Below are 57,671 nucleotides of genomic sequence, written 5' to 3'. Positions count from 1 at the left end.
AGAAGCTGTGTTTAGAGCCAAAGAAGGGATCAGCCTGCCCAATCATATCACCGGATTGATACATGTACATGATCAGTTCCTTGCCTTCATCCGTGGATTTGGTGATCTGGGCACGACCCCGTTTCATATAATAAAGTTTGTCAGAGATATCGCCTTCCCAGTACAGATGTGTACCTTCCGGATAGGTTCTATCTTTCATGGTAACCAACAGATGGTTGAAATTTGCTTCCGAGAAACAGTTGGTATTACCGCGCTTTTCTAGTACAGTTGTTAGTTCTCTCATAAGTCTATCTCCCCTTTGTGTCCATCGGACGACCTTCTGTAATAAGCAGTAGCCTCCGAGGTTCGCCGCAAACCGTTGCCGTCCTGATCAGGGTCATCTCGGCCGGGAAGAAGGACGGTACAAATTGCGGTGGTTCAATTTTTAAGTTCAGTATATACCTAATCTTACCGTTTGAGGGGGAAGGAAAGGGGGCAAAAATGACGAAATTTCAAACATTGTGATAAAATTCACTTTTAATGGGGAGGATGAATTTTACAGCCCTATATTTTAAATAGGAAGTGAAAATGGTCGTATGAAGGACACTACAAAACTTAAATTAAATTTGTTATACTTTGTGAAAAAAATCACATAATTAAGTTTATTGTCATGTTACGATGTGAATGTAAACGAGAGAGACAAACTAATACGAACCTTTAGGAGGATGAGGGAGATGGCTGTAAAGAACGAAGTCGCCCCAGCAAAAGAACCGACAGCAGGTCAGTATATTCAAACGTTAATCGACAAAGCGAATAAAGCACACGCTGCATTCATGAAGATGGACCAGAAGCAGATTGACCGGATTGTGCAAGCGATGGCGCTTGCGGGTCTGGATAAACACATGATGCTCGCTAAGATGGCCGTAGAAGAAACAGGCCGCGGAGTATATGAGGATAAGATCACCAAAAATATATTTGCAACAGAATATGTGTACCACAGCATCAAGTATGACAAAACCGTAGGTGTGATTGAAGATAACGAATATGAGAGCTTCCAGAAAATTGCGGAGCCGGTCGGCATTATTATGGGGATTACACCCGTTACCAATCCAACATCAACGACGATGTTTAAAGCACTGATCTCCATCAAGACGCGTAACCCGATCATCTTTGGTTTCCACCCATCTGCACAGAATTGTAGCCGGGAAGCTGCCAAAATCCTGCTGGAAGCGGCTGTGAAACATGGTGCACCAGCAGATTGTATTCAATGGATTGATGATCCTTCCATGGATCGTACAAACGAACTGATGAATCACAATGATGTGGCTCTCATTCTGGCAACAGGCGGATCAGGCATGGTACGTGCAGCGTACAGCTGTGGTAAACCTGCACTGGGCGTAGGACCGGGTAACGTACCTTGCTTCATCGAGAAAAGCGCGGATATCAATCAGGCAGTAACGGATTTGATCCTGTCGAAGTCTTTCGATAACGGCATGATCTGTGCTTCTGAACAAGCGGTCATCATTGAAGAACCGATCTTTGATCAAGTGAAGAAAAAAATGATTGCGAACGGCTGTTACTTTGTTAACAAAGATGAAGCAGCAAAATTGACAGCGGGTGCGATTAATGCCGAGAAATGTGCGGTGAACCCGGCGATTGTTGGTCAATCTGCGGTAAGCATTGCGAAATTGTGCGGTATTGAAGTTCCAGCAGGCACCAAAATTCTCGTGGCCGAGATTGAAGGGGTAGGTACAAAATTCCCATTGTCGGCTGAGAAATTAAGCCCGGTACTGGCTTGTTACAAAGTTAAAACGGCAGCAGAGGGAATTGAACGTGCAGCAGAAGTGGTTGCTTTTGGCGGCATGGGTCACTCCTCGGTTATCCACTCCACAAATGAAGAAGTGATTGGCAAATTCGCAGATCGTCTGCAAACTGGACGGATTATTGTGAACTCACCATCCACACACGGTGCCATCGGGGATATCTACAACACAAACATGCCGTCATTGACACTGGGATGCGGATCATACGGACGTAACTCGACTTCTTCCAACGTAACCGCTGTGAACTTAATCAATGTGAAAAGGGTGGCTCGCCGTACCGTGAATATGCAATGGTTCAAAGTGCCGAACAAAGTCTATTTCGAAAAAGGGGCAACGCAGTATCTTGCCAAAATGCCTGACATCACACGTGTAGCGATTATTACGGATGCCATGATGGTGAAGCTTGGATATGTTGAAAAGGTAGAACACTATCTGCGTCAACGCCAAATGCCAGTAGCGATCGAAGTATTCTCCGATGTTGAGCCAGATCCATCCACAACAACGGTAGACCGCGGAACCGAAATGATGCGCCGCTTCCAACCAGACTGCATTATCGCACTCGGCGGTGGATCACCGATGGATGCTGCCAAAGCCATGTGGTTGTTCTATGAATACCCAGACACGGACTTCAACGACCTGAAACAAAAATTCATGGATATCCGCAAACGGATCTACAAATATCCACGTCTCGGCGTAAAAGCGAAATTTGTAGCGATTCCAACCACATCCGGTACAGGTTCTGAAGTGACCTCGTTCGCTGTTATCACAGACAAAAATCAAGGTAACACCAAATATCCATTGGCCGACTATGAGCTGACACCAGACGTAGCGATTGTTGATCCGGAGTTTGTATACTCCCTGCCTAAAACAGCTGTTGCCGATACAGGTATGGACGTACTGACGCATGCGATTGAAGCTTATGTATCTGTTATGGCAAATGATTACACGGACGGACTTGCGATCAAAGCCATTCAACTGGTGTTCCAATACCTGGAGCAATCGGCACTGCAAGGAGATAAACTGGCACGTGAGAAAATGCATAATGCTTCCACGATTGCAGGTATGGCGTTTGCCAACGCATTCCTGGGCATTAACCACAGCTTGGCGCACAAATGGGGCGGTCAGTATCACACCGCACACGGACGCACCAATGCGATTCTGATGCCACACGTCATTCGTTACAACGCGAAAAAACCGACCAAATTTGCATCATTCCCGAAATATTCGCACTTTGTAGCGGATGAGCGGTATGCCGAAATCGCCCGCATCTTGGGATTGCCTGCTCGTACGACAGAAGAAGGCGTAACCAGTCTCATCAACGCCATTCGTAACCTGAACAAAACATTAGGCATTGAAGAATCGTTCCAGGAAATCGGCTTTGATGCCAAAGACTTTGAAGCACATGTAGATTATCTGGCAGACCGTGCCTTCGAAGACCAATGTACAACCGCCAATCCGAAGTTACCGCTGGTAACTGAACTGGCTGATGTATACCGCAACGCTTTCTACGGAAAGTTTGAATAATAAACTTAGAACGACGCGTGCCTTACGGCAAGAAGATCAGGGTTCCCCAAATGGGGAGCCCCGATTGCCGTCTTTCACACAATAACGAGAGGGCAGAAAAACAGAAGAGCAAAGCATCTGTTTTTCAGGGGTTATTCTAAGATTTGGTTTGCTCCGAGCATAGAGGAGCAAAGGGTTCTAGAGAGGTTACACGGAATCCGTGACGTGGCTGTTTGAGCCAGATGTTCACACAATAACGAGAGGGCAGAAAAACAGAAGAGCGAGCATCTGTTTTTCAGGTTTTATTCTAAGATTTAATTTGCTCCGAGCATAGAGGAGTAAAAGGTTCTATAGAGGTACACGGAATCCGTGAGGTGGCTGTTTGAGCCAGATGTTCACACAATAACGGAGTGGGCAGAAAAACAGCAGAGCAAAGCATCTGTTTTTCAGGAGTATTTTAAGATTTGGTTTGCTCCGAGCGTAGAGGAGCAAAGGGGTTCTCAAAGAGGTTACACGGAACCCGTGATGGGGCCGTTTGAACGAACCCTTTACACGACAACGGAGGGGCAGAAATAACCTGAAAAAGCGAAGCGTTCGCCTTTATCCCCGGATTTTCCCTTTTCAAAAGGGAATCAAAAAAATCTGGGGATAACAGCGATTGGAAGGTTGTTCTGCCACGCAGTGATCCTGTGTAAAGTTTCAATTTCAATGGGACACAGCGCAGGTGGAGTGAGTTAGTTCACTGACTTTGTGACAAAAATCACAGATGATGAAAGCCCCAAGTCGTATACTGAAAATGTAAGAAAAACATTCATCCCGCGGTTCCGGTTCCCAAGTAGAGAGAACATGTTCCGGTTTATGTGAAACAATTCACATTAATCGCGGCTCTGGGCACACAATGCTACGAATGAAGCAAGATGTTATGTGTCCAGAAATCCAAATTAGTGGAGGGATTACGATGTCGGTGATTGAAAAAGATGTCAAACAACAAACAGGCTGGAGAAACTTTACCAAAGGAACATGGACCAAATCCGTAGATGTGAATGATTTTCTGGCACACAACTTGTCTCCGTATTACGGTGACGAAGCATTTCTCGCAGGTGCAACCCAGAATACCAAAGAATTGTGGGATATCGTATCTGATCTGACCAAAAAAGAACGGGATAACGGCGGTGTCCTTGACGTTGATGTAAACACACCAGCGACTATTGTTTCTCACCAACCCGGTTATCTGGATCAATCCAAAGAGCAGATTGTCGGCGTTCAGACCGATGCTCCGTTCAAACGTTCCATTCAACCAACAGGCGGAATCCGGATGATGATTGATGCATGTGAAGCATACGGCTTCGAATTGCCTCAAGGCGTCATTGATATATTTACGAACATTCGCAAAACACACAACCAGGGTGTATTCGATGCTTATACTTCCGATATGCGTGCAGCACGTAAAGCAGGGATTATTACAGGTCTGCCAGATGCTTACGGCCGTGGCCGGATTATCGGTGACTATCGTCGTGTAGCTTTGTACGGGGTAGACTTCTTGATTCGTAACAAAAAAGGTGAACTGAATGCACTCGAAGTTGATGTTATCGATGAAGATGTGATTCGTCTGCGGGAAGAATTGTCTGAGCAGATTCGTGCATTGCAAGAATTGAAACAATTGGGCGATATGCACGGGTTCGATATTTCCTTGCCAGCGACAACAGCAAAAGAAGCATTCCAATGGTTGTACTTCGGTTATCTGGCTGCGATCAAAGAACAGAACGGTGCTGCGATGTCACTCGGACGTGTATCTTCTTTCCTGGATATCTACATTGAACGTGACCTGCAAGAAGGGATTTTGTCCGAAGAACAGGCTCAGGAATTGGTTGACCATTTTGTAATGAAACTGCGGATCGTCAAATTCCTGCGTACACCGGATTACAACGAACTGTTCAGTGGAGATCCAACATGGGTGACTGAGTCCATCGGTGGTATGTCCGTGAATGGCGAAACACGTGTAACCAAAAACAGTTTCCGTTTCCTGCATACACTGCACAACTTGGGTCCTGCACCAGAGCCGAACCTGACTGTACTATGGTCCACGAAACTTCCAGAAGCTTTCAAAGATTATTGCAGCAAAGTATCCATCGAAACCAGCTCAATCCAGTATGAGAATGATGATCTGATGCGTCCGATCTACGGTGACGATTACGGTATTGCATGCTGTGTGTCGGCTATGAAGATCGGGAAACAAATGCAATTCTTCGGCGCTCGTGCCAACCTGGCTAAAGCTCTCCTGTATGCGATCAACGGTGGTCGTGACGAGAAATCCGGAGCACAAGTTGGACCTGAGTATCCTGCCATCACTAGCGAAGTACTGGATTACAATGAGGTTATGAAACGCTTCAAACCAATGATGGAGTGGCTGGCGAAGCTGTACATGAACACCCTCAACGTCATTCACTACATGCATGATAAATACAGCTATGAACGTATCGAGATGGCATTGCATGACCGTGACATTGTACGTACGATGGCTTGTGGTATCGCTGGTCTGTCGGTTACAGCAGATTCACTGAGTGCAATCAAATATGCCAAAGTAAAACCAATTCGTAATGAACAAGGCATCGCAGTTGATTTTGAAATCGAAGGAGACTTCCCTTGTTACGGTAACAATGAAGACAGCGTTGACAGCATTGCTGTTGAACTGGTCGAGAACTTCATGGGTATGATTCGCAAACACAAAGCTTACCGTAACGCAGTTCCAACACAATCTGTTCTGACGATCACTTCCAACGTGGTATACGGTAAGAAAACAGGGACTACACCGGATGGTCGTAAAGCAGGTGAACCATTTGCTCCAGGCGCAAACCCAATGCATGGTCGTGACAAAAAAGGTGCACTGGCATCCCTTGGCTCTGTAGCCAAATTGCCTTATGAACACAGTCTTGATGGTATTTCCAACACCTTCTCCATCGTGCCAAAAGCATTGGGTAAAGAGGAGACTACACGTAAATCCAATCTGACTGCGATGATGGACGGTTACTTTGGTCAAAACGCTCATCACCTGAACGTTAACGTATTTGATCGTCAGCAATTGATTGATGCGATGGATCACCCGGAAAACTATCCACAATTGACTATACGGGTATCCGGATATGCGGTTAACTTCATTAAACTGACTCGTGAACAACAGTTGGATGTCATCAACCGTACGTTCCATGGCTCGATGTAATTAATTTGCAAGTAGAAGACCGCTAGAGCAAGATATTCCAAATCATATTAAACGCACAGCGGATGCGGATACAGAAAGGAAGAGGCAGCATGGTTAACGGACATATTCATTCACTCGAAACTTTCGGGACGGTTGACGGCCCAGGCATCCGCTTTGTGCTTTTTATGCAAGGATGTCTACTCAAATGTCAGTATTGCCACAACCCTGATACATGGGCGCTGGATGGTGGAAAAGAAATGACGCTAGAGGAGGTACTGGCTGAAATTGAGCCGTATCTATCCTACTACCGCAGCTCTGGAGGCGGACTCACGATATCTGGCGGAGAACCAACGTTACAGGCTCACTTTGTAGCCGAAATCTTCAAGGAAGTAAAGCGGCGTTGGGGATTGCATACGACGCTGGACAGCAATGGGTTTAACGAACCGGAGCGGATTCACGATCTGTTGGATCACACAGACCTGGTACTGCTGGACCTCAAACATATTGATGATGAGAAACACATCAAGTTGACAGGCAAATCCAACGAGAGAACGTTGAAAACGGCCAAGTGGTTATCGGAGCAAGGTCGGAAAATGTGGATACGTCACGTGTATGTGCCTGGCATTCATAACGAGGAAGAGGATCTGCTTAACCTCGGACGGTTTATTGGAACATTGAATGGCGTCGAAAAGTTCGAAATTCTTCCATACCATCAGATGGGGATCTACAAATGGGAAGCGCTCGGTAAAGTATATCCACTGGATGGAGTTCCTTCACCAAGTGAAGAAGAAGTGGAGCGGGCGTATCGCCTGATCGAACAAGGTCGCCAGGAAACGGCTGGCGTGGCTTGTTCAGGTAAGTAACTACAGTTATATACAGGATCTATATAATTTGAACTAATTTTTTACACGAGAACGAAGAGGACAGAAATAAGCTGAAGAAGCGGAGCGTTCGCCTTTATCCCCAGATTTTCACCTTTGTATAAGTGAATTAAAAATAATCTGGGGATAACAGCGATCGGAAGGTTGTTCTGTCATCGGAGTGGCAAGTGTAATTATTTTTAAGTTCAACTTATATTTCAACCCAAGCAGTCCTTGCGAACATGTTTCGCAGGGGCTGTTTTTTTGCTGTTATCCATTGTAAATGCAAGATTATTGGTCCAGTGAAGGATTTTATCCCTCCATTGATGAATTGTCATCCTTACGATGTAAGCTCCGGCTTTTTATAATCAGAGTGTAAAGCCAAAAGCTCAATATCTTGAGGAGGGTCAACCAGATGAAAAAAAGAATGACATTACTGCTTTCATTATTGCTTATCACTTCATGGACTTTGGCGGGATGTGCAAGCTCAAGTAACGAGCCACAGCAAGGCGCAGGCAATACACCTATGGAGGAGACAAGTAAGGAACCGATTGAGATGCTTCTCCGCCACACTCAAGTAGGGGCTGACAAACAGAAACGACTGGCCATCCTGCAGGATGTTGTGGACAAAGTTGAAGGTGAAATACCCAACCTGACTTTTACGCTGGATGGTGTCGAATCCGATGTGAATCGGAAGGAGAAGCTTCGTGGAGAGATGGCTGCAGGCAACCCGCCGGATATATTTGAACTGTTTGGCAGCCCGGATTCCAAAGTTTATGCCAAAGAAGGTATGCTGCTTGATCTGACTCCGATCCTGCAAGAGCTGGGCATTCAAGACCAGTTCACATCCCTTGAACCATTTACGTATGAAGGCCAGGTATATGGATTGCCGATTGGCGGTTCGGGCGAAGGTTTTTTCTACAATAAAGAGTACTTTGAACAAAAAGGATGGAAAGCCCCAACCACCATGGCTGAACTGGACAATATACTGGCCGAGATCAAGGCCGATGGCAAAGTGCCGCTTGCTTCTGCATCCAAGGCAGGCTGGGTACCGCTCATGTTAACCAATCATCTGTGGTCCCGGTATGCCGGGCCGGAGATTACTGCAAAGTTTGCAACAGGTGAAGCGAAATGGACCGACTCGGGTGTCGTGCAAGGTTTTGCCAAGCATAAGGAATGGGTCGATAAGGGTTACTTCAAAAAAGGTGAGCTGGGCTTCGAGTATGCCGAATATACCACGCAATTTACGAGCGGCGAAGCAATATTAATGTATGACGGAACATGGAAATCATCTGTATTCAAGGAAGGTCAGAGTGGCGAATCACTCATTGGCAAGGTTGGATTCTTCAATATGCCTCCGGTAGAGAACGGAGCAGGCGATCAGACGTCATTGATGCGTGATGTGAACAATGGATACGGTTTCTCCGCATCCGTGGCAGACGATCCGCAGAAGCTGGAAGCAGTGAAAGCTTTTATCAAAAATTTCTACAATGAAGATATGCAGATCCGCGGCCTTGTGGAAGACGGTGTGTTGCCGGCCATGAAGCTGGATGAGAAAGTGCTGACAGATAGCATTACCGATGATCTGATGAAAGAAATTGTGGCCGTGCTTAATGCGTCCAAGACGTCGTTCCCGGCATTTGATGCACTCGTTCAGGCCGATGTGACGACAGAGATCAGCAATCTGCAGATTCAGAAGTTGATTGGTGGTCAGACCACGCCAGAGAAAATGGCAGAAGAGCTGCAAAAGGTGCAAGAGGAAGCAAACGCTTCCGTGGAATAAACCAATTCAAGTCGAAACTGCGATCGTTGAAGTGACTGAAGGAGGCTGACTATGAATACTTCACTCCGCAGCCCGTTAATCTATACGTTGTTTGTAATGCCAGCCCTAATTCTGTTTGTGATGTTCTTTCTATACCCTATCGGTAGCTCTCTGTATTACAGTCTGACGAGTTGGAATGGGGTATCGGCTGACCCACGTTTTGTAGGTTTATCCAACTATGTGAAGGCACTGACCGATGAACGGTTCTGGATATCCACACGGAATAACGGCTTTTTCATCGGATTTTCGGTACTGATTCAGGTACCCCTAATCGTCCTGTTCTCGCTTCTGATTGCCAATGTGAAAAGGCTAAAAGGTCTGTATAAAACAGCTGTTTTTTTACCATCCATTATGTCGACAGCCGTTATCGGTATCTTATGGGGATTCATCTATGAGCCCAATATCGGACTATTAAACAAAATGCTTCATGTGCTGGGAATCGATCCAATCTACTGGTTATCGGATAACCGATTTGCCATGTTGTCCATCTTGGTGACCAATGCCTGGCAGTGGACGGGATTTTACATTGTCATGGTGTTGGCGGCCATACTGGCGATTCCCCGTGATCTGGATGAAGCGGCTGCCATTGATGGGGCAACGGCAGTACAACGTGCAATGCGAATTACGTTGCCGCTGATTCGGCCGATCATTTCGGTGGTGATCATGTTGTCCATTGCAGGTGCCATGAAAGCAGCCGACATCGTGATTGTCATGACCAAAGGTGGGCCCGCCGGGTCCACCGAGGTTCTGGCAACATACATGATCAAATATGCAATTACCAACTTCAAATATGGTTATGGCAATACCATTGCAGTGCTGATCTTTGCTCTGACGCTTGTGCTCACTGCGGTGTATCAACTGCTGGTGGCGAGACGGGGCGAGAGGGTGGAATATTGATGGCGAAAAGCATAAAAAGCAGTATACCTCATGTGTTGTTAATGTTGTATTTGATCGCGATTTTGTTTCCCTTTTTATTTGTAATTTTCTCTTCCTTCAAGCAGGATAACAATGAAATCGCCCTGAATCCATTCGGTCTGCCTACTACATGGGAGTTTAACAATTACGTGGAGGCTTGGGTGAGTGCCAAGATTGGTACGTATTTCTGGAACAGCCTGTACATTTCGGTTTTATCATCGGCGTGTACGATTGCCCTCGGCGCCATGTTTGCTTTTGCCGTAACCCGGATGAGACACCGGAGATGGAGCCTGTTTCTGTACAGTTTAATTCTGGCGGGTATGCTTATTCCTAACAATGCACTTATGCTGCCGATTTATCTGCTTGTTCGCAAAATGGGCATATTGGATACACATCTGGCATTGATCGTGCCCTATGTGGCCAATGCGATCCCGTTTACAATTATTATCCTGGCGGCTTTTATGCGTTCTCTGCCTGGAGAAATTGAGGAAGCGGCTGTCATGGACGGCTTGAGGGCCCCGGGTATCTTTGCTAAAATAGTGATACCTCTTACGGTTCCGGCTATTGTTACCGTTTTTATCGTTAATTTCCTCGCCAACTGGAACGAATTTTTACTCGCCAACTATTTTTTATCCACCGATAAATTGCGTACGCTGCCAGTGGGCATGGTCCAGTTTCGGGATCAATATCAGATGAACTATGCCCAGATGTCGGCAGGTATTGTATACAGTGTTGTACCTGTACTTGTGATCTACGCTATACTCCAGGAGAAAATTATAGAAGGAGTAACTGCAGGTGGTGTCAAAGGTTAATACCATGAACCAGTGAATAGGGAGAACGGGATATGAACTTGCGAATGAAGCTGGCCTTGGCATTTCTGCTGCTGATTATTGTACCGATGTGTGCGCTGGGCATTGGCATGTTTCTGGTCACATCACATACGATTGAGAAAAAATACAATCAACAGGCCGAATATGCGCTTCAGGCCATCAGCTACAATATCGAGAATGTATTTCAGCAGATTAACAATGTGACCGATAATGGGATAGCGACCTCGGTTTTTCAAATGGCGTTGAACGCCAAAGATCCGACCAAGCAGGATCTGGGGACCGGTAATCAGTTATCCCTGAATGCCAGCCAGCGCAATTTCCGTTCCCTTCTATATAATTATCCGTTCATCAGTTATGCCTTTTTATATGATTTGCGTTCGTCCGAGAACAACCAGATTGTCTCCATCTTCACCAAAGAAAATTTTCAAGCCCTTCCTTTTCAGCAATTCAAAGTGCATCCCTTATTTAACGAAATTCAGCAACTTAATGGTGTGCCCAAATGGCTCGCACCTCTGGAATATCCCGAATTAACCGGGGTAGAGCCTGTCTTCACCCAGATCAGACTGATCAAAGAACTCAGTTATTTTCAAAATATCGGCGTGCTTGTTGTTCAGATCAAAAAAGGAGAGATCGACCGGATCTTCCGTCACCTGCAAATCAGCGATTCGGCACAGGATACATCATTCCTGTTAATTAATGAAGAAGGACTGATCGTTTATGATCCTGCAGGGATTTACAACGGTGAGAACATGCAAAACCTTGGTGCTGAATCCGGCAGTTACGGTCCCGGTTTTAGCAGTGTCAGAACGGTCTTTGACGGCAAGGAGAGCATCCTTTCGCAATATCATCTGAAGAACTATAACTGGAGCCTCGTCAGTGTGACTTCATGGGAAGCTTTATCTGCGGAAACCAATGCCTTTGCCGGTTGGTCTGTCATCATTATTCTGTTATGTCTGCTCGCAGCAATGATCTTTAATCTTTTTTTCATGAATCGCATTACGGGGAACATTGCTGTACTTGTAAGGTTTATGCGTCGTGTGGATGATGGTGATTTTAATGCAAGGGTGGAAGGAAAAGGGTTCGATGAAATGCAGCTGCTTGCGCAAGGGTTCAATGAACTATTGGATCGAATCGGGGGATTATTCCGTCGTGTTCGTGCAGAGCAAGAGCAGAAGGCCCAAGCGGAACTACGTGTATTACAGGCCCAGATCAAACCTCATTTTCTGTTTAACACATTGGAATCCATTAATGGATTAGCGCTGCGTGGGGAGGGCCGTAAAGTAAGCGAGATGGTGACCAGACTTGGCAATATGCTTCGTATCAGCATTCAGGATCAGGAGGAGATTCCGCTGGGTGAGGAAATCAGACATTTGCAAAGTTATCTGGAGATTCAACAGTACAGGTTCAGTGATTTGTTCACCTATGAGATTGACATTCCACCCCATCTATACAGCTCAATCCTGCTCAAGCTTACCCTCCAGCCTCTGGTGGAAAATAGCATTCAACACGGGTTTGAGGGGATCACCTATCCAGGTGTACTACGGATAAGCGCATATGCAGAACGGGATTATCTGGTGTTATGTGTTGAGGATAATGGGATCGGTATTCCCCAGGAAATGCTCGCACGATTTGAGTATATGGCAGAAGATCCGCCGGAAGATATGCTCGCGGAAGGGGCGGAATCATTGTCGTCCATAACGGAACGCAGGGGATTGGGATTACGAAGTGTGGCAGATCGAATTCGTATTCAATACGGGGCCGGGTATGGCATATTTATATGTTCAGCACCGGGGTATGGCACAGTTATTCGATGTATCATTCCATTATATGAGCAGGAGGAAGCCGGATGAATCTGACTGCAATGCTGGTTGACGATGAGCTGCCGATTTTGGAGAATCTGAACTACATTTTACCCTGGGAAGAGATGGGGATTGAAATCACAGGTACAGCGAGAAGTGGTGTAGAAGCGCTGGGGAAAGTAACAGAAAGTCATCCAGACATTCTCTTGTGTGATATTCGGATGCCGTCTATGGATGGATTGGAACTTATTCGTTTACTGCGAGAGCAGGGTGAAACGTGTGAGATTATTTTGCTGACCGGTTATCAGCAGTTTGAATATGCTCGAACCGCTATCAAGTATAACGTACATGAATACATATGTAAGCCAATTGATTATTTGAATCTGGAACATAAACTGCGTGAGCTTGCCGGGCAGATCCAGAAGAGACGTCTGGAAAACGAATCGCAACGTTATCGCAACCAAGAGATGGAAAGCTGGATCAGACACAAACAGTTGATTGACCTGTTGCGAGGAGAAGCACCATTGAAGGTTGCCTATCCTGCCTCTGTTCCTGAATTCATAACAACTACTGCACCGTATACGTTGCTGCTGGTGGATGCAGTCGGTTATTTTCGCCATTCGATCGGCTGGTCCGAACTTCAGCATCAACGATGGCATGAGACCGTAAGTTCCACACTTAGGGAAGTAGCGGAGAGAATTAGGGGGAACTGTCAGATTCTTTCGACCCGCAAAGGGGAGTGGTGCATCCTGCTGGAGGCATCGGGGGAGTGGAAACGTCGCTCAGAGGATCTGGCCCATCAACTGTGTCTCGAATTAAATGAGATATTATCCCTGGATTCAAATGTGAAGGTTAGGGTTGTTCAGGATGCTGTGCCCGTGAACTTGGAAAGTCAAATTCTGGAGCGATTCCGGCATTGTCAAAAAATACTGATGTCCCATTCGGAAAGTGAAGACGGGGTGTTAAAGGCGAGTTGTCCCGAAAACACATTATCGTATGATCATACGGCCTCCAAAGGGGCTAACTCATGGATTACAAGAGAAGATCTGGAGCTTGTTACTCGGTGGATTCGGCAAGGGAACAAGCAGGGGTTAAGTGATGTATTGGATCGGCTTAAACAGCGAATGGGGAATTCAGGACAATCCTTCAACAGGATAGATGAAACCAATCTTCGGTTTATGCTTGTACACATGCTTCGGGAACTGCGTGAAGTACAGGCCCTCGCTGAAGATCACGAAGTGAATTATTGGAATGCACTGCAAGGGGCTGTATCCATGAGGGAACTCCTTGAACTTGCAGAGGTTGTTACCCATGCCTGTCAGGGCAAACAAACGCAGCCACGTCCTTCTGTATCGGAACTGATCCTGTCTGCATGTGAGTATATGGATGCACGGCTGCAACAGGACTTGGGAATAGATGAAGTCTCAGATTGGCTCGGAATCAGCCCGGGTTACTTTTGCCAGCTATTTAAAACTCAAATGGGTGTTACTTTTGTAGAATACATGACGCAGAAACGGATGGAAAGTGCTGCTTTATTGTTGAGTACAACCGAATGGAGCATTACAGCGATTGGGGAAGCCACAGGGTTCAAGGAGCGCCGTTACTTCTCCAAGGTGTTTCATAAACACTTCCACATGAAACCCTCCGAGTACAGGCAGAGTAAAAGATTGGGTTCGTAGTGGCAAGGGAAACGGGAGGAGAGGTCAAATGAAACTCTTGAATGATCTGACATTGGAGCAAAAGGTAGGCCAATTGTTGATGTGTGGATTTCACAGTCAGCACGCAGATGAACAGATTACTCGCTTAATCCGTGACTATCACGTCGGAGGTGTCATTTATTTCCGGCGCAATGTCGAAAGTGTAGATCAATTGACACGGCTGTCCGCTGAACTGCAAGATATGGCTGCTGAAGCGGGGGTCCTACCACTCATGATTTCGGTGGACCAGGAAGGTGGCATGGTTGCACGGATTGACAAAGAGGGAATGACCCAAGTGCCGGGTAATATGGCACTTGGTGCGACAGGCAATCCGGAATATACCCTAGAGTGTGCTCAAATTCTGGGTCGTGAGCTAAAAAGCATTGGTATTGATATGAACCTTGCGCCAGTGGTCGACGTGAATAACAACCCGCTTAACCCGGTTATCGGTGTGCGTTCGTATGGTGAACATGCTGAAAGTGTGGCCGCTCATGGCGTAGCAGCCATCACCGGATATCAATCACAGGGCATAGCTGCTACTGCCAAACATTTTCCGGGACACGGAGATACCGCCGTAGATTCTCATCTTGGTATGGTTACGGTACCTCATGATCGAAACAGGCTGGAACAGATGGAGTTGTTACCGTTCCGCAAGGCGATTGAGGCCGGAGTTGATGCTATTATGACAGCTCATGTGATGTTCCCTTCGATTGAGCCCGAGCCCATTCCGGCAACATTGTCACATAAGGTGTTAACGGGTCTGCTACGTGAGGAAATGGGTTTTGAAGGCATTATTATTACAGACTGTCTTGAAATGCATGCGATATCCAAGCCATATGGGGTAGCTGAAGCTGCCGTTCGTGCTGTGGAAGCAGGAGCAGATCTGATTCTGGTGAGTCATACCTTACAAGATCAGGTTGCTGCGCTGGAAGCCATTGTGGAAGCAGTTCGAACGGGGCGCATTTCGGAAGAGGTTATTCATCAGGCGGTTGAACGCATTATGACATGGAAAAGAAAGCGCTGTGGGCAGCAGAATGATCATCTTGTTTCGCCGAAAGCGAGTGAAACGGTCGAAGCAAGCGATGTTGAACCTGTTAATTGCACTGAATCCACTAAACCGACTGAGCCCAACGAATTGACGTTGTTCAAGATTTCTTCAAGCAGTATTACCATCGTTCATAATGATGGGCTGCTGCCGTTGATCCCAGAGAAGGACGTATATGTCATCTGGCCTGAGGTTGTGCAACGGACAGAGGTGGATGAACCATGGTCCCATACAGAATCGCTGGGTATGGCGTTATCGCAGCTGCGAGGCAGAGTTCGTGAGCACAAAATTACTACTCAGCCCACTTTTGATGAAGCAGATCGGATATTGGCGGATGTGTCGAATAGTGAACAAGTTATCGTATGTACGTACACATCGGCAGGTCATCTTCCGAAAGGGCAACAGTATTTGGTTGAAAAGCTTAGTAAGAATCATTCGCTGATTGTAATTGCTTTGCGCAATCCATATGATCTGCTGGAGATTTCGAGGCCGGGAAGTTATGTGTGTACGTATGAAAATACAACTGCAGTTGTTCGGGCCCTGTCCCATGTGTTAACCGGTGGACTGCAGCCAACAGGAAGTCTGCCTGTCCGTTTGCGCTAGGCCTATTCAATCCTTACATCTCTCTGCGATATGGTGCTGATTGACCATCTCCTGGAGAGATTTTTTTGTTGGGATTTTCTATTGGTTAATTTTGGGATATGAATGCCAAAAAGATAATGGATAGATAACTATTTTCATAGTATTTTCCTTCTATTAAAAGTTTACAATTCTCCTCTTAACTTTTTAGCAACTTTTCCCGGTTCCAAGCGTCTAATAATATGACTTTTTGAGGGGGATATTTATAAAATGGGAGCAGAAGGAGCCAAAGACAAAGAATGAATTTGAAGAAGAAATTGTCCATACTTACCGCTTTTGCTGTGTTTCAGGCGTTTGCAGTGATTCCTGCCAATGCACAATCAGCAGATCAGAGCGATACTACATCAGTGAATACAGCCAAAGTTAAATCCGTGGAGGTTGTGAAGAAAGAACAAACCATCGTGGAATCCGAAGTGAAATCCGGAACAAACACGCCAACATCAAATAATGAAACAACTGAAGAAGTGAACCCTGATACAGATGTTCCTACAGGAACAGACGCGACTCCTGTTGAGCCGGTAATTGAACCTACGGACGAAGAAGGTACAGCTGAGGAAACACCAGCACCTGCACCAGTAGAAGTGGAGCAACCATCTACAGGCGGTTCATCTGTTGCTGGAGGCGGGGGTGGAGACCTCACTCTTTATATGAACAGTAATAAAATGATGCAAGATGGCAAAACATATCTTGCTGGACAGCCAATGGCTGTTAAAAATGGTGTATCCTATGTAGCGATCCGTGCTCTCGTTGATCGGGTTGGCTATGATGTCAAATATGATAACACAACCAAAGAAACGATCATTGTTAGTGGTGAAGATGAGCTGCGTTTCAAAACAAACAGCACAATCTATACCGTTAATGGTGTATCCAGAACGATGAAGGGCGCGGCTTATCAACAAAAAAATACGTTCATGGTGCCGTTGACTTCAATTACACAGGCTCTGGACATTACGTATAAAGTAAATCAAACTGCCAAAACGGTTGTATTGAATCTGAGTACCAAACCGGTGGCGAGCTTCACGGTACAAAAAGAGGTTTTTGCCGGAGACCAGGTTACCTACACAACCAGATCCAGCTCTCCCAAGGGACTCAGCATTGTAGATGAACGTTGGACAGGCCGTCAGGATTCATTCGACCAACCAGGTGTATACACAGTAACCTATGCGGTCCAGGATTCAAGTGGTCAATGGAGTGATCCGTATTCGGTTACGATTAAGGTTGAAAGACCCAATCTGCCACCTGTCGCAATGTTTACGACAGATAAAGAAGAATACAAAATGGGTGAGAAAATCACTTATATTGATCAAAGTACAGATGATGAGAACGCAATTGTAAAAACAGAATGGGATAACAATGCACTTGCATTCTTTGTTCCAGGACCGAAGACCGTAACGATTACAGTTACCGATAAACATGGTGCTAGCGATAGCTATACCAAGATGATCAATATTACGGGAGAAACACTTTATAGTGTGACTGACTTCAATCAATTGTTCACACCAGTCGGTGAAAAGTTCACTTTTGATGGTGGTGGAGTACCGGCATTGGAGAAAGTTCCTTTCACGTATTATGATGAACCAAGTCTGCTGATCCGCAGTAACAGCCCGGAAACCGTGAATACAGAAGGCATTGTGTACAAGGAATCTTCCTTTGGACAGACACGCTTCATGATTCACCATGTGAACAACACGGGCAAAAACGTGAAAATGTATGTTGTAGCGACAAACAACAATGCATACACGGCATCCATTGACCAGCAAAACATGGGTTTTGCAGGACCGTCTCCTTTTGCAACGGTAGCAGGAAAGCTGTCGATTGACCGTTGGTTCCAGTCCATGCAGAATGGTACCGGACAAAAGAAAGTGTACATCCAGCCAGGAGAAAGCAAGCTGATTCTCAATGATCTGAGCGTTCTTCCGATGAAACAGGGACAAGTCATTTCCTTGTATTCGGATGTATTCAGTGACTATGAACTGGATTACAACATTATCATGATCGAAGAAAACAAGGACCCGATGGAAGTGTTGTCGAGCCTCCCGGTTCTGGATCGTGATGGTGTTCACAACCGCGGAACGTACCCGAATGCAACACGGATCATTACGTATGATCAGGAAATAGGATCGAAGCCTGCACGTCTTCCACTTGGAGACAATGCAAGTGATCCAAACCTCGTGGGAACGGACCCTATGGCCTTCACAGAAGCTTCCAACGCAGGTAACTTCGGTGTATTGTACAAAATTACATTGAATAATGTTGCTCCGCGCACGTTGATTTCATTCAACCCTCGTGGAGGCAGATATTCAGGTGTGGCACTCGTGAATGGACAGGTCGTTCAGATTTCCACAGGTAAATCTGTAACTGCACCTAATGAGCAAAGCGTAATGTATCGCACAGGTTCGTACGGCGAGAGTGTAACTATTCTCTTCTCGGCGGCACCAGGAAGTAACTTGCCTGTTAACCTGCTGTTCACGCCGCTTCCGGCTGAAAAGTAATATCATGAACATGCACGGACGGTTTGGAGTGAAAGCTTATATCATATATACCCGTTCACCCCAAAAGTCGCCCGAACGATTGATCATCTGAACCGTCAGGAAGGGACTCCATCAAAATGTAATGTCATTAGCTCAAGCTGGACTAATGGCAATGCATGTGCATGGAGTCCTTTTTATGTGATGTTGGAATGACCTAACCCGGTGTCTTCGTTGACTCTAATCGTAATTTGATGCATTATTAGAGGTATACAAGAAAGCAAAAGTTTTCGCTTTTGCTGAATAAACTGTCGCTCTATGAATGATGCAAAATGCTCGTATGACAGGAGGTGCTTTAGATCATGCTGTCGACAGAACAGATTATTTCGACCATGTCCTCACAGGGGCTTCGCATTACCGATCAGCGGAAAACACTGGCCCGGTTATTTGCCGAGTCCCCCGGGTATCTTACACCCAAGGACGTCTATGAATATATGGGTAAAACTTACAGCGGACTGAGTTTTGACACAGTATATCGTAATTTGCGGGTGATGCAGGAACTGGGTGTACTGGAACAGGTCATCTTCGAAGATGGCGTTAAATTCAAAGCACACTGTAGTGAAGATCATCATCACCATCATATGATCTGTCTGAAGTGTCAGAAGACATATCCTATTATTTTTTGCCCGATGCAGCTTGCGGATGCGCCTGAGCAATTTCAGGTTGTGGACCACAAGTTTGAGGTATTTGGATATTGCAAGGACTGTGCTGAGCATGCTCCGGCCAAAGCGGCATCGGGACATACACACGCTCATGGGAAGCACTGACCATGAAGTTATCGCGCAGAATTGCTCAGGCACCCATTCGGGTGTACCGCAACTATATCTCTCCATTAACACCGCCAACATGTCGGTTCTATCCGAGCTGTTCGGCTTACGCCATGGAGGCGATTGAAGTGCACGGTGCGCTCAAAGGTTCGTTGTTAACAGCGAAACGTATTGCCAAATGTCACCCGTTTCATCCAGGCGGTGTAGATCTGGTGCCACCAAAGGCGGAGAAATCCATGATGGTATCAGAGTAACGATGTAACTTGAAGTATTCGGGTGGCATGGAAGCAGGCCAGGATTGAACTTGAGTATGCTGTCCACTTGACAAAGGGGTCCGCATTTCAGTATATTTTTCCTATATGATTTCCAGTGAAGGGATAAGTACAGACACACCCCCAGTGCAGAGAGCCGGATGAGCTGAGAACCGGTCTGGGAGGAGGATGGAATATGGTCCCGGAGGAACCTCTTTCGAGCGTGCAGACAGTGATTTCAGAGCTGCTGTCGTAAGGCTGAGGCGTGATCCAGCGTTAATGGGCGGTCGAAGGACCGACAGAGCCTGTGTTTTGTGAAAAACATGGGGAATTTGGGTGGTAACACGTGAGAGCAACTCTCGTCCCATAGGGGCGGGAGTTTTTTGTGTTCTTTTTTAGTTGTTTTGGACGAAGGGATCACATGAAGCAGGAACATTAGAAGGAGGAGAAGTCATTCATGGCTGACCAAAAAACATTTTATCTGACAACCCCGATTTATTATCCGAGTGACAAATTGCATATTGGGCATGCGTATACAACAGTGGCGGGAGATGCGATGGTTCGTTACAAGCGTCTACGCGGGTATGATGCTCACTATCTGACAGGAACCGATGAACATGGCCAGAAGATTGAGCGCAAGGCACAAGAGAAAGGGCAGACACCGCAAGCTTTTATCGACGATATCGTTGTGGGGATCAAGGAACTGTGGAACAAGTTGGACATTTCCAATGACGACTTTATTCGTACAACCGAAGAGCGTCACAAAACCGTCGTTCAGGATATCTTTGACCGTTTGCTGAAACAGGGAGATATCTACAAAGGTGAGTACGAAGGCTGGTACAGTATTCCGGATGAGACGTATTACACGGAGACTCAACTGGTGGATGTAGAGAAAAATGAGAAGGGTGAGATTATCTCGGCCAAGAGCCCGGATAGCGGACACCCGGTTGAATTGGTCAAAGAAGAATCCTACTTCTTCCGTATGAGCAAATATGCAGATCGTTTGTTGAAATATTATGAAGAGAACCCGGGCTTTATTCAGCCGGAATCCCGTAAGAACGAGATGATCAACAACTTCATCAAGCCAGGTCTTGAAGATTTGGCCGTATCGCGGACTACATTTGAATGGGGCGTCAAAGTTAAAGGCGATCCAAAACACGTGGTCTACGTGTGGATTGATGCGTTGTCCAACTATATTACAGCACTGGGCTACGGTTCATCCGATACATCCCTGTATAACAAGTTCTGGCCTGCAGATGTTCATCTGGTAGGGAAAGAAATTGTTCGTTTCCATACGATCTACTGGCCAATTATGTTGATGGCGCTGGACTTGCCTTTGCCGAAGAAAGTGTTTGCGCACGGCTGGTTGTTGATGAAGGATGGCAAAATGTCCAAATCAAAAGGTAATGTCGTTGATCCAGTGACTCTGATTGACCGTTACGGTCTCGATGCACTGCGTTATTACCTGTTGCGTGAAGTACCGTTTGGTTCCGATGGTACGTTTACACCGGAGAGCTTCGTAGAGCGTGTTAACTCCGACCTCGCGAACGATCTGGGTAACCTTTTGAACCGTACCGTTGCGATGGTAGACAAATATTTTGAAGGCAAAGCCCCTGCGTTTGCATCGAATGTAACGGAATTTGATGCTTCGCTGGAAGAAGCAGGTCATGCTACAGTGGAAAAAGTGGAACAGGCCATGGAAAACCTGCAGTTTTCCGTAGCACTGACAGCGATCAGCCAGTTTGTCAGCCGCACCAACAAATATATTGATGAGACGCAGCCATGGGCGCTGGCTCGTGATGAAGCGAAACGCAATGAATTGGCATCCGTTATGGCTCACCTGATCGAGAGCTTGAGAATTGCTTCCATTCTGTTGCAACCGTTCCTGACACGTGCTCCTCATAAAATCTGGGCACAGCTCGGCATTCAGGAAGGTGAACTTACGGCTTGGGACACAGCCAAGCAATGGGGTCTGGTTCCAACTGGAAACGCATTGCAAAAAGGTGATCCAATCTTCCCGCGTCTGGATTCCGAACAGGAAATTGCTTATATCTCTGAAGCAATGACTGGTGGCCAAAAAGCGGCACAGCCTGAAGCAAGTCAAGCAGATGCTGGAACTTCAGCATCTGTTGAACCGGTAACAGCCCCTGAAGGTACGGAAGAGATCGGGATTGACGATTTTGCCAAAGTTGAACTGCGTGTCGCGCAAGTCATTGCCTGCGAACCGGTCAAAAAAGCGGATAAGTTGCTGAAATTGCAGCTAGATCTGGGTTATGAGCAGCGTCAGGTCGTATCGGGAATTGCGAAGTTCTATTCGCCAGAAGAGATGGTTGGACGCAAAGTCATCTGTGTGACGAACCTCAAACCCGTGAAACTTCGTGGTGAACTGTCCCAGGGTATGATCCTTGCAGCATCGCATGGCGACCAGCTTACACTTGCTACAGTACCAGACAACATGCCTAATGGCGCACAAGTGAAATAAGAATTGAGTTATGAAATTTATTCAAATTCTGTCATAAAAATGACACAAGGTGGCCCGATGTAATTCGGGCCCCTTTTTTTGTTGATATAAATCGCATCTTAAGGGAAGAGAACAAGCATATACTGTTATGAACTCCGTACTTCAGGAAAGAATGATAGGACGGGATAGCTTGACAAGTAGGTTCAGGTTACCTATAATTCTTTCAGTAATGTTTACGATTAAGAGATGCGGAGTGAATCATAATGACATTTTATAAAGATCAACATCAAGTTCAGGATAACCGGACAGGGAAGACGAGCAAAAGAGGCAACATGAAGTTAATGTGGACGGGTTTGCTTATTCTCACTTTGCTGGTATTGTCAGCGTGTGGGCAGGATAGTTCCAATAGTGCGAAGATTGTGGAAGGCAAGGTAAACGTTGTGACGACATTTTATCCTGTATATGCTTTTACGACTGCCATCGGTGGTGAGGATGCCAATGTCATTAACCTGCTGCCAACGGGAGTAGAGCCGCATGACTGGACTCCGAAGAGTCAGGATATTGTTAATACGTCCAAGGCACAGCTGTTTTTCTATAATGGAGCTGGACTGGAAGGATGGGTGCCAAATTTCCTGAAGTCGCTGAATAGTGATACTCAGGTGAAGTCTGTTGCCGTCAGCGAAGGGGTTAAGCTGTTAACCGCTGAGGGTGATGATGGGCACGGTCACGGCGAAGAGCACGAAGACGAGCATGCAGATGAACATACAGATGAGGCTACCAGTGAAGATGTCGCTGATCATCATATTGATCCACATACGTGGGTTAGTCCGAAATCAGCCATGATCATGGCTGAAAACATCAAAAATAGTCTGGTCGAGGCAGATCCTGATCACAAAGCAGGTTACGAACAACGTTATGAAGCGCTTCGTACGAAGCTTGAGACACTGGATCAGCGTTTCACAGATGAGTTGGCTACCGTACCGAACAACGAAATTGTAGTCTCGCACCAAGCGTTTGGCTACCTTGCACGTGATTATGGATTAACCCAGCATGCCATTATGGGACTTTCCCCGGATGCTGAACCGACAGGACAGGATATTGTGAAGCTTGCGCAATTGGTTAAAGATGAAGGTATCAAATATATTTTCTTCGAAGAGCTGGTATCTGACAAATTGGCGAAAACACTGGCAAGTGAAGCAGGAGTGGAGACCATGGTCCTTAATCCGGTTGAGGGATTGACCAAGGAGCAGGCAACAAACGGGGATGATTATTTCACCCTCATGGAGAAAAATTTGCAAAATCTGCTGATCGCATTAAAATAAGATAGAATGAAGGATTCAGATCGAAGAGTCTTTACCGTTCGCGGTGAAGGCTCTTAGAACGCTATGGGATTCTTATATATAATGAAGGGCGGCTTTGCCATGCAGCAAATCATGCCACTATGTCATGATCCAATTATAGAGATCGAGAAACTATCATTTTCCTACGGGGACCAGCGAGTGATTGAGAATCTCGATTTTATGGCCCAGGAACGGGACTTTGTCGGGATTATCGGTTCCAATGGGGCGGGTAAAACGACATTGCTGCGCATGCTGGTAGGACTTCTTCCTCCTGCGCAGGGAGATATCAAACTATTCGGAGAGTCGATCCGCAGGTTCAAGGACTGGGACCGAATCGGGTATGTACCGCAAAAGAATGCATTTAACCCGTTGTTCCCTGCGACCGTTCGTGAAGTGGTCATGTCAGGCTTGTATAATAACAAAAACATGTTCCGTCGTATGTCTCGCAAATGTCAGCAACAGTGCACGGATGCGATGCAGGTCATGCGGATCGAGGATCTGGCGAACAAACGTATTGGTCAATTGTCCGGCGGGCAGCAGCAGCGTGTATTTTTGGCACGAGCGCTTATCAATCACCCGGATCTATTGATTCTGGATGAACCTACTGTAGGTATTGATGCTGAATCACAGGCCAGTTTCTTTGAACTGATTACCCATATGCATGAACATCACCGCATGACTTTTCTGATGGTGTCTCATGATATGGATCGAATGGAGAGTTATCTGGGTTCTGAAGCTGCAGTAACGAATGGCAAAATTAACTTCCATGTCCGTCATTCGCATGAGGTACAGGATTGTGCTGAGACCAATCTGCAACATACCACTGCACAGGTACGCTAGCCGTATTTATGGCCCATTAGATTAGAGTAAGGCCGAAGGAGTCGTGTTTGTTTTGGAAATATTAATGAGTGATTTTTTTCAGCGTGCCCTGGCGGGTGGGTTGTTAATTGGCATTACCGCTCCGTTAATCGGACTGTTCCTGGTCTTGCGGCGGTTATCCATGATCGGAGACACCTTGTCTCATGTGACCATTGCCGGTGTTGCACTTGGATTCCTGATTGAAGTGTATCCCATTGCAGTGGGCTTGATATTTGCCGTGCTTGCTTCATTTGCGATAGAGAAATTGCGCAAAGCGTACAAGAGTTACGCCGAATTATCGATTGCCATTATCATGTCCGGTGGCGTGGCTCTTGCTTCCTTGTTCTTTACGCTGGGCAAAGGATATAATGCAGATGTCATGAGTTATTTATTCGGCAGTATATATACATTAGACGCTACGGATCTGAAGCTTGTAGGTGTGGTTACGCTGATCGTGGTGATTGTAGTGGCATTGTTACATAAGGAATTTTTCCTGCTCAGCTTTGAGGAAGATGCGGCAGCGGTTACAGGGTTGCCTGTGAGAATTCTGAACATGTTAATCACGGTGATGACAGCACTTGTCATAAGCACGGCGATCAAGATTGTCGGTGCGCTTCTGGTGTCAGCGCTATTGACCATTCCGGTAGCGGTCAGCCTGTTGATGGCTCGAAGTTTCAAATCCGCCATTATTTTGTCCGTGGTTATCGGCGAAATTGCCGTAGTCCTTGGACTGGTTGTAGCAGGTATCTGGAACCTCGCACCTGGAGCAACGATTGTATTATTGCTGATCATGATGCTGATTCTGACGATGATTGGAAAAAAAGGGTTCCGAGCCTGACGACTGAACGAGCAAGCACGTGAGCCCGGGGAAGGGAGACATCCGCTTCATGCCTGATGTTAATGTATGGATGGCTTTTGTAGCAGGTTTGGTCTCATTTATATCACCATGTTGTCTTCCGCTGTATCCATCATACCTCTCCTACATTACAGGTATGACGGTGCAGCAATTGAAGGATGACCGCAATCAGCGTGAAGTCCGCTTTAAGACCATGACGCATACGCTGGCGTTTATTTTAGGCTTCTCGGCAGTATTTTATTCGCTTGGCCTTGGTGCTGGACTGTTTGGCCAATTTTTCAATGATAACCGTGAATTGATTCGTCAATTGTCTGCGATTCTGATTATGCTCATGGGGTTGTTTTTGCTTGGTGTGTTCAAGCCGCAGTTTCTGATGAAGGAACGCAAGCTGGATATGAAATGGAAACCAGCAGGCTATCTGGGCTCTTTTATATTTGGCATCGGTTTCTCAGCAGGTTGGTCGCCGTGTATTGGCCCTATTCTAACAGCAATCATTGCTATGGCTGCAAGTGAGCCCACGACCTGGTTGGCGCTGATTACAGGTTATACGGCAGGGTTTGCAATCCCGTTTTTCATTTTGGCGTTTTTCATCGGTTCGACACGCTGGATCTTACGGTATTCCAATGTCATGATGAAAGTCGGAGGAGCATTAATGTTGTTCCTTGGGGTATTGCTTTTCACAGATCAGATGACGAAGATTACCATCTGGTTGCAGCAAATTACACCAGACTGGATGATTATTTAATCGGATGAACTGAATTCAAGTATTATTATGTATGGCATAGCAGGCTACATGTTACCAGAGACATTCTGGGTCATGTAACCTGCTTTTTAATCGTTTGTTAGAAATGCATATACTAGCATATCATTATAAGCAGTCCTGTTTTTCGTTTAGGTGAAGTAATCAATATTGGCTAGTGGAAAATGTTCAAAGATCCGTTCCGTAATGAACTCCCGCAGCGCATCTTGCTGGTCATCCTTATAAACATACTTGTACTGACCCCAACGGCCCCATTTCATCTTGCGTTTCTCGATATCCATCTCCAGCTTGGTTTTGGGATAACGTTTCTCAATGGTTGCTTTGGCCGTTTTGGTAAAACGGTGCTGGATCATCTCAAAGGTAAGATCCCTAGTTGCTTCCTCTGGGAGCGTATCTGCCAGCTTTTGCAACAGATCCGAGTATCCTTCTTCCCAGCCTTCATACCACATAATCGGAGCGATAATGAATCCCAGGGGATAACCGGCGTGTGCAATTTTGCCAGCAGCTTCAATGCGTTCCTCAAATCTGGAGGTAGCCGGTTCAAAGTTTTTGATGACATAATCCGAATTGACACTAAACCGGATACGGGTGTGGCCGTTATGTTTAAGGTTCAGCAACGGATCAACGTGATGATATTTGGTTACGAAGCGCAAGCGCCCATATTCTTCTTCAGCCATAAAACGGATCAAGTCACTTAAATTCTCCGTGATATGCTCCAGTCCTACGGGATCGGATGTACAGGCAGCTTCAAATCGTGTGATTTCAGGCGCCCGTTCTTCGATGTATCCTTTTGCAGCCTGAATGATCTCCTCGGTATTGACATAGACACGGACATAAGGTTTTGCACCAAGAGTAGTTTGAAGATAACAATAATGGCAGTGCCCCATACAGCCTGTAGAAATGGGAATGGCATATTCCGCTGAAGGTTTCGACTGGTCGAACTTAAGTGTTTTGCGCACACCAACGACAAGAGTACGCTTTGCCATCCGATATTTTTCTTGTTCGGTTTCACCCGGCAAGTTTGTGATACGGTTATGGGATGTGGTCATTTGATAAGGGATGTTTTTGGATGTGACCCATTCCATAATCCGTTTGCCTTTATCATATTCCAACGCACCGGGTTCAAAATACACCAAATCGGGAATAAAGGGTTTAGTGCCTTTTGCTTTACGAACTGGCGGTGAGGCTACACTTGTACTCACGAAATCACTCCTTTCGATGCGGAACTTTGTTTAGTTTGCCTCGTATGGGGAGAAGTCACGCCTGCCAATTACTTGTGTAACAGCGCGCTCTGAACTGTGCAGGACTTGCCAATGCGTATTGATAACATGTATCATTATAAGATAGGGACCAGGCACGAATAGGGGCCGGTCAGAGAGAAAAGAGGGAAGCAGATGCCAACGCCCAGTATGGAAGATTATTTGGAGCGTATATACAAATTAATTGATGAAAAGGGCTATGCTCGTGTGTCTGATATAGCTGAAGGACTGGAAGTACATCCTTCATCGGTGACGAAGATGATCCAAAAGCTGGACAAAGACGAGTACCTGATCTATGAAAAGTACCGCGGACTGGTGCTTACGCCAAAAGGCAAAAAGATGGGCAAACGTTTGATGGAGCGCCATCATCTGCTTGAACAATTTTTGACAACGATTGGTGTTCAGGAACAAAATATCTACAATGATGTTGAAGGCATTGAACATCATCTGAGCTGGGACTCCATTACATGCATCGAGTCCTTGGTTGAATACTTCCGTCAGGATGAGAGCCGGTTGCGTGACCTCAAAAACCTTCAGGACGTCATGAGTAATACGGAGTCTTAAGTTTTTTGCAGTGGAATACACATGGTGGTATACAATGAATCGTATCCCGTGATCAAAGGATGCTTCTTGCCGTTTCAATGGCAGGAAGCATTTTTTTGTGTGCAATCACACCAAAATTTGGTGATTTTCGCAACTAAACGAACGGTAGGAGCGTCTATTAAACTAGTAGAATTTACCGCAAATTTATAATGATTTTGGAGGACTGCACTAATGAACGTTCGTAAAGGATTGATGCTGCTGCTCATTTTTGTACTTGGATTACAGACAGCAGGTATGACGGCACAAGCGGCCGGGCAGAAGGAAATCGCTATTTTTCTAGACGGCAACCGTTTGGAATCGGATGTATCACCCTACATCTTGCCCAAAGTAAATGTAACGATGGTGCCTCTGCGTGTTATTAGCGAAGGACTGGGTGCGTCTGTTTTATGGTCTCAAGCTACTCGTACCGTGACCATTAAGAAATCCGATTCGGTCATCTCTATGACGAGCGGACGCCAGCAGGCGACGGTGGATAACGCAGTAGTTGGTCTGGATGCATCGGTCGAATTGAAACAGGGTCGGGTCATGGTACCCATTCGATTCGTCAGTGAGAACCTGGGCATTCGAGTGAACTGGAATCAGTCTGCCCAGACCATTGATCTGTACACAGGAGACGAATCAGTCCCAACTCCTGAACCAACCCCGGCAACCCCAGCGGAGCCTGGAGGTACGGGCACTGTACCAGCTTCTGAAGAGATGCGGGGAGCATGGATCTCCACTGTGAATGGAGACTGGCCTTCATCCGGAGCGAAGGGAAATGTGGAGAAGCAAAAGCAGGAGTACACGAAACAGCTCGATACGTTGCAAGGTATGGGCATTAATGCCGTATTCGTTCAAGTGAGAGCCAACGGGGATGCCATCTATCCTTCAGGTCTGGTACCTTGGAACAGCGTATTGACAGGAACACAAGGTAAAGATCCAGGTTATGATCCCCTCGCGTTTATGGTTGAGGAAGCACACAAACGAGGTCTGGAGTTCCACGCTTGGTTTAATCCGTTTAGAGCAACGAACTCAGCGAGTACATCAAACTTGGCTGCAAACCACATCTCGAAGCTTCATCCCGACTGGATTGTGAATGCATCCGGCAAATTGTACATTAACCCGGGTATCCCGGAAGCCAGACAGCATATTATCGATACGATCATGGAAGTGGTCAATCAGTATGATATTGATGGCGTACATCTGGATGATTATTTCTATCCGTCCAATGTGACTTTTAATGATGATGCAGCCTTCAAAACCTATAACACATTGAATACCAAAGACCGTGCTGAATGGCGTCGGGACAATATCAATCAGTTCGTTAAGCAGCTCGGACAGAGTATACACAGCGTGAAAGCTAACGTTGAATATGGAATTAGTCCATTTGGTGTATGGCGTAACAAATCCGTTGATCTGACAGGCTCTGATACCAAAGCAGGAGTAACCGCCTATGACAGCATGAATGCAGATGTGCGGACATGGATTAACCAGGAGTGGATCGACTATGTCGCTCCGCAGGTGTATTGGAGTATGACACTGAACGTAGCCCGTTACGACAAAGTCGTGGACTGGTGGGCGAATGAAGTGGCTAACACAAATGTAAAATTGTATATCGGTCACTCTCCTTATAAGTTAGGTACGCCGGAAATTGGCTGGCAGACTTCACAGGAGATCATCGATCAGCTGAACTACAACAAGAAGTATGGTTCGGTCAAAGGGGATATTTTCTTCAGTTCACAGTACCTGACGAAGAACCCTCTCGGCCTAATTGCCAAATTAAAAGCTTATTATGGTCTCTAAAACAATTTAACAATACGGTTATAAGACAAACCCTTGTTCTCATAGAGTGGCAGTAGAAACGTGGCTGCCTGGAGAACGGGGGTTTTGTTGTGTTAATTAACGCGGTGTTTGAAGGTGGAGGCGTCAAAGGGATCTCGCTTGCAGGCGCTGTGCAGGGTGCTCAAGACTGCGGCATTCAGTTCAATCGGGTGGCAGGCACATCATCCGGCTCCATTGTAGCTGCTCTGCTAGCGGCAGGTTACCGGGCTGAAGAGATGAAAGTCATTATTGAGAATACCCCCTTTGTTTCATTGCTGCGTCGTTCCCCCATATTTAATACCCGATGGATCGGACCGGCAGCAAGGCTGTTCTTGAAGAAAGGTTTGTATTCGGGGGAGGCGCTGGAATCATGGATTCGCAAGATGCTGGAGCAGAAAGGGATTCGCACATTTGCTGACTTGCCGCAAGGCAAGTTGCTTATTACGGCGTCCGATATATCCAATGGGACCATTCTGGTGCTGCCAGACGATATTCGGCGGTTCGGCATTGATCCTGCCAAGCTGGATGTTGCAAAAGCGGTACGTATGAGTTGCAGTATTCCATATTTTTTCGATCCGGTAGTCATACGCAAATCACCAGTATTCTCCAAAGGACTTCCTTTTCAAGATCAGTTCGTGTATGTCGTGGATGGTGGATTGCTTAGCAATTTTCCGTTGTGGCTCTTCGATGGTGATCGTTCGGAACGAGGAGGAGACGTTATTCCGGTTGTCGGATTCAAAATGGTGGGGAAGACGGAAGTGGAACCTGCCCGGATTAAAGGACCGCTAAGCATGCTTCAGGCCCTTGTGGAGACGATGCTCACAGCACATGATGAACGCTATATCGAACAGATTAACCGGTTTCGTACAGTGAAGATACCAACGCTTGGGATCAAACCAACGCAATTTCATTTATCGTTACAGGATAGCACGGCCTTATATCGATCAGGTGCAACCGCAGGGAACGAATTTTTCAACGGATGGAATATGAAAATGTATGATGAACAGCTGGACAAACAAAGAAAAGAATTGCGCAAGAAACAAGCAGAAGCTTCGCCTCTGATTCCTGTATAAACGTGAAAAAAGCAATTCTCCGCAAGTTGGGAGAACTGCTTTTTTGTATGTTCAGTAGCTTTTAGTGAAATTTCGGAATATCTTCATCGCTTTTCCCTTTTTGTCCTTGAATCACTTGGAAAGGATAATCCTTACGTTTCTTTGAAGAGCCGCTGCTCTTTCTGGCACTGGACTGTGCATTAACTTTCGCCATGGTTCGTGCCGATGGTTTAATCTTCGGTGATTTGGTTTTGCTTGCCCAGCGACGAGGCGGATATTTGTACAGCAGGAATACGGCTCCGAACACGACCAGAGGAATAATGATCCTGGATGGACTAGCGTTCCCCAGCCAAGTCAAGACTCCAACAGCAGCTAGTGCGATGAACGTCCAAAATAAGATTGCCTGCTTGTTCATATCATTCACCCTTTCACAGGATCGAGTGTTGCAACAGGTACTTCTGACGTAGCAGAGACATTGGCAAGCTTGGCATCCAACTCACGCATACGGTTAAACGAAGCAATGGAGACTTCTACCTGTTCGTTGGTCGGTTCTTTTGTTGTCAGCAATTGCAGCCACAATCCCGGGTATCCGAGATAACGCAGTACAGGAATATCACGTACCGAATTCGTGAGCTTTAACAGTTCAAAAGAAATGCCTAGCACAACTGGTAATAACAATAGACGCTGACCCATCCGTTCCCAGAGGTTATCGTACGTGAAGAGGGAGTATAGAAACACTCCAATGATGACAGTCAACATAATGAAACTGCTTCCGCAGCGGTAGTGCAGTCGGCTGTACTTTTGCACGTTCTCCGGTGTCAGTTCTTCACCAGCTTCATGTGCGCTGATTACCTTGTGTTCCGCTCCATGATACTGGAAGAGACGTTTAATCATCGGCGTCTGTGAGATTAACCACAGATAGGCGAGTAACAGGATCAGCTTAATGCCGCCTTCCAGTAAATTATGCAAAAACTGATTGTCGAATGCATTTTTGAATAGAAAATTCTCGATAACAACAGGAAGCAAAGTAAGCACAACTTTACCAAAAAGGAATGAAAGAATGGCTACGGCGGTTACACCAATAATCATGCTAAGGCTCCAGCCCGAACCTTCTTTCTCTTTTTGCTTGGCTTTCTCTTCCGGTTCCAGTTCATCATCAGCATAAGCGTCAGCAGAATAATTAAGATGTCTGCTACCTTTAACACTTGAATCTATAATGCTGACAATTCCGCGTAATAAAGGAATCCGCCGCAATTTCGTGACCCAGGACTTGTCTTGCTTGGGAACTTCCAGATACGTAATTTCGCCGTCTTTTCTACGAACAGCTGTAACGTTGACATGTTTCCCACCGAACATTACGCCTTCAATGACAGCTTGCCCCCCATAGCTGACAGGCTTGGATTGTTGAGGCAAATTATTCACCTTCCTATTCTGTTCTAGGCCTTCGCGATCAAAGGCAGTTTAATAACCCTATTGTATCGAATTTTAAGCGCAATTTCTAGTTTGTGAGTCAATCCTTGAAGGATGTTGTTAAGATTGTCCTGTTTTGAACATACTACCTCGTAGAATCAGGCAGAAAATTCGAGGCATAGTACGGGATTATCAACTGAATGAAGGAGAATATCGATGACAGAGCGTACGCATGAAGATACATCGCGAGATGAAGGCCAACATCCGAAAGAACGGCAGCAAAAAGACAGGGGCAGGCGCCCTACCCAGAGGCAAGGTCAAGCTCACTACTACACCAAGCCATTTTCCTTTGCGTTAGAGCTTGGCTTCTTTGCCGGTTTTATCTGGGGTGGGCTGCATTGGCTATTCTATCTGCTGCATTTTACGATTGTACCTGTCGGATTTCTGGCCGAGCCTTTTTTCAAACATGAATATATATATACCGCAGCTGGACATTTGACAGGCTGGTTGTTTTTTATCGTCTTTTCTATCTTGGCTTCCTTGCTCTACACGTTCACGATTAGAAAATTAAAAGGACCGGTACCCGGCATGGTGTATGGAATTGTCTGGTGGCTGATCCTCTTTATACTGGTGGGACCGAAAGTCGGGATGATGAAACCTTTGAACGGTTTAACGTGGGATTCGATCATCACGGAACTCTGTTTCTTTTTGCTATGGGGGCTGTTCATTGGTTACACGGTAGCTATGGAGTACACGGATGAACGCAAACGCGAGCCGGAGCAAGCGGGGGCATAGCGCAAAAAAGCTTCTCAATCCGGCAATGGCTGTGTTAAAATAGCAGATGGTTATTTGCAGAGAGGGTGGAGCAGCGATGAAACGAATTATTGTGATCAATGGTCCGAACCTGAACATGCTTGGTGTACGTGAACCGGGCATCTATGGAACGCTTAGTCTGAAGGATATTGAGGACAAAATTCGCAGACAGGCTGATGAAATTGGCGTCTCCATCGCTTTTTATCAATCGAACCATGAAGGGGACATCATTGACCGCATTCATGCAGCGATGGGTGAGGCAGACGGAATAATACTGAATGCCGGAGCATTTACCCATTATAGCTATGCTATACGTGATGCAATCAATGCTGTAAAAGTCCCTACGGTGGAAGTACATCTATCCAACATTCATGCACGCGAAGCGTTCAGACATCATTCAGTGATTGCAGCGGAAACAATCGGGCAGATTGCCGGATTTGGTGAAGTAAGCTATGAACTGGGATTGCTGGCTCTTGTGCGTCATCTGGACAAACAAACCTGAGCCGGGAACCGGGGAATGTGAGAGAAAGAAGGGTTACCGATGGAAAACAAACGAGTAAATAAGTTGCGTGAAGCCATGCGTGAGCATGAACTCACAGCAATGCTGATTACAAACCCGATTAACCGTCGTTATATGACGGGTTTTACAGGCTCGGCGGGATATGTGCTGATTACGGAACAGGATGCCTATTTGCTGACTGATTTCCGTTATATGTCTCAAGCGCCTCAGCAAGCCAAAGGATTCACCGTTGTTGAGCATGGAGCTAAGCCGATGGATACGGTGCGTGAACTACTGGCATCCGCAAATATCAAAGAAGTGGGCTTCGAGCAGGATAGTGTTACATTTGGCACGCACTCCGCTTATGCTGAAGCACTGCAGTCTATTGAACTGAAAGCTGTATCCGGGATTGTGGAACAACTTCGTATGTTCAAGGATGAAGACGAGATCGCGGTTATGCAGAGAGCAGCAGATCTGGCGGATGCCACATTCAGCCACGTTTTGCAGTTTGCAAAACCAGGTATGACGGAACGTGAAGTGGATCTGGAGATGGAGTTTTTCATGCGCAAGCATGGAGCAACGTCTTCTTCGTTTGACACCATTGTAGCATCGGGTGAACGTTCTGCTATGCCTCACGGTGTAGCAAGCAGCAAGGTCATCGGACAGAATGAGTTAATTACATTTGACTTTGGTGCACTTTTGGATGGATACTGTTCAGATCTGACACGTACCATTGCAACAGGCACACCTGTACCTGAATTGCGCAAAATTTATGACATTGTACTGGAAGCTCAGTTACATACGCTGGAGAACCTGAAACCGGGCATGACCGGACGGGAAGCAGATGCATTGGCTCGTGATATCATTGCAGGTCACGGATATGGAGATCAATTCGGACACAGCACAGGCCACGGTCTGGGTATGGAAGTTCACGAAGCTCCTCGCTTGTCCAAGCTTAGCGACGATGTATTGAAACCGGGTATGGTTGTTACCGTTGAACCGGGTATATATATTGATGGGCTTGGCGGCGTGCGTATCGAGGATGACGTAGTGATTACCGAGACGGGTATTCATATTCTCACGAAGTCGGACAAGAAGTTCACCGTAATCGGCTAAATTACAGCCACAGGGATATAAGACGATTTTTAATATAAAGGTACAGGTTATTGCTGATTGTTATGGACCATTGCAAAAGCAGTGAAGGGAGCGGAATCGATTCTGAAGAAGCGAAGCGCTCGCCTTTGTCTCCTCATTTTAAACCTTATTAAAATCTAGTCGGGAAAATGAGGAGACAACAGCGATCGGAGGAACGATCCGAACCCGTAACGGTCACATCGCACATGGTCATCAATTCAGAATAAACCCACCATTACATTAACCTATCGTCTTATATCACCTACTTTTTAACCATATCAGGAGGGATTTTTTGTGATTTCAGTAAACGATTTTAAAACAGGCTTGACCGTGCAAGTAGATAACGATATCTATACCGTGCTTGATTTCCAACACGTTAAACCAGGTAAAGGCGCTGCCTTCGTACGTTCCAAATTGAAAAACCTGCGTAACGGAAACACCGTTGAAAAAACATTCCGTGCAGGCGAAACGATTGGTCGTGCCATCATCGAAAATCGTGGCGTATCCTACCTGTATGCAAGCGGTACAGAGCACACGTTCATGGATAACGAAACATATGATCAGTTCACATTGACTAGTGATCAACTGGAATGGGAATTGAACTTCCTGAAAGAAAACATGGTCGTTAAGATTGTTAGCTACCAAGGTGAAATCCTCGGAATCGACTTGCCAACAAGCGTTGAGTTGAAAGTCATCGAGACTGAGCCAAGCGTTAAAGGTAACACTGCACAAGGCGCTACCAAAAATGCAAAAGTGGAAACAGGTTTGAACGTACAGGTTCCTTTGTTCATTAACGAAGGTGACGTTCTCCTGATTGACACACGTGAAGGTAAATACTCTTCCCGGGCGTAACTTTCACAAGCTGTAAGCTAATAAACGGTATTAACAACCCTCTGCCATTCCTTTGGCAGAGGGTTTTTTCGAAAAAAGATTAGCCTATCAGGCGCTTTCGTAATATACTGGGTTAAAGTCATTTCTCGTAGAGAATAATGACGATGGACATTAATTATGCATACTGCACAAGGTAGGGAGTGGATTTGCGTTGTCATTGTACGTCATGAAATTTGGGGGCAGCTCGGTCGGAGATACAGAACGCATGAAGCGTGTAGCCGGACGTGTTGTAGAAAAAGCTGATGAAGGACATCGGTGTGTAGTTGTGGTTTCGGCCATGGGGGATACAACAGATGATTTGATTGATCAGGCAAAACAACTGAATAGTGATCTGCCTGCTCGTGAGATGGATATGCTCTTAACGACAGGAGAACAGATTTCGATCTCCTTATTATCGATGGCTATTCAAGCGCTTGGACGTAAGGCAGTATCGTTTACGGGCTGGCAAGCGGGATTCCGCACAGAGCCGGTTCACGGAAAAGCACGTATTCATGATATTCAACCTGACCGTGTGAATGCAGCACTTGCCGAGGGCAACATTGTTATTGTTGCAGGCTTCCAGGGCATGACGGAAGACGGCGAGATCACAACGCTGGGTCGTGGTGGTTCGGATACAACAGCTGTAGCGCTGGCGGCAGCCATTAAGGCTGATGCGTGTGAGATCTATACGGATGTAGACGGAATCTATTCTACGGACCCGCGGATCGTTAAGGTTGCGCGCAAGCTGAAGGAAATATCCTATGACGAAATGCTGGAACTTGCTAATTTGGGAGCAGCGGTGCTGCATCCGCGTGCAGTAGAGTACGCGAAGCATTCCGGTGTACCTTTAATTGTAAGATCCAGCTTTAACCATAATGAAGGAACGGTTGTGAAGGAGGAAGCAGCAATGGAACAAGGCGTAGTGGTTAGTGGTATTGCCTATGACAAAAATGTGGCTCGCATCAGTATTCTGGGTGTGCCGGATGTACCAGGAGTTCTGGCCGAAGTATTTGGTGCGCTTGCATCCAATCAGCTGGATGTGGACATTATCGTTCAGAGCGGTGTGATGGATGGCAAAGCGGACTTCTCTTTCTCTGTGGCGCTGTCTGATCGTGAGAACGCATTACGTGTCATTGAAGGCCTTCATAGCCGTTTGCCTTACCGTGAAGTCACATCAGAGGAGAACCTCGTTAAAATCTCCATTGTTGGCGCAGGCATGGTCAGTCATCCTGGTGTAGCTGCGAAGATGTTCAAAGTCATTTCCGCTGAAGGCGTGAGTATCAAGATGGTGAGCACTTCCGAGATCAAAGTATCTTGTGTTATTGACGGAGATAAGCTGCATGACGTCATTAAGGCATTGCATACAGCATATGATCTCGACACTGCGGAGCAAGCCGTTATCGGTGGACCTCAAGATCGCAGATAAGTATTTGCTATGTATGTAAATTAGCAAAGGTGTACTGTTGCCAACGGGCAGCAGTACACCTTTTTTTTGTTTTTCTCATGGCAATTCTCACATCAACTTGAACATCTTTCCGCCGCGTATGCCTCTATAAGGTTGCATGAGGTTCCCCTCCCCCATCTCGGGAACACAATCCAGCAAGTTTAATTGAGAACAATATGAAATGTCATGAACTCTGCCTAACTTTTCAAGCCTACGCCCGCTAACAGATCCCTGCACCAGCTCCGGGATCCTCTCTTGACATTGGGATACCGCCTGATGAAGTACTATGCCGAGATCGTTTAGTTGGATGGGAGAACAGGATTGACGGTGCAGTTCGTCGATGATACATCCAGCACACAAGGCGTCCTCCAGTGCAAATTCATCCTGATTCCCCGCACATAACAGCAATACATCTCGTTGAAGTTGGCAGAGAACTGCTGCGACAGCCCTGACATTGAGAAATGATCCAGCTAGTACATGTTTCGCCTTAGAAGCTTTAATCAAGGCTCGGGTTCCATCGGTTGTGGTCAGGATGATCGTTTTATCTGCAATGTCCTCAGTCATATATTCATAGGGGGAGTTACCCACCTCGAATCCGGTGATTTTTTTGTCAAAACGCTCCCCACCTCGAATGCAATCTTTCACTTCCATTTGTTTGGCTTGTGGAACGGTCTCTACGGCAATCACAGCCGAAGCGTCATACGCCAGAGCCGTAACAATTGTACTGGTCGTACACAATACATCAATGACAACTGCACTTCGCCCTGCAATATCAATAGTACGTACTTCATTCACATTGCCAACGACATCAACTCGCACTCCCCACAACTCCTTTCTTTATCTGGGGATCGGTAGTTCTGTTTTGAACCGAAATGGAACTTACCTATCTCCAATTACTATATGCATGCACATCTAGACGGGTGCCTAGAACAGAAGGTGCATCTATGGTTTCAAACTCTCAACCGTATTCTGAAGAATTGATAGATTTCAGCGTCATAAATTAAATGTACAGGCATAAACTTGAGATATGAACAAGCGCCAGAAGTGTGAACCAAATGATCTCAAGGTTGGAGGAGCCTACTCATGAAGGTGAACTGGAGGGAACTTTTTCCGGAACCGATCCGAACCATTCTTGGAAGAATGCCACCCGCTCTATTGGAACAAGTGGAGGAAGTACGTATTCGTGAAGGCAGACCCCTGGAGATTAATGCAGGCAACACATACCACTTCCTGACACCTCAAGGTTGTCCGACCGGGAATCCTGAAGAAGCGTATGTTCCTCAGAAAGAAGTGACGCACAGGTTGCTGGATCTGATCAGTAACCATTCACTTTATACATTGGAAGAGGAACTGCGTAAAGGGTTCATCACCATACCTGGGGGACATCGAATCGGGCTTGCTGGACGAACGGTGCTAAGCGGTGGGCGTGTCGAATACCTGCGTGACATTAACGGGTTTAACGTTCGGGTAGCCCGTGAGGTACATGGAGTGGCTGATCGTATCCTTCCTTATCTTCTCGATATGAAGAGCGGACAGGTCCTGCACACGTTGATCCTATCACCACCACAACAAGGGAAAACGACGTTGCTACGAGATCTGGCGAGACAAATTAGCAGTGGTACAAAGCTTACACGGGGAACTGAACTGGTTCAGGGAATACGTCCGCGTCTGAAAGTGGGCATTGTGGATGAAAGGTCCGAAATCGCTGGTAGCTACAAAGGAGTACCTGGCTTCGACGTAGGTCCCCGAACAGATGTGATGGACGGTTGTCCGAAGGCTGAGGGCATGATGATGATGCTTCGCTCCATGTCACCCGATGTCCTGATTGTGGACGAGATTGGTCGTCCGGAGGATGCCGAGGCGGTGATGGAAGCCCTGCATGCAGGAGTCTCAGTGATTGCGACTGCGCATGGCCGTGACCTATCAGAGCTGTCGGCCAGACCCGCCCTCAGAACCTTGATTACGGAGCAGATGTTTCAACGTTATGTCCAACTGCAACGGACGAGCCGGGGCATGACCTTTCGGCTGGCTGATGGCAAAATGCGTGGGTTGCAGCAGACCGGGGCAGGAGGTGAAGCCTTTGGTTAACATGTTTGGTGCGGTAATTATTCTGTTAGCCAGCACCCTCGCCGGTTTTTACAAGGCCAGACAGTATGCATTAAGACCGAGACAGTTGCGAGAACTCATTGCAGCCCTCCAGCGATTAATGACGGAGATTAACTATGGGCTCACTCCACTTCCTGATGCCATGGGCAAGATGGGAGCACAGACCAAAGAACCTGTAAAGACGCTGTTCCTTCATGCAGCTTCTCAGATGGAACCTCCTCATGGACTCACTGCCCGGGAAAGTCTGCAGTCAGGCGTAGATCTGGCGTGGGGAAGATCGGCCATGAAGGCTGACGAGAAGGAAGTGATGCTGCAATTAAGCTTCAGCCTTGGCACAAGTGACCGTCAGGATCAGACCAAACATATATCGTTAGCCATTCAACAACTAATGCATGAGGAATCCCGCGCCCAGGCCGATCAAATGAAATATGAACGAATGAGCCGAAGCCTCGGGATGCTTGTCGGAGCGTTAATCGTCATTCTGATCTTCTGAAATAGCCGGGATAGTGAGGTGCCAAGGTCATGAATCTAGAAGTGAACGCAATCTTTCAAATTGCGGGTATCGGAATCATCATTGCCATGATTCACACGGTACTGAAACAAATGGGAAAGGAAGATATGGCTCACTGGGTGACCGTAATCGGATTTGTCGTTGTATTGTTCATGGTGGTCCGTATGCTGGACAGCCTGCTACAAGAGATCAAATCGATATTTCTTTTTCAATGAAAAACGGTCATAAAGCCGGATGGTGGTGACCTGTGGAAATTATTCAAGTTGTAGGTTTGGCGCTCATCGCAACCGTGCTCATTCTGGTCATTAAGGAACAGAAACCGATGTTTGCTTTTCTGATTGCTGCCGCGACTGGCATTGTCATCTTCATGTTGTTGATTGGCAAAATCGGTGCAGTCATCGAAGTGTTGAAGCGACTTGCCGAGAATTCAGGCATGGAAAGCATTTATCTGAAAACAGTGCTGAAAATTATTGGCATAGCGTACATCGCTGAATTTGGCGCGCAGATTGTCAGGGATGCAGGCCAGGAAAGCATTGCGTCCAAGATCGAACTGGCTGGTAAGGTACTGATCCTTGTACTTGCTATACCGATCATCAGCATTATTATCGAAACCGTCATGAAGCTGATGCCGGTGTAGAAAGGGCGTGCGGACTTCATATGAAATCAATGCATCATAAGCCGCAGTGGCGCCTTACGGTTGTACTGATGCTCTGTTTTCTGTTTGGTATCCTGGGACAGGTTACTGCAACCTCGCCTTCCGGTGAGTGGATGGAGCAGCAGGCCGATCAGCTTCCCAAGGATCAGGTGGAGAAATACTGGGATCAACTGATGCAACAATACGGTGGTTTCTTCCCGGATGGGAAGACCCCTTCCTTCATGGATATGTTAATCCCCGGCAATGAAGGGTTCAGCCTGAAATCGGTGTTTGTGGCGATCGGAACCTTCATGCTGCATGAAATTTTATATAATGGCAAACTTCTGGTCACGATTGTGATGTTAAGTGTACTCAGCATGATTCTGGAGACGCTTCAGACCGCATTTGAGAAAAATAATATTAGCAAAATCGCCTATTCCATCTGTTATATGGTCATCATCATCATTGCAATTAACAGCTTCAGTGTGGCGATTGGATACGCCAAGGATGCCATAACTGGCATGATCAACTTCATGATGGCCATGGTTCCGTTGTTATTCACACTGCTTGCGTCCATGGGTAATGTCATCACCGTCTCGGTGACACATCCACTCATCATTTTCATGATTCATCTGGTGAGTACGTTGATTCACTTGCTGGTATTCCCGTTACTCTTCTTCTCGGCTGTACTGCATCTCGTCAGTTCATTGTCTGACAAGTACAAGCTGACACAGCTGGCAGACCTCCTGCGCAATATTAGTGTGGCACTGCTGGGTATCCTGCTGACGATGTTTTTGGGTGTAATCTCGGTGCAGGGAGCATCGGGATCGGTAGCGGATGGGGTCAGCCTGAAGGCCGCCAAATACATCGCAGGAAACTTTGTCCCTGTCGTGGGCAGAACATTTGCGGATGCGACGGATACGGTAATTACAGCTTCTTTACTTGTCAAAAATGCAATTGGACTCACCGGGGTGATCATCATTTTGTTTCTATGTGCTTTTCCGGCACTCAAAATCCTGGCTCTTGCCTTGATATACAACGTAACTGGTGCCATTATGCAACCGCTAGGAGACACCCCGATTGTAGGATGCCTCCAGGCCATCGGCAAGAGCATGATCTACGTATTTGCGGCGCTCGCAGCCGTCGGGCTGATGTTTTTCCTGGCCATTACCATCCTGCTGACCGCGGGAAATCTGACTGTCATGATGCGCTGAATGTATGTTGGCAAGAAAGGGGATGGAAAGGATGGGGTGGCTGAGCAACTGGCTCCAGGAATTGATTATGATCGTTCTGCTGGCGACCTTTGTGGATATGCTGTTGCCCAATCGATCCATGGAACGTTATGTCAAGCTTGTGCTGAGCCTTCTCATCCTGCTGACCCTTTTATCACCCATAACCAAGCTGCTCAAAAGTGATCCGGTTGGCGAACTGAAACGGGCAATGTCGGCAATGGATGCTCCAGCGGATGGAAATGCAACACTCGAACAGATATTAGCTCAGGGCAAGCGGCTGCAATCCAATGAACAGGAACAATCCTTACAATGGACAGCTAAAGAACTGGCTAATGTCATGAAAGGCCAGATTGAAGAAACAACAGGAGCCAAGGTGCGGTCCGTAGAGGTACAGCTGACCATGAGTAAATATGAAACTCAGATGGAAGCTGCCTCATCAGTCGAACTGCCTGTAATCCAGCGTGTATTGGTCGAGATGGCCGGAGAGGGTGCAGGAGGAGAAGTGAAGGCAGGGCAGCAAGAAATCGCTGCAAATACACAACCCATATTTGGTACAAACACAGAATCCGAGAAGGATGAAACACATCAAATACAGCAGCCCATCCAGATCGGTCAGATTGAAGTGCCTGATGTACAGATTGATGTGAGTAGAGGGCAACGTGATGAAAATGAATTGTCTTCGGAGCCTGTTATACGTGATCAGGCAGATGAGACGAAGCAGCAAGGTGAGACATCCACACGGTCCGAGCATGCGGTGCAGATTATTACATTGTTGACTGAAAAGTGGGATGTTGATGCGAACAACGTTCAAGTGACAGAACCCAAAAGTGCTGAAGTGCTCTGAGAAGGAGGGTGTCCGATGAAACAATGGTTCAAAAAGATGGAAACCTGGATGGGTGGCGGAGAGGGTGGGGCGAGGCGAAGTCAAACCTTCCGCTGGCTGATTATCCTGGGTTTGATCGGGGTGGGAATCATGCTGTTCAATTCCTTCGTCAATGTCAAAAAAATTGATTCCGAAAATATCGGTCGGGAACCACCGGACCCGGCAACATCCATGGCATCCATACAGAGTGATCCGTCAGAACAGAATCCTTTTCAGGCAATCGAAATTGCATTTGAAGACAAAATCAAAGGTGTGCTGGAAAACATTGTTGGTGTGGGAACGGTTGATGTGATGGTTACCGTGGATTCCACAGAAGAATTGGTCGTTCAGCGGAACGTGAAGGATTCTCAGCAACTTACCGAAGAAACGGATGCTAACGGGGGCAAAAGACATATGACGCAATATACCCGTGATGGCGAGATTATTACGTACGAAATATCAGGGGATCAGACACCTATAGTGACCAAAAAGCTCAAACCGCAGATTCGTGGGGTGCTTGTGGTTGCGAGGGGTGCAGAGAACAAGGTTGTGAAGGACCTGATAACCGATGCTGTGGAAAAAGGACTGAATGTGGCAGCCTACCGGATCTCGGTTGTACCGCGCAAACAAGACTAATCTGATGTGTTGAATCACAAGATTCAATTCTCATAAGATTGAAGCCAATTTGAGGAGGAAGTTCTAATGAATAACAAACGTCAAACGGTATGGCTCGTTTCCATGCTGAGTCTGATGGTCATTTTGTCCGCGTATTATCTGTTCACTGAGGATTCCGGTCCAGTCAACGCGCCGGTGGCTGACAGTCAGCAAGTGGATGGAATCAAGCAAGGGGAAGCCAAGGAGACGGCAGGCATTCTTGATCCTACAGAAGGTTTGGTTGTGAATGAAGTGGTGAATGGCGGCGAAGTTGAAAGTGATCCAAATGCGGCTGGCGCTGTGGAAGAACCGGCGGCTACAGAAGGTAAAGAAGCTGGAAATGCAGAGAAAACACCTGCTGTCGAACCAGGCGAGAATAAGGGTGAGGCAGGCAAAGAAACCAACAAAGAGACCGACAAAGGCGCAACAACTACAACGGATACAGACGGTCAGGCAGGCGGCACGGCAACCAAGACAGATGAGGAAGTCCTCAAGGAAATGGAAGAGCAGAATACGACAGCATCTGCAAGCAGCCAGTTCCAGAACTACCAGTGGCAACGTGAGGAAAGCAACAATCGCAAGTATGAGGAACTGATGACCGTGGCAGGTGATCTGAGCAAAACGCCAGAGGAGAATGCCAAAGCAACGGAGCAACTCCGTACACTGGAAGAAAAAGAAGCTAAAATCACTGGCATTGAGGAGACGCTCTCTCAACAGTTCGCTAATGCGATCGTTCAAGAAGATTCCGACAAGTATAAAGTTGTGGTCCTCAGTGACAAACTGGATGTAAAACAGGCGGTATCCATTGTGGATCTGGTGATGAAAGAATTGGCGGTTTCACAGAACAAAATCAGTGTGCAATACGTCACAGAACAGTAATCCAAAATGATGGAAATGCAGTCCCGGGAGCTGGTTGTACTCTCGGGCTCTTTCCATTTTTAATGATTATGATATAATACATAAAGCCATATGACCGTCCTAGTGAGACTGGCATGATGCCGAAGGAGTGAATAATGGAAATGTTTAAATTGAGTGAGATCAAAGAACTGATTAAACTGGTAGATGAAAGTTCCGTTCAAGAGTTGGAAATTGAAAATGAAGGATCACGGTTATCAATCCGCAAACCGGGCAAAACGGAGTATGTTCAAGCAGCTGCTGTGCAACCGCAAATGATTGCTGCTCCGCAAGTACAGCCGGCCGCAGTGGTAAGTGAAGCTGCACCGCAGGTCGATACTACAAGTCATTTACATAAAATTGTATCTCCGATGGTAGGTACTTTTTACAGAGCTTCCTCGCCGGAAGTGGGTCCTTTTGTGAGCGCTGGTGATAAAGTTGTTGAGAAAACAACGGTATGTATCATCGAAGCTATGAAGCTGATGAACGAGCTTGATGCGGACATCAAGGGAGAAATCGTTGAAGTGCTGGTTGAGAACGGACAGCTGGTCGAGTATGGGCAGCCCCTTTTCCTGGTGAAACCGGAATAACCGTTATAGCTGGTTAACAGCTAACCGCATGAGCTTCGAAGGAGGACAAAACGAAATGAAATTTCAAAAAATACTGATTGCGAACCGTGGAGAGATTGCGGTACGTATTATTCGTGCCTGCCGTGAAATCGGCATCTCAACGGTAGCCGTCTATTCGGAAGCGGACAAGGATTCTCTGCATGTTCGTCTTGCAGATGAGGCTTATTGTATCGGACCGACACTGTCTAAGGACAGTTACCTCAACTTCACAAACCTGATGAGTGTAGCTACGCTGACGGAATGTGATGCAATCCATCCTGGATACGGTTTTTTGGCGGAAAATGCTGATTTTGCAGAAATTTGTGAGTCTTGCAATATTACGTTTATTGGACCTTCTCCTGAAGCCATCACCAAAATGGGTGACAAGGCTGTTGCCAAACAGACGATGAAAGATGCAGGTGTACCTGTTATTCCTGGATCAGACGGCCTTGTTGAAAATATGGATGAAGCCATCATGATTGCTAGAGATATCGGATATCCTATCATTATCAAAGCTACTGCTGGTGGCGGAGGTAAGGGAATCCGTATTGCCGAAGATGAAGAAACGCTGATTAAGCAGATTACCGCTGCTCAGCAGGAAGCACAAAAGGCATTTGGCAATGCAGGTGTATATCTGGAGAAATTCCTGACAGGCATGAAACACGTGGAAATTCAGATCATTGCTGATAAACACGGAAATGCAGCACATCTGGGAGAGCGTGATTGCTCGGTTCAGCGTCGTCGCCAGAAATTGGTAGAGGAAGCGCCGTGTCCGATTCTCTCCGAAGATGTGCGTACATTGATGGGTGAAGCTGCGGTACGGGCTGCCCTTGCTGTGGATTACTCGGGAGCGGGTACATTGGAGTTCCTGCTCAGCCCGAACGGCGAGTTCTATTTCATGGAGATGAATACGCGTATTCAGGTAGAGCACCCGGTAACTGAGATGGTTACTGGCGTGGATCTGATCCGTGAGATGATCTCGGTAGCTGAAGGCAACCCACTTTCATTCCGTCAGGAAGACGTGGTTATCAATGGCTGGTCCATTGAATGTCGTATCAATGCAGAAGATCCGGACCGTAACTTTATGCCATCCCCAGGCAAAATCGGATTCTACCTTGCACCGGGAGGACCTGGTGTTCGTGTAGATAGTGCTGCTTATCCGGGTTATACCATTTCACCTTTCTATGACTCCATGATCGCAAAATTGATCGTGTGGGGAGCGAATCGTGAAGAGGCGATTGCCAAGATGAAGCGTGCGCTTGGGGAATTTGCGATTGAAGGCATATCCACAACCATTCCTTTCCATCAGAAATTGCTGGAGCACCCAACGTTCATTCGTGGTGACTTTGATATCAAATTTCTTGAGGAAAACGAGATTTAAAAGGTATATTGGGCTTGTTTGTCATAATGTAGCCCAAATGATATAGTATGAATAATAAGAGCGCATGTCTCCTGCAAAGGATAAGCCCGCACCTCGCGGATGTTTGCAGGAGTTCCGGTAAAGCCGGACCGGAAGGGTTCTGAAGGTTGATTAACCTGAGTCCAGCGCCCTGACGGATGGCCGCAAACTTATCTCGCGAAAGGTGTGTTGAACAGTTATGAGTACACTACCGACTGAATTTGAACGAACGGATATCGGTGAAATCCAGATCGCACCTGAAGTTATTGAAGTGATTGCTGGATTGGCGACCCTTGAAGTGAAAGGTGTTGCAGGCATGAGTGGCGGATTCGCTGGCGGATTTGCTGAATTGCTTGGTCGCAAAAACCTTTCCAAAGGCGTTAAAGTTGAAGTGGGCCAACGTGAAGCGGCAGTTGATGTTTCCGTAATTATCGAGTACGGATACCGTCTGCCACAAGTAGCTACGGAGATTCAACAGAACGTGAAACGTTCCATCGAGAACATGACAGGATTGAATGTGAATGAAGTGAATGTGCACATTCATGACGTTCAGTTCAAGAGCACCGAGAAAGTGGAAGAGATCGACCTGAACAGTCAGCGCGTAAAATAAAAGAAGACAGATTCCCCCGGCATCATCTGCCGGGGGTTATCCCGTCTTGGACAGGTCTTCATTATAGCGAAAGCTAGATGAGGATCTGATTTTTTGCTAGTGAACTGGTTAAGTAATGTTAGTGAGCAAGGGAGGCTGTGCAGTTCGTGGCTAAAATACTGGATCGGCTTCTGTTGTTTATATACAGCATAAGCGTTGGAGCAATATCGGCAGCCGTCATTCTTCTGATTAGCGGTGTGCTGCCTTACGAATTGAATTACCAGCAGGAACAAAACGTTATTGTTGCGTCTGTTATTGCAGCAGCGATTTTGTTTATCCTGAGTTTGCGATTTTTCTACATCTCGGTTCGACGTGAGCGTGCATCGTTGCCGTCTGTAGATCAACGTACTGAGTTTGGTGATGTACAGATTTCGATGGAGACGATTGAGAATCTCTGTTTGAAGGCAACTTCCCGTTTCCGGGGAGTACGTGATGTCAAGGCACGCATACGCGTGGTTGAGTCAGGACTGGAGATTATGATCCGTGCGGTAGTGGATGGTGAGAAACCTATTCCTGCGCTGACTTCTGATCTGCAAAAGGCGATACATGATCATGTACAAGAGATTACGGGCATCCCGGTTTCTTTTGTCACGGTGTATATCGCTAATGTAACCCAGTCGCCTAACTACAAGAGTCGAGTGGAATGAGGTGAGTTTCACTGATGCTGTGGAAAGAGATTTGGGATAGTCACAGAGGCCGAATTACCGGAATTATCGGCGGCATCTTTTTTGGATTTCTTTATGTATGGATCGGTTTTTGGGATATGTTGTTCTTTGCACTCTTGGTGTTCATCGGTTATACATTAGGCAGACGAAGCGATTCAAAGCTGGGTTCGTTCATTCCCTGGAGGGAGTGGGGGCAATGGCTTGGCGATCGCTGGCGTCCGTTTAAGTGACCTACCTGAACCCTGCAATATGTTTCTTCCGAAAATAGAGCTGTAGTTTAGGTTGCCCGTTTTTTGGAGGAAACGTATTGCAGGTTTTTTTGTGAAAAGGGATAACAATAACAATACCATGGAAGCCATTGATTCAACCGATACTGGATTTGATGAGATGGATGCATGGATTATAAAATAAGCATGATGACGCTCCAGACGGAGCGCTGCAGGAGGCAGGACATGAAAAGACGTTTGGCAAGGGAAATTGCAGTACAAAGTCTGTATCAGATGGAAATGAATGAGGTGGGTGCAGCAGAAGCTGTAAACATGTTGATCAATGAAGCCGCTGAAGATAATGAAACTGAAGTAGTTATCCGTGATGCAGATGTAATGCGTACTTATGTTACTGAGATTGTACAAGGAGCCTGGAACAATAAGGAAGCCATTGACGGGCTGCTTGTTGATTATTTGAAAGGTTGGCAGATTAGCCGTCTGTCACGTGTAGATCGCCAGATTCTACGACTGTCTACGTATGAAATGGTGTTTCGTGATGACATTCCGGCAAAAGTATCTGTCAATGAAGCAATTGAGCTGTCCAAATATTTTGGTACAGAAGAATCCGGTAAGTTCGTCAATGGCGTACTTGGACGCATGATTCAGGAAGTTGACGCGATTAAAGCAAAATTATCTTAAGTTATGATTAACTATTTGAACAACCTCTAAATTTATATTCACATAAGGGAGAGAGAGTACAATGACAGCATCTATTATTAACGGTAAAGAAGTATCCCAAGAGATCCGCGCAAGCATGACAACAGAAGTAAAACGGCTTAGCGAACAGGGGGTAGTACCTGGTCTGGCTGTTGTGCTCGTCGGGGAAGATCCGGCATCCCAAGTATATGTGCGTAATAAAGAAAAAGCATGTCACGACCTGGGTTTCTACTCTGAAGTGCATCGTTTGGATGCAGACACGTCCCAAGAAGATCTGCTTGCGCTGGTGGACAAGCTGAACAATCAACAATCCATTAACGGAATTTTGGTTCAACTCCCATTACCGAAACATATCGAAGAGAAAGCGGTCATTGATGCAATTGCCGTGGATAAAGACGTAGACGGATTCCATCCAGTCAATGTTGGTAATCTTGTTATTGGAGACGATAGTCTGCTTCCATGTACCCCTGCGGGTGTAATTGAGCTGATCAAACGTACTGGGCTGGAAATGTCCGGTAAACATGCAGTGGTCATCGGAAGAAGCAATATTGTCGGCAAACCGGTATCGCTGTTACTGCAACGTGAGAATGCGACGGTAACCATGTGTCATTCCCGTACAGCCAACATGAAAGAAATTACGCGTCAGGCGGATATTTTGGTTGTAGCCATCGGCCGTGCTAATTTTGTGGATGCTGATTTTGTGAAACCGGGTGCTGTTGTTATTGATGTCGGCATGAACCGTTTGGAGAATGGCAAACTGGCAGGAGACGTTGATTTCGAAAGCGTGAAAGAAGTTTCTGGTCCAATTACACCCGTTCCTGGTGGTGTTGGTCCGATGACAATCACAATGCTGATGCAAAATACATTGATCGCTGCCAAGCGCGCTCACGGATTGGCCTAGGGTTTTGTCTGTGGCAGATCAAAAGATATACTCCATCAAAGACCTGAACCGATACATCCGGATGAAACTGGAATCGGATCAGGTTCTGTCGGACGTCTGGCTGCGCGGGGAGATTTCGAATTTCACGCATCACTCCAGCGGCCATATGTATTTTACATTGAAGGACAAGGACAGCCGAATCAAGTCAATTATGTTTGCGTCCCATAACCAGCGATTACCTTTTGTACCGAAGGAGGGTGCAAGGGTTATTGCCCGTGGTAATGTCTCGGTGTATGAACGGGATGGGCAGTATCAATTCTACGCTACCCATATGCAGCCGGACGGAATTGGAAGTCTGTATCTGGCTTACGAACAGCTCAAGAAAAAGCTCGAGGGTGAAGGGTTATTTTCACCTTCGCGAAAAAGACAGATCCCTCGTTATCCACAGACCATCGGGGTTGTAACTTCACCGACGGGAGCGGCGGTACGAGACATCATGATCACACTTCAGCGTAGATACCCTTCTGCCAAAGTTGTTTTGTATCCTGTTCTGGTACAAGGCAAAGGTGCAGCACCTTCCATTGTCAAAGCAATTGCCAACTTGAACCGGATGGGAGAAGCTGACGTACTTATCGTTGGACGCGGAGGCGGTTCACTGGAGGAGTTGTGGGCCTTTAATGAGGAGATTGTGGCAAGAGCAATAGTTGCTTCGGATATTCCTGTCATTTCTGCGGTTGGGCATGAAACGGACTTCACTATTGCTGATTTTGCAGCCGATTTGCGTGCGGCTACACCTACAGCAGCTGCTGAATTAGCTGTACCTAATCGAGCTGAGTTGCTTGATCAGATCGGACAACGGCAGCGTCAGTTACAGCTTAGCTTGCGTCAGCGTGCTGTACATAATCGTGAACGGCTCGCAAGATTACAGCGTTCGCCAGTACTGGTGCATCCAAGACGTACCTTGATGCAGCATACGGAACGACTGGATATGATGCACCAACGGCTTTTGAGAACAGTGGATACGCGTATGAAATGGACAGGAGAGAAACAGGAGCGTCTGCGGGCAGCACTGCAACGATTCAATCCTCGTGAGCAGGTCAATGCAGCACGCCGTGAGAATGCGGCAGCACGCAGACAACTTGAACTTGCGATCAGGTCTATAACCAGATTGAAGCAGCAACAGTGGAAATCATCTGTGCGGCATCTGGATGCTCTTAGCCCGCTTAAAGTCATGTCACGGGGATACAGCCTTGTCTATGACGAGCAAGAACAGCGATTGATCAAGTCAACGAAGGATGTACAGCCTGGAGATTCAATTAAGATTAAATTAACAGACGGACAGCTGGACTGTCAGGTTTGGGGAATGAAGGAGGACGACAATACCCATGGCGAATGAACCGGAATTGAATTTTGAAGAGGCAATGGCGGCATTGGAAGACATCGTAGGTCAGCTGGAACATGGTGATGTTCCGTTGGAACAGGCCATCGATCTGTTTCAGCGCGGGATGAAACTTTCGCAACTTTGCGGTCTGAAGCTGGAACAAGTGGAACGCAAGATCGAAATGATCGTAGAAGAAGATGGAGAGCTTCGCAAGAAGCCTTTCGGAACTGCTGACGATGAGAGCGGTGAAGTCCATGAGTAATCGTCCTTCGTTTCAAGCATACCTCGAAGAGGTCACAGCTGAGGTGACAGAAGCGTTGAAACATACGCTTCCCGCTCACTGGGATGTACCCCAGTCGCTGACGGATGCGATGCAGTACTCACTCATGGCCGGAGGCAAACGCCTTCGTCCTCTTCTGGTCGTTGCTGCGGCGGAAGCCTTCGGTGCACAGCGTACAGCTGCAATGCCGGTAGCCTGCGCCGTGGAGATGGTTCATACGTATTCACTGATCCACGACGACCTGCCTGCTATGGATAATGATGATTACCGTAGAGGAAAATTAACGAATCACAAGGTATATGGTGAGGCAACCGCCATATTGGCAGGGGATGCGCTGTTAACCCATGCTTTTTATAGCATTGTTCAAGCTGGACGCCGTAGTGGTGTGGCGGCAGATGCGTTGCTGTCCATCGTAGAGGACATGTCCGAACTTGCTGGAGCAAGAGGGATGGTCGGCGGTCAAGTTGCAGATATGGAAGGCGAGCAGGGCATGACTGATCTTGCACAGCTCCAATATATTCATTTGCACAAAACGGGTGACCTGATTGTTTTCTCACTCATTGCTGGAGCACGAATCGGTGGAGCAACGGAAGGACAATTGGAAGCACTGCGTGTGTTTGGACGTGATCTGGGGCTGGCGTTCCAGATTCAGGATGATATTCTCGATCTGACGGGCGACGAGCAGAAGATGGGCAAGAAAACACAGAGCGATGTGAATCAGCAGAAGGTAACGTATCCTTATTTTATTGGCATGGAGGCTTCTGTAGAGGAAGTGAAATCCCTTACCCAATCTGCAAAAGATGCACTTGAAAGAGCCGAGTTACCTGATTCATCCAGATTGCTGGAAATTGCAGATTATCTGATGAGTCGTGACCATTAGATTCTGACGGAGCGGTCTGTTTCAAAATCTATGTAACCGTGTAATGAATGTAATGTCCTTTTTCCGAGTAGATGGAAAGAGCTGTTCCGAGTGGATGCGTGAATACATATGGAGAAGAATTTTAAATAACTTACTGGCGAGAATGCTCGTTATCGGGAGTATAGTGCAGTAAATTATGATTCTTGTTCTTTTATGTTATAATGATTTAATGTCATTTGATTCATAATGTATATATCGATTTACAACAATAACTAAACAATCTAGGAAAGCGGGGAGATTCTCGTGCTGCTTCCACAAATTAAACAACCCAGTGATCTAAAGTCGATGTCTCAGGATGATCTTGCCCTTTTGTCGGCAGAGATCCGGCAGTTTCTGATTGAGAAGCTGTCTGTTACAGGTGGGCATCTCGCACCCAACTTAGGCGTGGTTGAGCTCACGGTAGCCCTGCATTACTGTTATAACAGTCCAGCAGACAAAATGATTTTTGATGTAGGGCATCAGGCTTATGTGCATAAAGTCCTGACAGGGCGTATGGATCGTTTTGATACATTGCGTCAACATAACGGCCTGTGCGGGTTTGTCAAACGCAACGAAAGTGAACATGATGTATGGGAAGCTGGACACAGCAGTACTTCATTGTCCGCTGCGATGGGGATGGCTCTTGCACGTGATCTGAAGGGTGAGAACAACCAAGTTATCGCGATGATTGGTGATGGAGCGCTTACAGGTGGTATGGCTTTTGAGGCCCTTAATCATATCGGTCATGAGCAGAGAAAACTGATGGTTATTCTGAATGATAATGAAATGTCCATTGCTCCAAACGTTGGGGCCATGCATAAATATTTGAGCAAGATTCGTTCGGATCGTCATTATCTGAAAGCAAAAGATGATGTCGAGGGGATGCTTAAAAAAATTCCTGCTATTGGGGACCGTTTGGCCAAATCGGCAAGCTGGATCAAAGATAGTGTCAAATATATGATGGTACCAGGTGTTCTTTTCGAAGAACTGGGCTTCACGTATTTGGGACCGATTGATGGGCACGATATTCCCAAATTGATTGAAACCTTCAAACAGGCAGATAACGTTGATGGTCCTGTGCTGGTTCACGTGCTCACGACCAAAGGCAAAGGTTATCAGCCAGCAGAAGCCGATTCGCACAAGTGGCACGGGATTTCTCCGTACAAAATTGAATCCGGTCAAGTGCTGAAGGCAGTCGGAAAACCGATGTACACGGAAGTGTTTGGTCAAACGTTAATTGATCTTGCGAAGCAGGATAAGCGGGTCGTAGCTGTAACGCCAGCAATGCCTACAGGATCAGGTCTCATCCCTTTTAGTAAGGAATTTCCTGACCGCATGATTGACGTAGGGATCGCAGAACAGCATGCGGCAACCATGTGTGCTGCACTGGCTATGGAAGGTTTGAAGCCGGTCTTTGCCGTGTATTCTACGTTTATGCAACGTGCATATGATCAGATCGTACATGATATTTGCCGACATAACGCTAACGTGATGTTTGCCATTGACCGTGCCGGGTTTGTTGGTCCGGATGGGGAAACACATCAAGGGGTGTATGATGTGGCATTTATGCGCCATATTCCAAATATCGTTCTGATGATGCCAAAAGACGAAAATGAATTGCGTCACATGATGAAAACGGCGCTTGATTATAATGAAGGTCCAATTGCTTACCGTTATCCGCGAAACAATGTGGTTGGTGTACCTCTGGATGATGTACTTGTTCCGATTCCGATCGGATCATGGGAGCAACTGCGTCCATCCGAAGGATATGCTGTCATCGCTTCAGGGTCGATGGTACAACTTGCAGAAGAAGCAGCAGAGATGGTGAAACGGGAAGGTATCACAGCAGGCGTAATTAACGCTCGCTTCCTCAAACCTCTTGATGAGCAAATGCTGCGTGACCTGGCTGTTCGAGGCACCAAATTGATTGTACTTGAAGAAGCATCCCAAGCAGGTAGCATGGGAAGTGCGGTTCTGGAATTCTACGCAGAACAGGGACTGCATGACGTACATGTGCAACTGATGGGGATTCCGGATCGTTTCATCGAGCATGGCAGTATTAAGGAACAACGTGAGGAAGTGGGTCTTACCGTTGAAAATATATGTGCTGAACTGCGCAAGATGGCTGTTCAATCATCTTACGGCATACCCAAAACACGTTTTCCTTCGTAAATTTACATGATAGGAGACAGACATGTCACTCCCGAAAGAACGAATTGATGTTCTGCTGGTTGAGCAGGGCTATTATGAAAGTCGTGAGAAGGCAAAAGCTGCAATCATGGCTGGACTGGTATATGCCAATAATGAGCCAATCGAAAAGGCGGGCATGAAAATTCCAAGGGAAGCTGAGCTGAAAGTTAAAGGCTCGGTACATCCCTACGTCGGCAGAGGCGGATTGAAGCTCGAAAAAGCGATCCGTCATTTCGGCCTTGATATGAATGGACTTGTCATGCTCGACATTGGTTCATCCACCGGTGGATTTACGGATTGTGCACTTCAGCATGGCGCATCTCACGTCTACGCTATTGATGTGGGGTATAATCAGCTCGACTGGTCTTTGCGTAATGATGAGCGGGTTACTGTTATGGAACGAACTAATTTTCGCTATGTGACTCCTGAAGATCTGGCGGGACCCGTGCCGAACTTTGCGAGCATTGATGTGTCGTTCATTTCACTGCGAATCATATTGCCGCCACTTCTGGCTCTTTTGAAACAACCTGCAGATATCGTTGCATTGATTAAACCTCAATTTGAGGCAGGGCGTGAAAAAGTAGGCAAGTCCGGTGTGGTACGTGATACGAAGGTACACAAGGATGTATTGCAGACGATGCTTCATTTTGCCAGTCAACTTGGTTTGCATCTGCAGAGTTTAACTTTTTCACCGATAACCGGTGGAGAAGGTAATATCGAATTTCTCGCACATTGGCGTCTGGAAGCACCAGAGGCAACACAACCAGAGATCGATCCAGCTTCACTTGACGCACTTGCAGAGCAAGTTGCAAAGGAAGCAGCTCATACATTTAAGGGAAACTCATCATAAGATGGGTTTCTTTTCGCTGGAAAGGTGATTGATGTAAAGGGAAATCGTTACTGAACCTCGAATATGTCTTCGAGGTGAGCGATAATGGATGGTCAATATGACACAATCGTTATAGGTGTACTTGCTGTCTGTTTGATCTTGTGGTTGTTCTTTGGCTTACGTAATTGGGTGAATCGACCGATGCCGGTAAGCTTGTCTGGAATGCAACTGAACATGAAGATTCAGGATTCCCCGGCATTGGACTTGCTTGAAGCACAGGGTTACGAAGTCATCGGTGGCAAAATGAAAGTCCCTCTGGCTTTTGAGGCCAATGAATCCGTTTATTACAGCAGATTATTCATTGATTATGTTGCAGAACGTGAGGATCTCAGATACTTGGTGAAAACGTCCCGTCGCAGACAGCCAATTGAAATGACCGGCCCTGCGCTAAGGGATCGCTTCCTCAATTATCTGTTGTTATATCCTGGCTGTGAAGGATTGCTGTATGTTGACGTGGAGGATTCCGATATTAAGTTAATCAGGCTCATGGACTATCAGGAAGATGTGTATGATGGGGATGATCTGGACTAATATAAAAGAATGAACATTGCAGGGCAAAGTCTGCGGCGAATTACAAATGCTGCTTTATTGCAATACATTTAACTGGAGGCATGTATGAAAGGACAAAGGCACATCAAGATTCGTGAAATCATTAGTCAAAATGAAATTGAGACCCAGGATGATCTGGTTGAAGCACTACGCAAATCAGGTTTTCAGGTGACTCAGGCGACGGTATCCCGGGATATCAAGGAACTTCTGTTAATCAAGATTCCAATGGATGACGGAAGATACAAATACTCTTTGCCAACAGATCAACGATATAATCCGATTCAAAAGTTGAAGCGTGCACTTGTTGACAACTTCTTGCACATTGATCACACAAACAATCTGGTTGTGATGAAATGTTTGCCAGGAACTGCCAACTCCATTGCAGCTTTACTTGATAATATTGAGTGGAATGAAGTCATGGGCACGATCTGTGGAGATGATACCATTCTGATTATCTGCCGGACTGAAGGTAACAGCGTGACCGTTATTGAACGCATTATGGGTTATATTGCTTAAAGTGCGTGTTCAAAAAGATCGGTTTTCAGTACCGAGAAGATGGGATGAAGCTAGAAATGGAGTAGCGGAGCGTAGGGAAAACTACGTGAGCAAGGGACATTTCGGCTAAATTCCATATTCGATGCTGATGATGCCACCAGGCATCCTTCGTAATCAAAAGCGGACTTTTTGAACAACCTCTTAAATCAATGGTTCAAAAACATAATTTCTGAGTTAGTCATCCGGAGGTGTTTTTGCAGATGTTAGTTACGTTATCGATTCGTAATCTGGCTGTGGTGGAAGAAGTGGACGTTGTATTCCATCCGGGATTCCATGTACTTTCAGGGGAAACGGGTGCAGGAAAGTCGATTATTATAGATGCACTTGGCTTAATTGCTGGTGGACGAAGTTCAGCGGATCTGATCCGTTATGGTTGTGACAAGGCAGAGATGGAAGCCTTGTTCGAGATGGAGCAGAGTCATCCGGTATGGCAGACATTGGAGAAGCTGGGTATCCATTGTGAGCCTGAAGAGCATCTGGTCATTCGACGTGAACTGAATACACAGGGGAAGAGTACATCCCGCATTAATGGACAATTGGTCAATCTGACCATGCTGCGGGAAGTAGGTGAGAAGCTGATCAATATTCATGGACAACATGAACATCAGAGTTTGCTGCGTGCAGAGAGCCATCTGGGGCTTCTCGATACTTATGGCTCGGAAGTCATCGGACCTGTCAAAGCGACGTATCAAGAGCGTTACAGCAAGTTTATCACGGCGGAAAAGGAACTTCGTGCGCTTCAGGAGTCCAGTCAGCGGGCATATCAACTCTTGGACATGTATCGCTTTCAGCTTGAGGAGATCGCAGCGGCAAGCCTTACACGAGGCGAGGATGAATTACTCGGGGAAGAACGGGTCAAACTATCCCATAGTGAGAAAATGATGGACAGTGTTGCTGGTGCATATGATCTGCTCAGTGGTCAACGCGGACTTGAAGCTGTGAGCATTGCCCTTTCAAGAATTGAAGACATTTCTGGATATGATAACAAAGGACTGCAACCAATCGTAGAACAGCTTCAATCTGCATTTTATCAATTGGAAGATGCGACATTTCAGTTAAGGGATTACCGGGAGAAGATTGAATTTAATCCGGCAAGGCTGGAAGAAGTGGAGCAAAGGCTGAATCTGATTTCTGGCCTCAGACGGAAATACGGGGACAGTGTTGAAGTTATTCTGAGTTATTATGAACAGATTAGCCATGAAACCGACCAACTGGAGAACAAGGACGAACGGCTGGAGAAATTGCGAGCTGAACGTGACAAAATGCTTAACCTTGTGATGGAGTCTGCTGAAGAACTCAGCAAGGTTCGCAAACAATGCGCCGAGGAACTTGCTGCACAGGTGGAAAGCGAGCTCAAGGATCTGCAAATGGAGCGGACAACACTGCGTGTTCAGATTACTCCTTTCGAAGATCCGAAGGGCATTGAATGGAATGGACGCCGTATTCGTCTGAATCGTCAGGGTGCGGACAACGCGGAGTTCCTGATCTCACCGAACCCGGGCGAGCCATTACGACCACTTGGCAAGATTGCTTCAGGTGGTGAGTTGTCGAGAATGATGCTGGCGATGAAGAGTATCTTTGCGCGACATGACCGGATACCTGTGCTGATTTTTGATGAAGTTGATACAGGAGTTAGCGGTAGAGCAGCTCAATCTATTGCGGAAAAACTGTTCCGCTTGTCTTCGACTTGTCAGGTTTTCTCAATAACGCACTTACCACAAGTGGCTTGTATGGCAGATCATCAGTATCTCATTGAGAAACATGTCTACGATGGACGGACGATGACGCAGGTGGAATCGCTGTCAGACGAAGGCAGAGTGAAGGAATTGGCACGTATGCTGGGCGGCGTGGAAATTACAGAAAAAACACTGCATCACGCACAGGAAATGCTGAATTTGGCGGAAGCCAAAAAAGGGTGAAACGGACGGCTGGCGTAATGATTGACAGTAATAAAAGCCTGGGGGCGAGGTTATCTTAAAGGTACGCAATTGGCGACCACCTTTCGTCAAGCGAAAGAAGCAAAGGGAGTGTGACAGCCATTGAATTCCCCCCTCAGGAAGAAATTGCTAGGTCTTTTATTTGCCTTCTTTCTTTGTGTG

At 46.5% G+C, this 57,671-nt stretch carries 54 protein-coding genes (2 of these 54 cut by a window edge); 49 read left to right on the top strand and 5 right to left on the bottom strand.

What is annotated here, in order from left to right; genetic code table 11:
• On the bottom strand, positions 1-283 hold the 5' end (the start) of the coding sequence (locus AC4E8D_RS20555; RefSeq protein WP_036614443.1) for a Crp/Fnr family transcriptional regulator. The gene continues 434 nt to the left of window position 1, outside the view; only the first 283 of its 717 coding nucleotides appear in the window; it begins with the start codon at positions 281-283; its stop codon lies beyond the left edge, outside the window.
• A gap of 430 nt (positions 284-713) precedes the next feature.
• On the opposite strand from AC4E8D_RS20555, the gene adhE reads away from it, so the two are divergent.
• The 17 genes from adhE to AC4E8D_RS20470 all read left to right on the top strand — a co-directional run bounded on the left by adhE (position 714) and on the right by AC4E8D_RS20470 (position 25,914).
• Positions 714-3,326, top strand: a complete 2,613-nt coding sequence (gene adhE / locus AC4E8D_RS20550) for a bifunctional acetaldehyde-CoA/alcohol dehydrogenase (protein ID WP_076333275.1) — start codon at positions 714-716, stop codon at positions 3,324-3,326.
• A 937-nt stretch (positions 3,327-4,263) separates the two neighbouring features.
• On the top strand, positions 4,264-6,522 hold the full coding sequence (pflB, locus tag AC4E8D_RS20545) for a formate C-acetyltransferase (RefSeq protein WP_237174528.1): 2,259 nt from the start codon (positions 4,264-4,266) through the stop codon (positions 6,520-6,522).
• A gap of 89 nt (positions 6,523-6,611) precedes the next feature.
• The gene (gene pflA, locus AC4E8D_RS20540) at positions 6,612-7,364 is read left to right on the top strand and encodes a pyruvate formate-lyase-activating protein (protein ID WP_076215706.1); all 753 of its coding nucleotides are present in this window, start codon (positions 6,612-6,614) and stop codon (positions 7,362-7,364) included.
• Between the two features lie 412 nt (positions 7,365-7,776).
• Positions 7,777-9,144: an extracellular solute-binding protein gene (locus AC4E8D_RS20535; RefSeq protein ID WP_490205164.1), complete on the top strand. Its 1,368-nt coding sequence runs from the start codon at positions 7,777-7,779 to the stop codon at positions 9,142-9,144.
• A gap of 51 nt (positions 9,145-9,195) precedes the next feature.
• Entirely contained in the window at positions 9,196-10,080 is an 885-nt protein-coding gene (locus AC4E8D_RS20530; protein ID WP_449005389.1) for a carbohydrate ABC transporter permease, read from the top strand.
• A complete protein-coding gene (locus tag AC4E8D_RS20525) occupies positions 10,080-10,910 on the top strand; it encodes a carbohydrate ABC transporter permease (RefSeq protein WP_449005390.1) in 831 nt (276 codons plus the stop codon). Before AC4E8D_RS20530 ends, AC4E8D_RS20525 begins: the two co-directional genes overlap by 1 nt.
• A gap of 32 nt (positions 10,911-10,942) precedes the next feature.
• On the top strand, positions 10,943-12,778 hold the full coding sequence (locus AC4E8D_RS20520; RefSeq protein ID WP_449005391.1) for a cache domain-containing sensor histidine kinase: 1,836 nt from the start codon (positions 10,943-10,945) through the stop codon (positions 12,776-12,778).
• Positions 12,775-14,406, top strand: a complete 1,632-nt coding sequence (locus tag AC4E8D_RS20515) for a response regulator transcription factor (protein WP_449005392.1) — start codon at positions 12,775-12,777, stop codon at positions 14,404-14,406. Before AC4E8D_RS20520 ends, AC4E8D_RS20515 begins: the two co-directional genes overlap by 4 nt.
• A 28-nt stretch (positions 14,407-14,434) precedes the next feature.
• Complete coding sequence (nagZ, locus tag AC4E8D_RS20510) at positions 14,435-16,072, top strand: beta-N-acetylhexosaminidase (RefSeq protein ID WP_221822161.1); 1,638 nt, start codon at positions 14,435-14,437, stop codon at positions 16,070-16,072.
• 275 nt (positions 16,073-16,347) lie between these two features.
• Positions 16,348-18,600: a stalk domain-containing protein gene (locus AC4E8D_RS20505; protein ID WP_221822159.1), complete on the top strand. Its 2,253-nt coding sequence runs from the start codon at positions 16,348-16,350 to the stop codon at positions 18,598-18,600.
• Between the two features lie 338 nt (positions 18,601-18,938).
• Positions 18,939-19,403 (top strand): Fur family transcriptional regulator, encoded by a 465-nt coding sequence (locus AC4E8D_RS20500; protein WP_017687564.1) that lies wholly within the window; start codon positions 18,939-18,941, stop codon positions 19,401-19,403.
• Positions 19,404-19,405: 2 nt separating this feature from the next.
• Entirely contained in the window at positions 19,406-19,657 is a 252-nt protein-coding gene (yidD, locus tag AC4E8D_RS20495) for a membrane protein insertion efficiency factor YidD (RefSeq protein WP_017687565.1), read from the top strand.
• 454 nt (positions 19,658-20,111) lie between these two features.
• Positions 20,112-22,136, top strand: coding sequence for a methionine--tRNA ligase (metG, locus tag AC4E8D_RS20490; RefSeq protein ID WP_221822157.1), 2,025 nt, complete (start codon positions 20,112-20,114; stop codon positions 22,134-22,136).
• 242 nt (positions 22,137-22,378) lie between these two features.
• Positions 22,379-23,437 carry a metal ABC transporter substrate-binding protein gene (locus tag AC4E8D_RS20485; RefSeq protein ID WP_397376268.1) on the top strand — a complete coding sequence of 353 codons (1,059 nt, stop codon included), beginning with the start codon at positions 22,379-22,381 and terminating at the stop codon, positions 23,435-23,437.
• A gap of 81 nt (positions 23,438-23,518) precedes the next feature.
• Positions 23,519-24,295, top strand: a complete 777-nt coding sequence (locus AC4E8D_RS20480) for a metal ABC transporter ATP-binding protein (RefSeq protein ID WP_339177668.1) — start codon at positions 23,519-23,521, stop codon at positions 24,293-24,295.
• A 52-nt stretch (positions 24,296-24,347) separates the two neighbouring features.
• Positions 24,348-25,151, top strand: coding sequence for a metal ABC transporter permease (locus tag AC4E8D_RS20475; protein WP_017687569.1), 804 nt, complete (start codon positions 24,348-24,350; stop codon positions 25,149-25,151).
• A gap of 49 nt (positions 25,152-25,200) precedes the next feature.
• A complete protein-coding gene (locus tag AC4E8D_RS20470) occupies positions 25,201-25,914 on the top strand; it encodes a cytochrome c biogenesis CcdA family protein (protein WP_036614418.1) in 714 nt (237 codons plus the stop codon).
• A gap of 146 nt (positions 25,915-26,060) precedes the next feature.
• Here the strand turns inward: AC4E8D_RS20470 and splB are convergent, their stop codons facing one another.
• Complete coding sequence (gene splB, locus AC4E8D_RS20465) at positions 26,061-27,131, bottom strand: spore photoproduct lyase (protein ID WP_221822155.1); 1,071 nt, start codon at positions 27,129-27,131, stop codon at positions 26,061-26,063.
• A 192-nt stretch (positions 27,132-27,323) separates the two neighbouring features.
• Between splB and mntR the strand changes: the two genes are divergently transcribed.
• The 3 genes from mntR (at position 27,324) to AC4E8D_RS20450 (ending at position 30,664) form a co-directional block, all read left to right on the top strand.
• Positions 27,324-27,752, top strand: a complete 429-nt coding sequence (gene mntR, locus AC4E8D_RS20460; protein ID WP_036614415.1) for a transcriptional regulator MntR — start codon at positions 27,324-27,326, stop codon at positions 27,750-27,752.
• Positions 27,753-27,962: 210 nt separating this feature from the next.
• A complete protein-coding gene (locus AC4E8D_RS20455; protein WP_339304870.1) occupies positions 27,963-29,573 on the top strand; it encodes a family 10 glycosylhydrolase in 1,611 nt (536 codons plus the stop codon).
• A gap of 89 nt (positions 29,574-29,662) precedes the next feature.
• The gene (locus tag AC4E8D_RS20450; RefSeq protein ID WP_221822151.1) at positions 29,663-30,664 is read left to right on the top strand and encodes a patatin-like phospholipase family protein; all 1,002 of its coding nucleotides are present in this window, start codon (positions 29,663-29,665) and stop codon (positions 30,662-30,664) included.
• 61 nt (positions 30,665-30,725) lie between these two features.
• On the opposite strand, the gene AC4E8D_RS20445 is transcribed toward AC4E8D_RS20450, so the two are convergent.
• Complete coding sequence (locus tag AC4E8D_RS20445; protein WP_036614407.1) at positions 30,726-31,058, bottom strand: hypothetical protein; 333 nt, start codon at positions 31,056-31,058, stop codon at positions 30,726-30,728.
• A 5-nt stretch (positions 31,059-31,063) separates the two neighbouring features.
• Positions 31,064-32,056 carry a DUF1385 domain-containing protein gene (locus tag AC4E8D_RS20440; protein ID WP_062835280.1) on the bottom strand — a complete coding sequence of 331 codons (993 nt, stop codon included), beginning with the start codon at positions 32,054-32,056 and terminating at the stop codon, positions 31,064-31,066.
• Positions 32,057-32,269: 213 nt separating this feature from the next.
• Between AC4E8D_RS20440 and AC4E8D_RS20435 the strand changes: the two genes are divergently transcribed.
• From AC4E8D_RS20435 to AC4E8D_RS20415, 5 genes are all read left to right on the top strand, one after another.
• A complete protein-coding gene (locus AC4E8D_RS20435; protein ID WP_221822149.1) occupies positions 32,270-32,848 on the top strand; it encodes a YqhR family membrane protein in 579 nt (192 codons plus the stop codon).
• 76 nt (positions 32,849-32,924) lie between these two features.
• The gene (gene aroQ / locus AC4E8D_RS20430; protein ID WP_036614400.1) at positions 32,925-33,368 is read left to right on the top strand and encodes a type II 3-dehydroquinate dehydratase; all 444 of its coding nucleotides are present in this window, start codon (positions 32,925-32,927) and stop codon (positions 33,366-33,368) included.
• A 39-nt stretch (positions 33,369-33,407) separates the two neighbouring features.
• A complete protein-coding gene (locus AC4E8D_RS20425; protein ID WP_036614396.1) occupies positions 33,408-34,481 on the top strand; it encodes a M24 family metallopeptidase in 1,074 nt (357 codons plus the stop codon).
• 312 nt (positions 34,482-34,793) lie between these two features.
• Complete coding sequence (gene efp / locus AC4E8D_RS20420; protein ID WP_017687580.1) at positions 34,794-35,351, top strand: elongation factor P; 558 nt, start codon at positions 34,794-34,796, stop codon at positions 35,349-35,351.
• A 190-nt stretch (positions 35,352-35,541) separates the two neighbouring features.
• Positions 35,542-36,795: an aspartate kinase gene (locus AC4E8D_RS20415; protein WP_047843625.1), complete on the top strand. Its 1,254-nt coding sequence runs from the start codon at positions 35,542-35,544 to the stop codon at positions 36,793-36,795.
• Positions 36,796-36,882: 87 nt separating this feature from the next.
• Here the strand turns inward: AC4E8D_RS20415 and AC4E8D_RS20410 are convergent, their stop codons facing one another.
• Positions 36,883-37,632, bottom strand: coding sequence for a 2-phosphosulfolactate phosphatase (locus tag AC4E8D_RS20410; protein ID WP_221822140.1), 750 nt, complete (start codon positions 37,630-37,632; stop codon positions 36,883-36,885).
• Positions 37,633-37,896: 264 nt separating this feature from the next.
• On the opposite strand from AC4E8D_RS20410, the gene spoIIIAA reads away from it, so the two are divergent.
• The 24 genes from spoIIIAA to spoIVB all read left to right on the top strand — a co-directional run.
• Positions 37,897-38,901, top strand: a complete 1,005-nt coding sequence (spoIIIAA, locus tag AC4E8D_RS20405) for a stage III sporulation protein AA (protein WP_449005398.1) — start codon at positions 37,897-37,899, stop codon at positions 38,899-38,901.
• Positions 38,894-39,412, top strand: coding sequence for a stage III sporulation protein SpoIIIAB (gene spoIIIAB, locus AC4E8D_RS20400; protein WP_221822136.1), 519 nt, complete (start codon positions 38,894-38,896; stop codon positions 39,410-39,412). Before spoIIIAA ends, spoIIIAB begins: the two co-directional genes overlap by 8 nt.
• A gap of 29 nt (positions 39,413-39,441) precedes the next feature.
• The gene (gene spoIIIAC / locus AC4E8D_RS20395; RefSeq protein WP_017687585.1) at positions 39,442-39,645 is read left to right on the top strand and encodes a stage III sporulation protein AC; all 204 of its coding nucleotides are present in this window, start codon (positions 39,442-39,444) and stop codon (positions 39,643-39,645) included.
• A gap of 32 nt (positions 39,646-39,677) precedes the next feature.
• Positions 39,678-40,067, top strand: coding sequence for a stage III sporulation protein AD (gene spoIIIAD / locus AC4E8D_RS20390; protein ID WP_017687586.1), 390 nt, complete (start codon positions 39,678-39,680; stop codon positions 40,065-40,067).
• A 68-nt stretch (positions 40,068-40,135) separates the two neighbouring features.
• Positions 40,136-41,278 carry a stage III sporulation protein AE gene (gene spoIIIAE, locus AC4E8D_RS20385; protein ID WP_397376270.1) on the top strand — a complete coding sequence of 381 codons (1,143 nt, stop codon included), beginning with the start codon at positions 40,136-40,138 and terminating at the stop codon, positions 41,276-41,278.
• Between the two features lie 31 nt (positions 41,279-41,309).
• Positions 41,310-42,140: a stage III sporulation protein AF gene (gene spoIIIAF / locus AC4E8D_RS20380; protein WP_490205163.1), complete on the top strand. Its 831-nt coding sequence runs from the start codon at positions 41,310-41,312 to the stop codon at positions 42,138-42,140.
• Between the two features lie 15 nt (positions 42,141-42,155).
• Entirely contained in the window at positions 42,156-42,794 is a 639-nt protein-coding gene (spoIIIAG, locus tag AC4E8D_RS20375; protein ID WP_221822130.1) for a stage III sporulation protein AG, read from the top strand.
• Between the two features lie 66 nt (positions 42,795-42,860).
• Positions 42,861-43,691, top strand: coding sequence for a SpoIIIAH-like family protein (locus AC4E8D_RS20370; protein ID WP_449005399.1), 831 nt, complete (start codon positions 42,861-42,863; stop codon positions 43,689-43,691).
• 140 nt (positions 43,692-43,831) lie between these two features.
• On the top strand, positions 43,832-44,296 hold the full coding sequence (accB, locus tag AC4E8D_RS20365; protein ID WP_221822234.1) for an acetyl-CoA carboxylase biotin carboxyl carrier protein: 465 nt from the start codon (positions 43,832-43,834) through the stop codon (positions 44,294-44,296).
• A gap of 55 nt (positions 44,297-44,351) precedes the next feature.
• Positions 44,352-45,695, top strand: a complete 1,344-nt coding sequence (gene accC / locus AC4E8D_RS20360; RefSeq protein ID WP_036614375.1) for an acetyl-CoA carboxylase biotin carboxylase subunit — start codon at positions 44,352-44,354, stop codon at positions 45,693-45,695.
• A gap of 217 nt (positions 45,696-45,912) precedes the next feature.
• Entirely contained in the window at positions 45,913-46,323 is a 411-nt protein-coding gene (locus AC4E8D_RS20355; protein ID WP_017687593.1) for an Asp23/Gls24 family envelope stress response protein, read from the top strand.
• Positions 46,324-46,469: 146 nt separating this feature from the next.
• Entirely contained in the window at positions 46,470-47,009 is a 540-nt protein-coding gene (gene amaP, locus AC4E8D_RS20350; RefSeq protein ID WP_405117926.1) for an alkaline shock response membrane anchor protein AmaP, read from the top strand.
• Positions 47,010-47,023: 14 nt separating this feature from the next.
• The gene (locus AC4E8D_RS20345; RefSeq protein WP_339304863.1) at positions 47,024-47,257 is read left to right on the top strand and encodes a DUF2273 domain-containing protein; all 234 of its coding nucleotides are present in this window, start codon (positions 47,024-47,026) and stop codon (positions 47,255-47,257) included.
• Positions 47,258-47,479: 222 nt separating this feature from the next.
• Positions 47,480-47,932, top strand: coding sequence for a transcription antitermination factor NusB (nusB, locus tag AC4E8D_RS20340; protein WP_017687596.1), 453 nt, complete (start codon positions 47,480-47,482; stop codon positions 47,930-47,932).
• Positions 47,933-47,993: 61 nt separating this feature from the next.
• The gene (folD, locus tag AC4E8D_RS20335; RefSeq protein ID WP_490205162.1) at positions 47,994-48,851 is read left to right on the top strand and encodes a bifunctional methylenetetrahydrofolate dehydrogenase/methenyltetrahydrofolate cyclohydrolase FolD; all 858 of its coding nucleotides are present in this window, start codon (positions 47,994-47,996) and stop codon (positions 48,849-48,851) included.
• 10 nt (positions 48,852-48,861) lie between these two features.
• Positions 48,862-50,226, top strand: coding sequence for an exodeoxyribonuclease VII large subunit (gene xseA / locus AC4E8D_RS20330; protein WP_490205161.1), 1,365 nt, complete (start codon positions 48,862-48,864; stop codon positions 50,224-50,226).
• Positions 50,216-50,473, top strand: coding sequence for an exodeoxyribonuclease VII small subunit (xseB, locus tag AC4E8D_RS20325; protein WP_017687599.1), 258 nt, complete (start codon positions 50,216-50,218; stop codon positions 50,471-50,473). The genes xseA and xseB overlap by 11 nt, the downstream gene beginning before the upstream one ends.
• Positions 50,466-51,371 (top strand): polyprenyl synthetase family protein, encoded by a 906-nt coding sequence (locus AC4E8D_RS20320; protein WP_445252519.1) that lies wholly within the window; start codon positions 50,466-50,468, stop codon positions 51,369-51,371. Before xseB ends, AC4E8D_RS20320 begins: the two co-directional genes overlap by 8 nt.
• A 282-nt stretch (positions 51,372-51,653) precedes the next feature.
• A complete protein-coding gene (dxs, locus tag AC4E8D_RS20315) occupies positions 51,654-53,561 on the top strand; it encodes a 1-deoxy-D-xylulose-5-phosphate synthase (protein WP_490205160.1) in 1,908 nt (635 codons plus the stop codon).
• Between the two features lie 22 nt (positions 53,562-53,583).
• The gene (locus AC4E8D_RS20310; RefSeq protein WP_339304855.1) at positions 53,584-54,429 is read left to right on the top strand and encodes a TlyA family RNA methyltransferase; all 846 of its coding nucleotides are present in this window, start codon (positions 53,584-53,586) and stop codon (positions 54,427-54,429) included.
• 84 nt (positions 54,430-54,513) lie between these two features.
• Entirely contained in the window at positions 54,514-54,999 is a 486-nt protein-coding gene (locus tag AC4E8D_RS20305) for a hypothetical protein (RefSeq protein ID WP_490205159.1), read from the top strand.
• A gap of 84 nt (positions 55,000-55,083) precedes the next feature.
• On the top strand, positions 55,084-55,533 hold the full coding sequence (gene ahrC, locus AC4E8D_RS20300) for a transcriptional regulator AhrC/ArgR (RefSeq protein WP_017687604.1): 450 nt from the start codon (positions 55,084-55,086) through the stop codon (positions 55,531-55,533).
• 239 nt (positions 55,534-55,772) lie between these two features.
• The gene (gene recN, locus AC4E8D_RS20295) at positions 55,773-57,491 is read left to right on the top strand and encodes a DNA repair protein RecN (protein ID WP_076215806.1); all 1,719 of its coding nucleotides are present in this window, start codon (positions 55,773-55,775) and stop codon (positions 57,489-57,491) included.
• 120 nt (positions 57,492-57,611) lie between these two features.
• Positions 57,612-57,671, top strand: partial view of a SpoIVB peptidase gene (gene spoIVB / locus AC4E8D_RS20290; RefSeq protein ID WP_310341167.1) — the beginning only. It continues 1,269 nt past the right edge of the window; 60 of the gene's 1,329 nt are visible here — the first part of the coding sequence; it begins with the start codon at positions 57,612-57,614; its stop codon lies beyond the right edge, outside the window.

The organism is Paenibacillus sp. SRL342, assembly GCF_984798905.1.
Note: the sequence above shows the minus strand (reverse complement) of the source record. Positions and strands in the feature narration are given on the sequence as shown.

Bases quoted from the DNA above. Each gene is read 5' to 3' on its own strand.
- spoIIIAF (WP_490205163.1), top strand. From the start codon at position 41,310: ATGGGGTGGCTGAGCAACTGGCTCCAGGAATTGATTATGATCGTTCTG.
- AC4E8D_RS20425 (WP_036614396.1), top strand. From the start codon at position 33,408: ATGGAAAACAAACGAGTAAATAAGTTGCGTGAAGCCATGCGTGAGCAT.
- spoIIIAE (WP_397376270.1), top strand. From the start codon at position 40,136: ATGCTCTGTTTTCTGTTTGGTATCCTGGGACAGGTTACTGCAACCTCG.
- AC4E8D_RS20530 (WP_449005389.1), top strand. From the start codon at position 9,196: ATGAATACTTCACTCCGCAGCCCGTTAATCTATACGTTGTTTGTAATG.
- AC4E8D_RS20520 (WP_449005391.1), top strand. From the start codon at position 10,943: ATGAACTTGCGAATGAAGCTGGCCTTGGCATTTCTGCTGCTGATTATT.
- AC4E8D_RS20320 (WP_445252519.1), top strand. From the start codon at position 50,466: ATGAGTAATCGTCCTTCGTTTCAAGCATACCTCGAAGAGGTCACAGCT.
- pflA (WP_076215706.1), top strand. From the start codon at position 6,612: ATGGTTAACGGACATATTCATTCACTCGAAACTTTCGGGACGGTTGAC.
- accC (WP_036614375.1), top strand. From the start codon at position 44,352: ATGAAATTTCAAAAAATACTGATTGCGAACCGTGGAGAGATTGCGGTA.
- AC4E8D_RS20485 (WP_397376268.1), top strand. From the start codon at position 22,379: ATGACATTTTATAAAGATCAACATCAAGTTCAGGATAACCGGACAGGG.
- xseB (WP_017687599.1), top strand. From the start codon at position 50,216: ATGGCGAATGAACCGGAATTGAATTTTGAAGAGGCAATGGCGGCATTG.
- recN (WP_076215806.1), top strand. From the start codon at position 55,773: ATGTTAGTTACGTTATCGATTCGTAATCTGGCTGTGGTGGAAGAAGTG.
- mntR (WP_036614415.1), top strand. From the start codon at position 27,324: ATGCCAACGCCCAGTATGGAAGATTATTTGGAGCGTATATACAAATTA.
- ahrC (WP_017687604.1), top strand. From the start codon at position 55,084: ATGAAAGGACAAAGGCACATCAAGATTCGTGAAATCATTAGTCAAAAT.
- spoIIIAA (WP_449005398.1), top strand. From the start codon at position 37,897: ATGAAGGTGAACTGGAGGGAACTTTTTCCGGAACCGATCCGAACCATT.
- AC4E8D_RS20535 (WP_490205164.1), top strand. From the start codon at position 7,777: ATGAAAAAAAGAATGACATTACTGCTTTCATTATTGCTTATCACTTCA.
- metG (WP_221822157.1), top strand. From the start codon at position 20,112: ATGGCTGACCAAAAAACATTTTATCTGACAACCCCGATTTATTATCCG.
- aroQ (WP_036614400.1), top strand. From the start codon at position 32,925: ATGAAACGAATTATTGTGATCAATGGTCCGAACCTGAACATGCTTGGT.
- pflB (WP_237174528.1), top strand. From the start codon at position 4,264: ATGTCGGTGATTGAAAAAGATGTCAAACAACAAACAGGCTGGAGAAAC.
- accB (WP_221822234.1), top strand. From the start codon at position 43,832: ATGTTTAAATTGAGTGAGATCAAAGAACTGATTAAACTGGTAGATGAA.
- AC4E8D_RS20305 (WP_490205159.1), top strand. From the start codon at position 54,514: ATGGATGGTCAATATGACACAATCGTTATAGGTGTACTTGCTGTCTGT.
- nagZ (WP_221822161.1), top strand. From the start codon at position 14,435: ATGAAACTCTTGAATGATCTGACATTGGAGCAAAAGGTAGGCCAATTG.
- AC4E8D_RS20355 (WP_017687593.1), top strand. From the start codon at position 45,913: ATGAGTACACTACCGACTGAATTTGAACGAACGGATATCGGTGAAATC.
- AC4E8D_RS20435 (WP_221822149.1), top strand. From the start codon at position 32,270: ATGACAGAGCGTACGCATGAAGATACATCGCGAGATGAAGGCCAACAT.
- AC4E8D_RS20470 (WP_036614418.1), top strand. From the start codon at position 25,201: ATGCCTGATGTTAATGTATGGATGGCTTTTGTAGCAGGTTTGGTCTCA.
- AC4E8D_RS20455 (WP_339304870.1), top strand. From the start codon at position 27,963: ATGAACGTTCGTAAAGGATTGATGCTGCTGCTCATTTTTGTACTTGGA.
- yidD (WP_017687565.1), top strand. From the start codon at position 19,406: ATGAAGTTATCGCGCAGAATTGCTCAGGCACCCATTCGGGTGTACCGC.
- AC4E8D_RS20480 (WP_339177668.1), top strand. From the start codon at position 23,519: ATGAAGGGCGGCTTTGCCATGCAGCAAATCATGCCACTATGTCATGAT.
- AC4E8D_RS20345 (WP_339304863.1), top strand. From the start codon at position 47,024: ATGCTGTGGAAAGAGATTTGGGATAGTCACAGAGGCCGAATTACCGGA.
- AC4E8D_RS20515 (WP_449005392.1), top strand. From the start codon at position 12,775: ATGAATCTGACTGCAATGCTGGTTGACGATGAGCTGCCGATTTTGGAG.
- nusB (WP_017687596.1), top strand. From the start codon at position 47,480: ATGAAAAGACGTTTGGCAAGGGAAATTGCAGTACAAAGTCTGTATCAG.
- spoIIIAC (WP_017687585.1), top strand. From the start codon at position 39,442: ATGAATCTAGAAGTGAACGCAATCTTTCAAATTGCGGGTATCGGAATC.
- spoIIIAG (WP_221822130.1), top strand. From the start codon at position 42,156: ATGAAACAATGGTTCAAAAAGATGGAAACCTGGATGGGTGGCGGAGAG.
- AC4E8D_RS20500 (WP_017687564.1), top strand. From the start codon at position 18,939: ATGCTGTCGACAGAACAGATTATTTCGACCATGTCCTCACAGGGGCTT.
- AC4E8D_RS20505 (WP_221822159.1), top strand. From the start codon at position 16,348: ATGAATTTGAAGAAGAAATTGTCCATACTTACCGCTTTTGCTGTGTTT.
- adhE (WP_076333275.1), top strand. From the start codon at position 714: ATGGCTGTAAAGAACGAAGTCGCCCCAGCAAAAGAACCGACAGCAGGT.
- AC4E8D_RS20370 (WP_449005399.1), top strand. From the start codon at position 42,861: ATGAATAACAAACGTCAAACGGTATGGCTCGTTTCCATGCTGAGTCTG.
- AC4E8D_RS20310 (WP_339304855.1), top strand. From the start codon at position 53,584: ATGTCACTCCCGAAAGAACGAATTGATGTTCTGCTGGTTGAGCAGGGC.
- AC4E8D_RS20445 (WP_036614407.1), bottom strand. From the start codon at position 31,058: ATGAACAAGCAGGCAATCTTATTTTGGACGTTCATCGCACTAGCTGCT.
- AC4E8D_RS20525 (WP_449005390.1), top strand. From the start codon at position 10,080: ATGGCGAAAAGCATAAAAAGCAGTATACCTCATGTGTTGTTAATGTTG.
- folD (WP_490205162.1), top strand. From the start codon at position 47,994: ATGACAGCATCTATTATTAACGGTAAAGAAGTATCCCAAGAGATCCGC.